The following is a 54,941-nucleotide window of genomic DNA, read 5'->3' on the forward strand; positions in this document are numbered from 1 at the left end:
GCACTAACATCAATAGCACCAGTTCCGGCGTTGATTGATAAACCAGCGGTACTTGAAAAAGTTCCACCAGCCAATCCTGTAATGGTAGGCGTTGGATCTGAAGCATCTGTACAATAAGAAGCTGCATCATAACTGAAACTTGCATCGTCTAAAGCGTTAATCGTTACTGAAACATTTGAACTGTTAGGACAAGATCCGGCAGTTGTGTATGTTACTGAATAAGTTCCAGGGGTTGAAGCACTTACATCAATAGCACCAGTTCCGGCGTTGATTGATAAACCAGCGGTACTAGTAAATGTTCCACCAGCCAATCCTGTAATGGTAGGCGTTGGATCTGTTGCATCAACACAATAAGAAGCAGCATCATAACTGAAACTTGCATCATCTAATGCGTTAATCGTTACTGAAACACTTGAACTGTTCGGACATGATCCGGCGGTCGTGTATGTTACTGAATAAGTACCAGGGGTTGATGCACTAACATCAATTGCACCAGTTCCCGCCGTAATTGATAAACCAGCGGTACTTGTAAATGTTCCACCAGCCAATCCTGTAATAGTAGGCGTTGGATCTGAAGCATCTGTACAATAAGAAGCTGCATCATAAGTAAACGATGCATCATCTAAAGCGTTAATCGTTACTGAAACACTTGAACTGTTAGGACATGATCCGGCAGTTGTGTATGTTACTGAATAAGTTCCAGGAGTTGATGCACTTACATCAATCACACCAGTTCCGGCGTTGATTGATAAACCAGCGGTACTTGTAAAAGTTCCACCAGCCAATCCTGTAATAGTAGGTGTTGGATCTGAAGCATCTGTACAATACGAAGCGGCATCATAAGTAAACGATGCATCATCTAATGCGTTAATCGTTACTGAAACACTTGAACTGTCCGGACATGATCCGGCAGTCGTATAGGTTACTGAATAAGTACCAGGTGTGGATGCACTAACATCAATAGCACCTGTTCCGGCGTTGATTGATAAACCAGCGGTACTAGTAAATGTTCCACCAGCCAATCCTGTAATAGTAGGAGTTGGATCTGAAGCATCTGTACAATAAGAAGCGGCATCATAACTAAACGATGCATCATCTCTTGCATTAATCGTTACTGAGACATTTGAACTATTCGGACAAGATCCGGCAGTTGTATAAGTTACAGAGTATGTTCCAGGGGTTGATGCACTAACATCAATAGCACCTGTTCCGGCGTTGATTGATAAACCAGCGGTACTAGTAAATGTTCCACCAGCCAATCCTGTAATGGTAGGAGTTGGGTCTGGAGCATCTGTACAATACGAAGCGGCATCATAAGTAAACGATGCATCATCTAATGCGTTAATCGTTACTGAAACACTTGAACTGTCTGGACATGATCCGGCAGTTGTGTAGGTTACAGAGTATGTTCCAGGGGTTGATGCACTAACATCAATAGCACCTGTTCCCGCCGTAATTGATAAACCAGCGGTACTTGAAAAAGTTCCACCAGCCAATCCTGTAATGGTAGGCGTTGGATCTGAAGCATCTGTACAATAAGAAGCTGCATCATAACTGAAACTTGCATCATCTAATGCGTTAATCGTTACTGAAACATTTGAACTGTTTGCACAAGATCCGGAGGTCGTGTATGTTACTGAATAAGTTCCAGCAGTTGATGCACTTACATCAATTGCACCAGTTCCAGCATTTATTGTTAAACCGGCAGTACTTGAAAAAGTTCCACCAGCTAATCCTGTAATGGTAGGCGTTGGATCTGAAGCATCTGTACAATAAGAAGCAGCATCATAACTGAAACTTGCATCATCTAATGCGTTAATCGTTACTGAAACATTTGAACTATTCGGACATGATCCGGCAGTTGTGTAGGTTACAGAGTATGTTCCAGGGGTTGATGCACTAACATCAATAGCACCTGTTCCCGCCGTAATAGATAAACCAGCAGTACTTGTAAATGTTCCACCAGCCAATCCTGTGATTGTAGGAGTTGGATCTGAAGCATCTGTACAATAAGAAGCGGCATCATAACTAAAAGATGCATCGTCTAATGCATTAATCGTTACTGAAACATTTGAACTGTTCGGACATGATCCGGCAGTTGTATAGGTTACTGAATAAGTTCCAGGGGTTGATGCACTAACATCAATAGCACCTGTTCCCGCAGTAATTGATAAACCAGCGGTACTTGTAAATGTTCCACCAGCCAATCCAGTAATAGTCGGAGTTGGATCTGAAGCATCTACACAATACGAAGCGGCATCATAAGTAAACGATGCATCGTCTAAACCATTTATATCTACAGATACAATTGTATTATTTGCACAAGATCCCGCAGTAGTATAGGTAACACTATAGCTTCCGATAGTTGAAGCGCTCACATCAATCGTTCCGTTTGCGGCATTCAATACCAATCCAGCTGGAGAGCTAGTAAATGTTCCACCGGCTAATCCTGTGATTGTAGGGGTTGGGTCTGAGCCATCAATACAATATTCCGAAGCTGAATAACTAAAACTTGCATCATCTAATGCGTTGATTGTAACTGATTCACTAGAATTTCCAGGACAAGTTCCTGTTGTAGTATATGTTACACTATATGTTCCCGGAGTCGATGCACTTACATCTATAACTCCTGTGGCTGCAGTAATTGATAAACCAGCAGGAGCACTTGTGAACGTTCCACCAGCTACTCCGGTGATTATTGGAGTTGGATCGGATGCATCCACACAATAAGAAGCTGCATCATAATTAAAGCTTGCATCATCTGGTGAGCTTACTGTTAAAGTAGCTTCAGCCTCGTCGCCACAAATATTGGCTTCATTGGTGAAAATTACTTTATAAATATTATTGTTCATTCCAGAATTCACTCCAGTCAACACTAAGGAAACAAGTGTTCCACTTGCTACTGTTCCGTTTTGACCTGAGATCGCGTTGAATGTTGTACCAGTATCTGTACTTACATACCATTGATAGATTACATCGGTACTTGCCGTAGCAACAGGATTGTTTGTTGCAATTGCTGTAGCGGATGCTTCAGCTTGAAATGTTGCATTTCCAGTTTCACAAACCGTCTGATTTGCTGGTGGTGTAGTGACACTAACAGTCATTCCTTCCTGAAAAGTATTCAGACCTCCACCGGTTGTAGTTGGCGTTGCGTAAGAAGCACCGCTTACTCTACCATTGGCAGCATTTACTGTTGGAGTTCCACTTCCGAAGTAACCATTATTATCAAGATCGGTATCACTATTATTATAAGCCTCATCAGCATCGTTACAACCATCGCCATCACTATCTGCATCTAAATAATCTGGTGTACCATCATCATCCGTATCTATACAGTTAATAGGAACATTTGGTGCTGCCATTACGAATACTTTCCCATCTGCCGCATCATTACCATTGTATCTATCATATACGCGAATCCAATGAATTTCCTCTCCAACTGGAGCTAAGTTGTCTACTGGATATACGGCTATTTCTAAATTTTCAACACCATTTGCTACGATATCAGATCCTGTATCTATATAATCAGAAATATCAACATTTACTGGACTACCGAGTGATGCTTTAAGATGATCTAAAGCTTCAATACTCACTTCATTATTTCCAGATTTTTCAAATACTAAGGCGTACACCAAATTTTTTGATACAATTGGTGGGTCAAACTTTAATTCGTAATAAGCAACATCATTAACCAAGTCTAATTGCAAGTCTTGATAAAGGTTCATATCATTGCTTTGGAAAGTAGGTAAGATTTCAGTATTCCAATTGGTGGCAGTTGTGTAGTCTAAATCTTCAGTTCCATATGTTCTTCTATTTATTTCTCCACTACTTATAGGTCCAGATGTTGGCACAAAGTTTTCGTTGTATGCCACTGGTACTTGGTAATCTGAAATAACTTCTCCATTAAAGGTGAATGAATTAAACAGCACTTGTCCTGAACTCCCAGTTGGTGAGTCAATATCCCAAGCTGTTGGAGTTATGCTTCCCGTAATTCCACTACCTGTTGCACCTTGCTGAAGGCATTCTACAGAATCTAAGATTCCATCATTGTCATCATCATCATCACAAACATCAGACACACCGTCGCCATCTGTATCCGTATTACCTGAAGCAATCGGGTCACATGGGTTTATACAATCGGGATCTTGCACACCAGCATTCTGGCTATCGCCAATGGCTTGACCAGCCGCAGAAGCAACCGTAGGAATACCATTAGCATCTACGCTTCCAGTAAGCATCCCATCTCCATCAACATTAGCCGAAGTAAATGAACCCGCACCTTCTATCGCGTCGAAACAACCATCACCATCACTATCTGTATCTAAATAATCTGGTGTTCCATCATTATCTGTATCTGTAATCAAATAACAAGCTATGGCACCATCAGCTAAATCTGGAGCAGTGCCATTTGTTGTGAATCCTGTTGTAGTTGCAACACCTGTGCAGACATCTATTGAAGATATTGTTGTACTATTAGCATTGCCATACAATACGCCATCGCTATATGCTATTTGACCTGGGTAGGAGGTAGTTATAAACGTACCTATGTTTCCAGTAGCTGTTGCCGTAGTTAAATCTATGGATACAAGACCTGGAGCAGCTGCCCCAAATAATGTTGGATTCCCATTGCATCCGAAACCTATAGCAATATCTCCCCAATCAGCATTTACAGTAGAACCAAAAGGTCGTTCACTAAAAAGTGAAGAAGAAACCAATGTTTTACCATCTGCACTAAGAGTGATAGCATATATAGAAGCTCCAGTAGCAGAGCCAGCATTTCCAAAATCTCCCATATATAGGACACCGTTATAATAGGCTCCTGCGCCTGACTCAAAATTAGCGCCAGTGACAGTTCCTAAACTTGTAAACAAGCCTGTTGCAGGGTCATATACTATTAGTTCTTCAAAATTGGTCGTACTGTGTCCATAAATTAAACCTCCTTTATCGTAATTATGTGCGATTCCATTATAACTTTGACCTGCAGGAATAGCAACAATTGTTGACTCAACACCTGTAACAGGATCGTATGATACTAAATTACTTCCATTTTGGTAACGTAATAAAAACACAGAAGGATCCGTACAATTTGCTTCATTAATATCTAAAATACCATCATTGTCGTCGTCTTGGTCACAAGTATTGTCTATCGTATCGTTATCGGTGTCAATGCCAGAAGCAAAAGGACAAACGCAAGAATTAACGGCTGCATTTTGAAAATCTCCTGTTGAGTTTGAAGGTAAAGCGGTGTTTGGTACTCCACTACCATTTACATCATTTGATGGGAATTGATAATTTGTTGTTTGGTTTGTTGTTGTTCCAGCTTCTATCGCATCTGAACAACCATCGTTATCACTATCTAAATCTAAAGAATCTGGTATACCATCACCGTCTGTATCTGTACAAGGAGGAAATAATGTATCCCGATAAGATGGGTTTCCAGTTGAAAACTCTGTTCCGTCTACAACTATACCCCCGTTTCCAAATGCTCCATCAGCATCATGACCTACAAAACAATAATTTTTTTGGTATGTGTCATAATAAATAGTTAGATGTCCTCCAACTCCTACTCTAATCGGATTTCTATCTTCAGGTCCAATTCCAGATGGGCTATTAACATCTGCATATATACCATTTCCTGTAGCCGCAGTATCGTATGCAGGAATACCTGGTAAAGTTTGTGGATCACTTAAAATATCTGAAATCATATTCCCAGCTGGCCCGGTGGTAACTCGATTTTCACCCCACAAATACAATAAACTTTGATTACCAACCTTAGTTATTGCACCAACTATTGGATAAAGTGCACTATAGGACTGTCCAGCAATAAATACAACATTTTCTAAATCTCCGGTACCTGCTGCATTCTTAACTTTTACCCAAATAGTACTATCTGTTTCATTCCCTTGTCCTAATTGTCCCTCATCATTTTCACCTAAAGCAAACATATTACCATTTGAATGTAATGCAAAAAGAGTCGTTCCTTTATCGTCATCAGCCGTTATTTCAATTTGAACTAAACTACTCGTACTTGAAAATTCTACAGGTTTGGTCATTAAAGTTGCAACAGAATAACTTTGTTCGCCCGAAGTATTTCCTAAAAAAGTTCTCGGGCCCCAAGTGTACCAATCACCACTACTTGTTACTGCAAATGCTCCTGTATTTGAAATATCTAAATCTACGACACCAGTTAATGTTCCTGAACTTGTTTCCACTAAATACCAACCATTAGATGCGGCAGAACCACCTCTAATGCTTGAAGCACCACGACTTAAAGAACCTCTAGTATAAACAGTTCCTGAAGTAGTTATAAAGGCCAAAACTCCCGAACCAGAAGTAATATAGCTTATCTGAGCAGCTGAAACTCCCGTTGGTAACGGTAATGATTCAATATCTGTCCCATTGGTTACTGAATTGTCAATAATCACATCTTCATTACCCCAAACGTACAAACCTGTTGTAGTTAACAATACAAATTGAGGGTCTGCATCATCAGCTCCAACCATTTTTACTGTTGTTCCTGAAACCGCACTCCAATCTCCAACACCAGGTGTTACTAATTGGAATGTGTCATAGTTTGACGTTCCATCTGTTGGATTTGAATCTTGCCCTGTAACATAAATATTATTATTTATCGAATTAATTATATTGGCATGATATAAAGGCACAAAAAAGTCTTCAGGAATAACATAGTCAACACAACCTTCGTCAGCATCTAAAATACCATCGTTATCATCGTCATCGTCGCAGCCATCTGGGACAGTATCATTATCATTATCTGCAGTATCGTCAAATCCTGAACATACATCGGACAAATCTGGAATACCGTCACCATCTGAATCTGTGATATCTTCAATCGAGTCTAAGGGAACCGAAATGTTAATTGCTTCTGTAGTTGTTTGACTTCCTCCTCCATTTGTTCCTGGATAAAAAGCCAATTGTTCTGTGGCAGCTGTTGCTGTAAATTCAATAACCTCAGTTTCCCATTGCTCTCGTTGCGCGGGGTTAGGAGTAATAGAGATTTTTCCTTGAGTTCCAATTTGGTATTCAAAACTGTCTATATAAAGTCGTGAATATAAAGAAAGAGCCGACATGTGATATATTGTTAACCTGTATCGGTTTCCAGGCACTAAGTTTGTCATGCCTGCAAATACATTTTCTTCGGTTCCAGCAGTACCGATATCTCTTAAGGTAATCCAATAATTATGTCCATTGGGAGGTAATGGTAATGGTGCGTTGGTCCACGCAGCTCCTCCATCCCATGCACCTGCTGCCGCGGCATTTAATCTATCTGACATATCTGGTGTCCCAGCTCCTGGTTCATTCCAGTTAACCGGAGTACAATCAAAACAATTGGCCTCTGGATCGGTAGGAGTATCATTAGAAGCTGGAATATTCTGACTCTCTGCTCCTGATGAAAACAAAAGACTGAGAACAATAAAAATCAAAAAATTGGTAAATGTAGGCTTGTAAAGGCTTGGGGTAAAGACTTTCATATGTATGCTATTTATTAATATCTCTATGTAAAAATCCCATGCAGAACACATGTTTTATAAGTAGACTGCGGGGATTTAGACTACAAAACTAATATATAAATAAGCCTACGTCCTAAGATTTATCCGACTAATTGCATTTTTCGTCGCCAAAATGTAAATTCTTTCGATTAAAGGTGAATTTTTACCGATAAAAGGTGTATTTATTTATTTGGCGTTTGATTTTTCCTACATATACTTCTTTATTTTTATAAAGTATTCTTTATTTTCTTCGATAAAAGTAGGCAATAATCGACAAACGACACATATTTTCATTTTTTAAGAAGAGAAAAAATTGTGTCAACTTTGTAATTTTACTTTGTAATATTATAAATGATCTTTGTCCAATATTATAATTAGAGGGCTGTCATCTTCGGAAGTAATTAGAGTATACTTTTGATTCATTCCTTTAGTAATGACTGCTTATAAAAACAAAATATATATTACATTAGTGACTTAAAACTATTTCCGAACTAAATGATATCAACTTCATTAATTATGTCAAAATTCAAAGATCTTACTGTTATAGAAATCCTAGTTTATGTCGTATTTTTTTCAGCTACGGGATTTATAATGAATACTATAGGGCAAGAATTCGAAATAGCAAAATTCAACAATTGGTGGCAGGTATTTACTTGCTATATACTATATATGGTTCCTGTTGCGATTCTCATTCGAGATTATTCAGTTTTTAATCAATACGCCTATGGATTAGTGGCGATGGGTGTGCTTGAATTTGCCGGGTATGCACTTGAGACTTCATATGTATACCCGAATAACATATTAATCCAGTACTTTGGACCCTATACATTCGCATTAGCCATGTCCCTGTTTTTTGCCTTATATTTTCCCTTCTCAAATTGGCTAATTAAGCTTATAAATGACAGGTTATTAGCAAAATGAATAAAATAAAACCGGTAAATGTACATAAAACATAGTGGCTTGTCAATGTAGGAAATTACCTAAGATGGATGTAGGTTTGTAGAGTAATAAATCTAAAAATATACACCCATGAAGAAATTAATGTTTATTTTCGCACTACTAGTTTTCGCAGCAAGTTGTACCCCAGAATCATTATCAGATAATGACCAACAAATCGACAAAGACAAATACGAAGTCCCACCAAACGGATAGAAAAAAAAATCTAAGAATAGGGGTGTTGATTTCAATTTTATTGATAACAACACCCTTTTTATTTTACTTATATACCTATGCTCCTGTCGATTCTAAAGAATGGGATACGATTTTCGGTACTATTTCTGCCAGAAAATTTAACAATGTGCAAATGTATATGCATGCGCTATTCACCAAAGTTACATTCCTTCTATTAACCGGAATATGGTTTTTAACTTCCCGAAACTGGTGGAAATATGCGATACTAATACCCCTTACTATGTTTCTGTTTCAATTAATAGGGGTTTTGAGCTACGAATTAGACTATATTGACAATTTTGATTTTTGGTATTCTTTGCCAATAATCCTTCCTATTCTTGCGTTTTTAATATACATCTCTTACAGAATTAGCAAGAACAATCCCGACTCCTCAGATCTAATGAGTGAAGTTGACAAAGAAATCAAGAAGATTTTGAGTGACGATTTATAATTGATCCACTCATAAGCACTTTAATTCAATCCAAACTTTTCAGTATAAAAAAGCCCTCTCAATTAAGAAAGGGCTTTTAGTACTGATGGCTTGGTCCCGAAGAAATATCGGGAGTAAACACAAGTCCCTTGTTTTCCAATCTCATTAAAAATATTGTATAAAAAAAGCCCTCTCAATTAAGAAAGGGCTTTTAGTACTGATGGCTTGGCCCCAATGAAAAATCGGGGGTAAACACAAGTCCCTTGTTTTCCAATCTCATTAAAAATATTGCATAAAAAAAGCCCCATCAATTAAGAAAGGGCTTTTAGTACTGATGGCGGGACTTGAAACCCATCAATTAGATGCTTTCGTTATCTTCCAATATGCTACGATACACTACTTGAACACCCCTAATTGTTGACTATTAATATATATTTCGAGAAAGATTAAGATTTAATAAGATTTAATAATGCCTAAAATTTGCTGACTAGATGTTGACTAAACTAATATAATTGCATAAATTTGAGTGTTCAAATGTTCAAACTATGGCAACAATCAAATTTCAACTTCAAAGCAAGTCCAACAACGCACCTATTTATTTAAGACTTTCCTTAGGGCGCAATAAGAGTATTAAGAGAAAAACAGGGTTAAGCATCAACCCGAAGGAATGGAGTACGGTAACTGGACTGCCAAAACAAAACAATCCATCTACAAAGAACCTAACTCCAAAACTCAAAAAACTAAGTGCAAAAATTTACGACAAACTGAATGATGCACTCTCAAACGGCAAAAGCATTAATGGGGAATGGTTAAATGAACAAATAGATATTCATTTTGAACGTATCAACGAAAACAAACAAAGCGAACTTGTAACCGATGCAATACAAAGCATCTTAAATATGGCTGAGGTACGCAAAAACTCACTGGGCGGTATCGGATTATCTAAAAGCAGAATAAACTCTTACAAGGGATTACTAAGAATATTTCAAGAATATCAAAAAGGAAATAGTCACAAAGTAAAAGAGGTTAATGTTAAGTTTGCCAACGACTTTTTAAAATATTTACTTCACGAAAAAAAATATTCTAAAACCTACGCAGTTAAGAAAATTGCCGATCTTAAAACCGTTTGCAGTAATGCAGGGGACGAAGGAATAAAAACACACCCGAAATTAAAGAAAATTCCAAGTGCCAATTCCAAGAATGAAGCCGTTATTTACCTAACCCCTTCGGAACTTGATAGAATTGCAGTTTCAGATAAGGTTAAAGGTGATGCACTACTAAATGCGCGCAAATGGCTGTTATTGGGCTGTAACATAGGACAAAGAGGGGGCGACCTTTTAAACATTAATGAAAATAACTTTGTAACGCGCAACGGTTATGAAGTTATTGAGTTAACCCAACAAAAAACAGGTAAAAATATTACTATTCCTGTCCTAGACACTACTAAAGAAATTCTAAAAACTGGACTCCCTTATAAAATATCGATTCAGAAACTTAATGAATATATTAAATTGGTTTGCGAACTTTCCGAAATTAACGAATTGACAAAGGGCGGTATAATCGAAGTAACCGAAAATGGAAATGGCAACAAGCAAAAACGGAAAAATTACGGTAAATATCCGAAGCACAAATTAATTACTTCACACGTATGTAGGCGTTCATTTGCCACAAATACCTACGGAGTACTTCCAACCCCTTTAATAATGCAAATAACTGCTCATAGTACAGAAAAAATGTTTCTTAACTACATTGGCAAAGACCGCTTAGATTATGCTCAACAGATAGCAGATTTTTACACGTTACAGGCGCAAAAGGCTAAAAAAGAACCTCAACTTTCAGTTGTCAAAAATTCAGTAAATCAATAGTTTGACTTTTATGGAATTATCAAAAATAAAATGATGTGTCTATACTAAAATTACAGAAGAATAGGATTATTAAATAAATGTTTTAGATGTATGTCACAAAGCAACGTAGATTATGTTCGAATGAATGAAGAAAAAATTTTGAAGTTACTTCGTAGATATGATGCGAATAACTTTAAGAAATTGAGGTCACTACAGTTAAAACAAGTTTATTGTTTTCTAAAGGAAAATCTAACCTCCGGTAACAGATGGACTTTTTCAAAATTGTACCAATTTCAACATAAAACTGGAATACCATTAACTATACTAGAGCATAATATTAAATTATTTTGCCTTGTCTATTATAAAAAACGAAAAAAGGGAATAAAATCCTTTATAAAATATGTAAACAGATTATCCAAGACAGAGGAACAACGCAGATATAAAAAAAGCCGACTAAGTTTTCAAATTAGTGTAAAGGATGGCGAGTATGAAAACTTTTTAAAAGCAGTTATATTATTAAATGAAACTTTAGAAGGTAGTAATAAAGATAAGATCAGAGTGCTAAACTATATAATACATACAGGCTTCACAGATAAAACCTTTCTTAAACATTACTATAACGAAAAGAAAAATACTTATTAACATCTGTTACAAGAAAATTATAACAAAATATTGATAATCAGCAATATGGAAATAAAAAAATGTTACTCATGTGAATAAATTGACATATTATATTGATAATCAGCAATATAACTCGTTTCTCCATGTGGAAGATTACTTAACTAATTAAATGGGTTTTCATTACAATCTCTTTAAATTTACTTCTAAGTAAAAAGGCATCAAGCCAACCGAAGTAAAACCCAATGCCCTTGTAATCTGGAAATTCAAAGGTACAAATATTTTACAACGGAGGTTAAGCCTAAGTATTAATCTTAACATTTTTTGTAAATGAAACAAGTACAATTTATTTCGATTACACCTGAACAACTACAAACGGCAATAATCGAAGGCGTCAAAACGCAATTAGACGATTTAAAAAAGAACTTCCAACCCAAAGAACCTAAAGAGTATTTAGAACGTGCTGAGGTTGCTAAAATGTTGAATGTGGACTTGTCAACGGTTCACAACTGGACTGTAAAAGGTATTTTAATTAGTTATGGTATAGGGCGAAGGGTTTACTATCTGCGCACCGATGTTGAAAATGCTATTGTTGAACTTAAAAAGTAAGATGATGGCAACGCAACAAAAGAAACCAGTAACCCACGTTTATAAAGAAATTAACGAGGGTAAATTTAAGGGCGTTAAACATTACGAACTCAAAGAAGTAATTAACGGAACTTTACAGTTAACCGAACTTATAAACATTAGCAAAGACCGAAACTGCGCTCAGTCAATGCCCGAATATTGGTTAAAGATCAGGAACGATAATAAATGGAGTAAATGTATAACCGGACTTTTCAAGACTGGTATTAATTACATTTATAAAGGCGACCTTCAAAGAAAAAAACACCTTATTCTTTTTAAATTTTCGACCGATGCCAAAACTTTAAAGGTTTTCGTCTTTAAGGATTTCTACACAAGAGATTTAAGCAACGTTTTGTTATTAATAAACCATAGTGCCAAAATATAAAGAGGGGCGTTCAAAACCCCTCTTTATTTGTTCAAATGTGGGTAATTGTGGCAACGCATACCCCGATTTCAAAGATACAAAATACATCTTGAATGCCTTTTTATAATTATACTCAAATAAGTATTAAAAATTAATACCAAGTATTTAACTTGACTGCATTAGATACGTTAGAATTTACTACCAGTACCGACTTTTTACAAAGTATGGATTCAAGATGTTTTAACTTATCTCAAATACACAAATCCAATGGACTTATAATTCAAAATCATTCTCTTATAAATAGATTGCCTGGAGTTAATAAGATTAATATAAATGAAACCTTTGGAACTGTAAGAATACAGGCAACGAGTAAGATACTTGGACAAAATTATAATCAGGGTATTTCTAGTAATACACTTGACCAATTCATTAATGAAATCAACAAAACAGGACTTGTATTAAATAAGGATTTTATAAGTGACTGTGAACTCAAACTGATTCACGTCAAAAACGATTTAAAACTGTTAAAAGAACCTATTGAATACATTAATACTCTTAACCAATTGATTGCTCCATACTTCTACAAAACAAAATATAACACTGGAATAGCATTCAACGAAAAAATATTTTCAACCCCGATACGATTTACTTGTTATGCTAAAGAATTTGAGATAGAATCTAATAAGAGTTTCTATAATACATATCCACAACTTGCAAAGGATTTCGATGGTGTATTAAGGGCTGAAAGCAAACTACCAAAAGGAGCAACTATTCGAAAATATTTTAAAAGTGCCAATCTTATTGATGTTCTAAATTTAAAGAATTTAAACCATTCTTTACTCGATAAGGTTATACATAAACAAACTAATTTTAAACCGTTTTTTAATACCTATAAAATGACAAATACTGAAGAAAAAAACTTTGCTCAAATCTATTATCTAAATGAATTTTATAATGGAGATTTCAACTCTATAATGCAACATATAAAAAGCAAGTTAGGAGAAAAAACAAAAGCGACTTATCAGCGAAAAAAGGTAAAGAAATATCTTTCAATGATTAATAATGCAGATAAGAATTTCAGTTTAGAGGATATTAACGAAATAAGAGAAGCATTAAAAGAACAATTAATTTAAATAATTATGAGAAAAGCAATTCTATTATTTCCAATGATGATATTTTTAACTTGTAATCCAGATCCAAAACCTCCTAAAGTGGGGAAAGAATCAATTATGTTAGTCAATAAAATAAGCCTAAGCATTTGATTATCAATTATTTTAAATACATTTATACTCTATTCACTTCAATTTTCCCCATAGATTCCCCAAAATAACCTCACGATTTCAATATCGATGGGTATTAATAATTTAATCCTTAAAAGGATTAACTAAATCTAATTATTATGAAAAAATTTCTTTTAACAATTTTAGTGACGTGTATGTGTGTATTGAGTTATGCCCAAGACAAACCAAAAGTTAACTCTAATAAAGAAAAAACTACTTTTGAGACAGGTATTAATACGTCAACCAAAGGAAAAATAGATCATAACGCCGTTGGTGATGATGTGAAAATTAGAAAAGAAGAGGATAAATGTGTTAACTCTGGTGGAATATTTTTGGAATTTTCAGATGGTTCATACAAATGCTGGAATAAAGAAATGAGAGTTTCGGAATTATTTATTAAAAAAGAAAATGTTTTGAAAGACACGTTAGATGTCTATGGAAGAAAAAGGAGGTGTAAAAAAGATGGAGGGTATTGGGTCGTATATGATGGGGACAAAGGCTGTTACTTCATGAACGAATGGATGGTTCTTGAGCCACATTATTACTAGTTATTATCAAAACATCTAAAACTTAATTTAAATGTTCCCTAAAGATTTAGGTTTTAAAATTTCATAGAACTATGCCAAAATATTCAACATTTCCATTTCTATTTGATGACGTGTTAAGCATTTCAACTACGAAACTGCTTAAATGGAAATACATAAAAAGTGGAAACTTTAAATCCGGTACAATTACGTGGAGTCGAAATGGCGTAGTGACAAGCACAATAAGCATCATAGTTGATTTTAAAAATGAATCACCAAGTTTGAGACTTATTTATACCTGCAATGGAAATCCTTATGACTACTATGTATATTTTGAATCAACACCTTCGAATTTAGGCTTCGGTGAAGTATGGTATTTTACTTGTCCGTTTACACGAAAACGATGTCGGAAATTGCATTTAATTAATGAACAATTTATGCACCGTTCAAATCTACGTTCTGGAATGTATGGGTGTCAAACTGAAAGTAAAAAATGGCGTGCTATGAATAAGTACCTTAGTCCATATTTTGAGACAGATCGTCTTTATCAAGAGTTATATAGCAAAAATTTTAAAAAATACTATGCAGGGAAACCGACAAAGAAGTACGTTCATATAATGAAACAAATTCAAAAAGCCGAAAGAATACCAGTACATGAAATAGAACGATTAATGTTAAGTAGATAAAACTACCCTTTAAAAGGTTTTGGATGTTCTTTTCTCAATTCCATTTGATATTCCTGTAAGGCAATTAGATGATTATTCTGACGAAGGATTTTATTTAACCTACTCGGTATAACGGATAATATATAAACCAGTAAAATTATCGAAATCAAAAACATAAAAAGAAAAAAGATTGTAGAAATTACTTCCATAGACAAAGGATTTAGATTGAGTTATTTTAGTTAATTAAAAGATTAAAATTAGTTTAGCCAATAATAAGACCATTACGGGTTTCCTCATGACAATTATTAAATGAATGATTAGGGAGATAATAAAAGTAATATTTAAATTTAAAAAAAAATAAATTTACTACGAAGATTATTTGGCAATCTCAACATACGCAACACTATGTTTCCGTTAAGGTTAACAGAGAAACAAAACAATACGCGCATACATGCGCGCGCGTAGTTGTCTCTTTTTAATTTTTATAAAGGTTTTTTCGACATCACAACACGCGCAAACAATCTATTATAAATATAATAATCTGTGCAGTACACATGCAGTCGAACAACGATAGAGGAACGATAGAGGAACGATTGAATACGATTGAATACGATTAATAGTATTATATATTTTTTACTTGAATGTAAGAGATATACCTCTATCAGAACGCGTGTAGTATTACTGTTCTAATAATTGATTAATCAAGTTTTTTCAAATCAATTAATGATTTCTTTTGATTTAGATAATTAGTTCAATCTTTAAAAGCAAAACGGAACGATTAAGAATTATTCAAGACACTAACAATGCCCAACATAGCAGCATTTTCGAACTATTTAAAAAACAAATCTATCCTAAACATTAAACATTTTTGGAATAATTCCTAATTTTGGGAATTATTCCAAATTATGAAATACACAAACTACTTCAAGTCGACTATTAAATTAAATGGTGTTCCTAAATTAAATCCAGATCAATTTGCACGTCTCATGAATATTTGCTGTTTAGAAACAGACGTACACACTTTGGAAGAACTTAACATGAATAGCCAATCTATATTTCTTACAATAGGTAGAAAGAAGGATAAAATTGAAAAATTGACTAAAGGGAGGACTCCCGAATTATTGTTGCTTGAAATGCTAAAGTTATCGATGTGAATATAAAGACTATTTTGAGGTCATAACGCGCGCACTTAGAACCTAACAAAACTTCACTTTCAAAGTTTATGGTATCTGTTGGAGTGTTATTAAACTCATGGTGTTTTTCTTCCCATAAAAGAATTATTTTTAGCACGTTAAAAAAGGGAACAACCCTAAAAAATCATTTTAATTTCTTTCCGTTCCTATCATATATCCCACGATCAACAAGTTTTGACACAGACAACTTCCATTTCATAATATTAACTTTACGCTCCGAAATCCTTAAAGAAGAATTTAATATTCCATCTGAAGGCAAAGGTACAGTATCATATTTTTTAGCAAGAAACATCAATGAGTCCCATTTTTTCTCTAGTGGAAGTAACTCACTAAACACTTTTTCTATTAGATTAACACTGTATGTAAGGTCTGTTACTTCCCAAATTGAATCATTTCCACTTGGATTATATTGATAGTTGCCAAGTTGCTCCATTGTTACTCTCATGTCACTTATCACAGAATAATATAACTTGTTTTGTTCTTTTCGTTTATCAACTTTTTTATCACACGATAATAAGATCAAAGCAGTAATACAAACCAAAAAAAATAAGAAATTTTTCATAATTTAGGATATAAATTTGAAATAGAATCAATAAATCTAGTAAAAATTAATACTTTAAAGACTATTTTGAGGTCATAACGCATGTATATAGAATTAACAAGACCTACATTGTTTAGCCTGTCAATAAAGAACCTTTTTTTAAATATGAAAATCCAAGAATTTGAGAATTTATCAAATATTGAAAAGTTCAATGCTACAATTGACGTAGGCGAATTTGTTATGTGCATAACTGAAGGTACTAAAAAATGTTTACTCTATTCTATCTCTTCATTTTTTGTAGAAGAACAATGGTGCATTTCCAGTAAGAAAATAGAAGGATATAAAAGTTTTACTGAGGGAAAATTACTCGATAAGTTTACTGGCATTATTCTATCTTAATATCTACTTTAAAGCGATCTATTTTAAGCATAGAAAACATTACTAATAAAAAATCATTCATTTGTCAAGATTGTATTTATACTTAATAATCTTCAGAATAAAAAAACTATTGTATATTTAATCACTCCCTAGTTAATTCAATTTGATTTTTAATCGCAATAAAATAATTTATTTCATTTTTAACACATATGATTTAATAAATTGTTTAATTTGCACTTAACTTATAAGTGAATTTGGAATTTAAATTACTAGCACTAAAGACACTTTCATTTAATAAGGTGAGGTACTATTCTATTCAAAAAGAAGGATTTGAAAAATCCGAATTTAAGGATTTTACAGATAGAATGATACTTTTGGGCGCAAGTGACTCTAGAGTACTAAGTGATCTTATTGAAATTAGATCTCAATTAAAATTAATTGGTGACAAATTTGGCGCAAAAACAAATAAATTTAAAATGGAAGGAAAGGCATTTGGCTTAGCCTTGCAATATCCCTCTAGAAAGAACAAACTTGGAATTTATGGGCTACGCGTTTATTGTATTATTTTATCAGATAATATAGTTATTCTTATGAATGGTGGTGACAAAACAAAAAAGAAAGCACAGGATTGTAGTAATGTGTCTATTTACTTTCATGAAGCAAACCATTTTACTACTATTTTTAACAATTATATTCAAGACGGCACACTAAATAAATATTATCGTGATCTCATTAATGATAATGATGATCCTTTATTCTATTAATTATGGCAAAATTAGAGCATTCAACAGAAGACTTTTCATTTTTTAGTAACAACGAGAAGTCAATTGATCTTTATATTGATAGAGCATTTGAAATTTCAGAAAGAATTAATGCTATATTAATCTATAAAGGAATTTCTCAAAAAGAACTGGCTTCTATGCTAGGTAAGTCTGAATCTCAAGTGAGTAAATGGACTTCAGGAGTGCATAATTTTACGATAAAAACTATAACAAAATTAGAAAGTGTATTAGAAGAAACAATCATAATACCTGTTGGTGGTGAAGAATTTAACAAAAAAGAACAGATAATTTATTTGAGTGATGAAAATTCAATCAATACAGTTTATTCACAAACCAAAATAATTGAAGGTAAATTTCTTTTCGCAAGTGAACCAGCCTGCGAATACAAAAGGATAAAACCCAGTAAAAAAACAACCAAAGGAAATAAAGAAATATCTTACAAAATAAGTAAACTTATAAAAGTAGATGAGTAGTTTAGGACTTGAAATATTATCTTTAAAAGAAATCTTGTTTAAAGTTGACAAGGATGCATTAATTAAATTAAAAGACGATTTTGACATTTTAAAAATTGACCAAACTTTCAATATAGAAACTATAAAGAATGCAAAAGATAAAGTAGGAATCTCTTATACACTCCAAGCATTTGTAAAGTTAAATCAGAAGAATAAATTACTTTTTGAATTTAATGCTTACTTCTTATTTCAAATTGAAAGTGTTGAAAAAATAAAAAGGAAGAAAGGGAAGATTATTGAAATAGATCAAGATTTATTAAGACTATTAGCATCTGTATGTGTTGGTACTAGTAGAGGGATCTTATCTCAAAAATCAAATAGTCTACCTCCCAATTTTATTCTACCAATTATTGATTTCGAAGAATTAAATAACAACATGACATAATTTTATTAATCTAATTCTAATTTATTCCGTCCAAAATTTTAAAATCTGTTGGTTTTTAATTTAAATCATATTTCTCTCCAATTATTAAAATTGATTGAGTTCAATTTATTGATTAAAAGTGGCACATGAAAATTTCATTGATCACATATTTTCAAAATACTGACTAATCGCTGACTAAATCACTAACAAGAAAACCGCAACAAGTTATAAAATAACAAGTTACGGTTTTTCTATGTACTGATGGCGGGACTTGAACCCGCACGCCCAAAAGAGCACAGGATTTTAAGTCCGGCGTGTCTACCAATTCCACCACATCAGCAAATCGGTTACAGTCTGTAACCTGGTAGTATTTAATTATAAGCGAAAAACGGCCCCGATGCTTCGGGGGAACCCGCGACCTTGTGAGGTCTCGCTTTCGAGCGAAAAACGGGATTCGAACCCGCGACCTCCACCTTGGCAAGGTGGCGCTCTACCAACTGAGCTATTTTCGCGATTTTTAAGAACATAACTTACTTTTAGTACCATTGCACTGTTGCGAGTAAGCAGCTGCAAATTTAAAATTTTTATACCAATACCAAAGGTTTTTCTTAAGATATTTTAATGATTCAGACGCCTGGAAAACCTCCTCTTACAGAGCGGTATAAGCTATAAAATGACAATTTCGAAGCCTTTTTAAGTTTTATTTTTTGATTTTTACTGAAGCACTTCGTTGTAACATCCGCTTAATTTCATTAAGTTTCATCAAGGCTTCCACCGGTGTTAAGGTATCGATATCAATATCCAAAATTTCATCACGTAGCTCTACCAACAACGGATCATCTAGTTTAAAGAAACTGAGTTGCATTTCATCTTTGGAAATAGCCTTCATTTCTTCTGTCAATTCTTCGGAAGAATGTAATTTCTCCAGTCTTTTCAGTATTTTATTTGCGCGATGTAATACAGCCTGTGGCATTCCCGCCATCTTTGCAACATGAATTCCGAAGCTGTGATGTGAACCTCCAGGCACCAGTTTCCGAAGAAAAAGAACATCATCCTTTAATTCTTTAACTGCAACATTATAATTTTTAATCCGAGCAAAAGTCTCGGTCATTTCATTAATCTCATGATAATGAGTAGCAAATAAAGTTTTAGCTCTCGAAGGGTGCTCATGCAAATACTCACTGATAGCCCAGGCAATAGAAATTCCATCATACGTACTGGTTCCTCGTCCTATCTCATCTAAAAGCACTAAACTTCGTTCAGAAATATTGTTAAGGATACTCGCAGTCTCATTCATTTCAACCATAAAAGTAGACTCACCCATTGAAATGTTATCACTGGCTCCTACTCTAGTAAATATCTTGTCAACATAGCCCATGCGAACGGCCTTTGCCGGAACAAAACTTCCCATCTGCGCCAACAATACAATAAGGGCAGTCTGTCGTAAAATAGCAGATTTACCACTCATATTCGGACCCGTAATCATCACCAACTGCTGATTTTCCCTATCTAAAAACACATCGTTTGCGATATATGGATTATCAGGTGGGAGTTGCTTTTCTATCACCGGATGCCGCCCTTCTTTTATGTCCAAATCGAAGGAATCATCGAATAACGGACGGGAATAATTAGCTATTTTCGCCTGACTAGCAAAAGAACACAAACAATCGAGTTCGGCAATCAAAGCTGCATTTTGCTGCACAACCCCAATAAACTGCAAGCTCCATGTCACCAATTTGGCAAAAATCTCTTGCTCTAAAGCTGTAATCTTCTCTTCTGCGCCAAATATTTTGGATTCGTATACCTTAAGTTCCTCAGTTATATATCGCTCTGCCGAAACCAAAGTTTGTTTCCGGATCCATTCTTCAGGCACTTTATCTTTATGGGTGTTTCTTACTTCAATATAATAGCCAAATACATTATTGGAAGCAATTTTTAAAGAACTAATGCCGGTTCGTTCAATTTCACGAGCCACCATTTGATCCAAATAGTCTTTTCCACCTTTTGAAATATTTCTTAACTCATCCAGGCTATCATTAAAACCAGGAGCAATTGCATTTCCTTTTAAAATATTTACCGGAGCTTCTTCATTTAGTGTTGTCTTGATTTTCTCTCTCAACAATTCACAATCCTGAAGCTGCTCCCCAATAATTTTGACCGATTCATTTTCAGATAATAACGTCTGAGCTTTTACTGGAATAATGGCTTCCAGAGAATTCTTCAATTGAACAAGTTCACGCGGATTGATTTTAGCCGTTGCGACCTTTGATATTAACCGTTCCAAATCTCCAATTCGCTTAATATGAGACTGTATCTTACCTAAAACCAACTCATTACCAAGCAGATAACTTACAATTTCATGTCTTCGGGTTATCTTTTCCACATTCTTTAACGGGAGTGCCATCCAGCGCTTTAACAATCTGCCTCCCATGGGAGAAATTGTCTTATCAATTACTTCTAGTAAGGTTACTGCATTTTGCTGAGTAGAATGGTATAACTCGAGATTTCGAATGGTAAAACGGTCCATCCAGACATAATCATCTTCTGCAATTCTGGCAATTTTTGAGATATGTTGTAATTTGGTATGCCGCGTTTCGCTTAGATAGTGTAATGCAGCTCCGGATGCAACAACGCCATCTTCGAGATGATCGATTCCAAAACCTTTTAAATTCTTGGTGTCAAAATGTTTCAGAAGTACTTCGGAAGCGTAATCTGTTTGAAAAACCCAATCTTCCAGATGAAACACATGAAAATTATCCCCAAAAGTTTCAGAAAATAACTTTCTTTTTTGTTTGCTGAAAAGCACTTCGGAAGGGTTAAAATTTTGAAGCAACTTATCGATGTATTCGGCAGATCCTTCCGAAGTTAAAAACTCTCCCGTTGAAACATCCAAAAATGAAACTCCAATAGTCTTAGTTCGGGAATTACCAAAATGTACAGCCGCCAAAAAATTATTAGATTTCGACTGAAGAATATCATCATTTAAAGCCACCCCTGGAGTTACTAACTCAGTTACGCCTCTTTTTACGATGGTTTTAGTCTGCTTTGGATCTTCCAACTGATCGCAAATCGCGACTCTACAACCGGCCATTACAAGTTTAGGCAGATACGTATTTAATGAATGGTGTGGAAAACCGGCCAACGCTACATTATCACCTCCGTTATTTCTAGCGGTGAGTGTAATATTCAAAATACCGGCAGCCCTTACTGCATCTTCCCCAAATGTTTCATAAAAATCACCCACACGAAAGAGTAATAATGCATCAGGATATTTCGCCTTGATGGTATTATATTGCTTCATTAAAGGCGTGACTTTTTTTGCCATATCATTACCTGCTCAGGCAGGTATCTTTTTATTTCACACAGAATATTCTGAACTAGTAAAAATAAGGAAATTGCACTTTTTTATAAATAGAACTGATTGATATTTATTGAAAGTTTTTCACAAATAAGACCGCAAAAGGTAAAAAACTTAAAACAATAGATTTTAAGAGCGTATTTTAACCTAGCGGACGTCCATAGTGGTCAAAAACAATTAATGCTCTAAAATGATATTGACTTTTGATGAATTTCAATATATAAACTTTATTACTCTGCTGTGTTATTATAAATATTATTTATTTTACCGTAATCTCTATAAAATTTCAAGAATCTATAAGAATAATTTATAGCCCTTGTTTTTATTTTTCAAAGCTTTTCAAAAAAGGCTAAGTGTTGATGAAATTAAAATTTTAGTTTTGCGATCATGAAACATCGAAAGTTAAAAAATAGCGAACTAGACCGAATAAGTTCCGAAGAGTTTATTTCATCAGAAAAAACACCGCTTATTATTATACTCGATAATATTCGTAGTTTGAATAATATTGGATCCGTATTTAGAACCGCAGATGCATTTCTAATTCAAAAAATCTATCTCTGTGGCTTTACTGCAACTCCTCCTCATAAAGATATCCAAAAAACGGCTTTAGGAGCAACCGATAGTGTTGATTGGGAATATGCAGAAGATACACTCCCGCTCATTGAGAAACTGCAAAAAGAAGGTGTATTCGTCACGTCAATAGAACAATCGGAAAACTCCATTATGCTTGATAAATTTGAAACGGATAAAAATAGAACCTATGCAGTCGTTTTCGGGAACGAAGTAAAAGGTGTTGCTCAAAATGTGGTTACCGCAAGTGACGCAGTAATTGAAATCCCGCAGTTTGGAACCAAACATTCATTAAACATAGCTGTTAGTGCTGGAATTGTACTTTGGGATCTTTTCTGCAAGCTGAAACGATAGTTGTAAAAACTACATGTTCATAAAGCTTTATCGTGATATAGCAATATATAAATTACGATATTATCTGTTTTAGCACAGTCAAATAGTCCTTGCGATTTTTTATGAAGTCTAAAGATGAAATGTCTATAATCTTGATCGTTTCACTATGCTGTGATTTTATAAAATCTAGATAACCATCGTTTATTTTTTGCAGATACTCAGCTTCTATACTTTGCTCATAAGAACGTCCTCTTTTTTTAATATTTTCAAGCAAGCGCTCTGTATTTTGATATAAGTAAACATAAACATCCGGTTTTGGAAGCTCTTTATGCATCAAATGAAATAACTTTTTGTACAGATTGAACTCTTCATCCTGCAATGTCACTTTGGCAAATATCAACGATTTGTATGCGTCGTAATCGGCAATCACACAATCTTTAAACAAATCAAATTGGGTGATATCCTCTAGCAATTGTTGGTATCGATCGGCCAAGAATGACATCTCCAATGGAAAAGCATAACGCTGCTGGTTTTTATAAAACTTAGGTAGAAACGGATTATCCTTAAAACGTTCCAAAATAAGCTTCGCATTAAAATCGGACGACAATTGCGATGCCAGACTTGTTTTCCCGGCGCCAATATTTCCTTCAATGGCGATATAGTTATACTTTGAAAGATCGTAATCTTTAATAGGATTTCGAAGCCATTTTGATTGCTTCGAAATAATGCTTTTGTCTGAAGTTTCAGACAAAAGTTGTATCATACTTTTTTTAAGAATAGCATGCTCAAACTCAGGATTAAGATCAACCATTGGCTGAAGCACAAACCTTCTATCTTGTAAATGTGGATGAGGAATTTTGAGCGATTTTGTGTCTTTGACCAAGTCATCGATAAACAAAATATCTATATCGATGGGTCGGGAAGTAAAGGAATCGTTGTCATTTCGCTCCCTTCCCATTTTTTTCTCAATAGCCAATATCTTATCTAAAAGCTTTCCTGAGGACAGTCGGCTTTGAACCTGAATCACACAATTCAGAAAATCGTCACCTTCAAACCCCATTGCCGGAGTTTGATACACTGCCGAAATCTTCAAAACAGTTCCAATCTCTTCAAAAATAGCATTTACGGCCTTTTGAAGATACTCAAACTTATTTCCCTGATTGCTTCCGAGGGAAAAATATATGTTCTGTAAAGCTTTGATCTTGTATAAATTTTTTAGGAAGTTTTGTAAACTCTTATCGCTCTATAATATTGGTAAAGGCACTAATTAATATAAAATAATGCCCTACTAAATTAGCACGAAATTAACGAAAAGAAAAATACTTCCTAGTATCTTTATCCCTTTTAAAAACCATTGTGGCGACACTTACTGTAAAAAATAAAATGTTAGCCGATCGCATCTATTTGATATTAGGTGCATTGTTTATTTCCTCATTGGTAGTTTCGAATTTAATTTTTCAGAAATTTTTTTACTGGGATTTCTTCGGAATCTATACCTTCGAAATATCGGTTGGGATATTACCCTATCCTATTACTTTTTTAATAACAGACATCATTAGTGAGATCTATGGAAAAAAGAAAGCAAACGAATTAGTCACGGCAGGTATTTTCGCATCTTTCTTTTCACTTTTAATTGTGTGGGCTTCAGATTCGGTGCCCGCAACTACCTGGAGCCCTATAGACGATCCATTATTTACCCGCGTTTTTGGCGCTACCGCCATTGCCGTTTTTGCTTCCATGATCGCGTATTTATTGGCACAGTACTTTGACATTCAAATCTTTCATTTTTGGAAAAGACTTACGAAAGGAAAACACCTCTGGCTTCGGAATAATTTTTCCACTTTTTCATCGCAGTTTGTCGACACATTTACCGTATTGATACTTCTTTGCAGCTTTGGAAAAATTGAATGGTCATTATTTGGACCGCTTCTTTTAAGTGGGTTTATATTTAAAATTTTAATTGCCATACTTGACACTCCATTTCTATATGCCGCTGTTTTTGCACTTCGGAAGAAATTCGGACTAAAAATGGGTGAAGAATTGATATTACAGAATTAGAAACTATGAAAAAAATACTTAAAATAGCAGGGATATTTCTTGCAGTCGTCATTCTACTTTTAGCATTATCCCCTTTATTTCTGAAAGGAACAATGGAAAAATTAGCGAAAAACACTATCGACAAAAACATCAACGCAGATGTAAGCTGGGAAGAATTTGATCTTAGTCTTTTCAGAAATTTCCCCGACGCAGCGCTTACTATTAGGAATTTTAGCGTGATAAACCGCGCTCCATTTGAAGGTGACACACTTGCTAAAGGTTCTCTTTTAAGCATCAATATGGGTGTTACCCAATTGTTTAAAAGTGGGGACAACCCTATTGAAGTAGATGGCCTGTTACTGGAAAATTCTTTGGTAAATATTTTAATAGATTCTACCGGCCAGAATAATTATGATATTGCCATAAAGAAAGATGCACCAATCGCTTCCGAAACTTCCACAGATGATAGTGGCTTCACTTTCGGACTTAAAAAATATGAGTTGAAAAATTCGCGTATCAACTATTTGGATGAGTCCACTCAAACATTTATGATGCTGAAAGATGTAAATCACAGCGGAAAAGGAGACTTTTCTTTATCTCAATCTGAACTTGACACAGAAACTACAGCCAAAGTAACTATGAGGCTTGGAGATGTGGAATATCTAAGTGAAAATGATGTGTCTTTGAATGCGGTGATTCAAATGGATCTTGATAACCTAAAATATACCTTCTTAGAGAATGAAGCCAAAATAAATGAATTACCTCTTACCTTCAATGGCTTCGTAAAAGTGAATGAAACGAATAACGAGATTGACATCAACTTTAAAACTCCTTCTTCCGATTTTAAAAACTTTCTAGCAGTTATTCCGAAGGAATATGTAAAAAATCTCGACGGGGTAACTACAACAGGTAATTTTACTGTCGACGGACTTATACAAGGCGTGGTAGATGAAACCCATATCCCAAAACTGGACATTAAAATTGCAAGTAATAATGCCTCTTTTAAATATCCTGATTTACCAAAAGCAGTACAAAATATATCTATCAACGCACAACTAAAAAATGACAGCGGACTTTTAGACGATACCTATCTTACCATTAGCAGTTTATCTTTTAAGATCGATGATGAACTTTTTACCGCTCACGGTGACATTAGAAATTTAACCGGCAATATGTTGGTCGATCTTGCCATGAAAGGCACCTTGAATCTTGCCAATATAGAAAAAGTACTTCCCGTGGAGCTTGACCAGGACTTGAGCGGTGTCTTTAAAGCGGACCTTTCTGCAAAATTTGACATGGCATCTATAGAAAAAGAAAAATATGAAAACGTAAGCACCAACGGAACAGCAAGTCTCACCAACTTTAATTACAAAAATGCCGGATTTAAAAATGATATTAAGATTTCAAAGGCGGCAATCACGATGCTTCGTGGTAATAACATTAACTTGAATGAGCTAAATGCAACATCCGGACAAACAGACATTAATGCTAGCGGGGACATACACAATCTAATCCCTTTTTTAATGTCGAAACAGGATTTAAGAGGCCGATTTAAGGTGCAATCAAACACCTTTAACCTGAATGATTTTATGGCTTCGGAAAATGCTTCAGAAGCAACCAAATCTAAAGGAGGAAACGCGAATTCTTCCGAAGCGAAATCAGTAAAAATCCCGGATTTCCTAAATGCTACAATAGATTTTTCAGCAGGGAAAGTCATTTATGATGATCTGGTTCTCAATAACACCAAAGGAACAGTAACGATAAAAGACGAGGCGGCAACTTTATCGAACGTTACAACTTCTACTTTGGGTGGAGATGTTGCCCTCTCCGGAAATGTTTCAACAAAAAACAATACGCCTTCCTTTACAATGGATCTCGATTTGAAGAAGATCGATATTGCGCAGTCTTTTAATCAGTTGGACTTGTTGAAATTTATCGCACCAATAGCGAGCGCATTACAAGGGAGTTTAAATACCACCTTAAAATTAAGTGGAAACCTAAACGGTGATCTTACACCTCAACTAAATTCGCTGGCTGGAAATGCATTGGCAAAAATTCTAACAGCAGAAGTGGATCCTAATAAAGCACCTTTGTTAAATAAACTTGGAGAACAGGTTCCGTTCTTAAATATCAACCAACTTAGCTTAAGAGATCTTAGCACTGCCCTAACTTTTAACAATGGATATATTGTTGTGAAACCATTTACTTTCGATGTAAAAGGTATCAATGTTACTGCCGGCGGAAGTCATGGTCTGGACAAAAACATCGACTACAGTCTTATGCTGGACGTGCCGGCAAAATTCCTAGGTAGTGATGTGACTAAACTACTTGCCAAATTGGACCCAAAAGAGGCGGAGACAACTACAGTTTCTATACCGGTAGGCTTATCAGGTACGTTTACGAGTCCGAAGTTTCAATTAAACACTGAAGCAGCCGTAAAATCACTGACACAAAAATTAATAGAAAAACAAAAGCAGGAGTTAATTACCAAAGGCACCGATATCTTAGGCGATATTATTTCCGGCAACACAACTAAACCTACCGATTCAACCAAAACCACCACTGGAACGACTAGCGGAGAAACAACATCAAAAGAAACTACAACCAAAGTGGTAACGGATATTTTGGGTGGTATCTTCGGAAACAAAAAGAAAAAAACGGACAGTACAAAAACCGGAAATTAAACTGATATAGGCGCATGTTTCTATTGTATTTACTTTTGGGAATGCTTATTAGCATATTGGGTACTATCCCGATGAGTGCTACTAATATTTCTGTAATTGCAACAACTAAAGAAGAATCACTTCCTAAGGCATTACCTATTGCTTTTGGCGCCGGATTAGGTGAAATGATGTTAGCTGTCATTGCGGTATTCTATAGCAATAGTATCGCCAATTTTTTTGAAACCAATCAATGGATCCAGATAACATCTGTTGTTATTTTTATTATTATTGGGTTTCTCTTTATATTCCCTAAGCTAGTAGATGTTGATTTCAAGGTAGATTCATCAGGTCAAAAACGTCCTTCAAAATTTATTACAGGTTTTCTACTTGGGTTTCTCAATCCGGGCGGAGTTTTATATTATATTCTAGCAGTATCATTAGCACAACAGTATATAATTTCTATCTCTAAAGTGAGTCCCTTACTTTTTTTAATGTTGTTTTTTGCAGGAGTATACATTGGTAAATGGGTTACACTCTATGTCTACGGAAAGTTAAGTGCGAAATTTGAAGATAAAGAACGTGGAAAGAACACCAAAATGTACAGAATAATTGGGATTATCTTAGTGGTAATTTCGACGGCTCAGGGAATACGGATGTTAATTAGTTAAGTCATTTTTAAAGTAACCACATAACCCTCGTTGCTGCGAACGTTAAAAACGGTATCATCGTCAAATATGAGATATTGCCCTTTGATGCCTTTTAATACAGCCTCAAAAAAAGGTGTTTTATCCAGATTAAGACTTTTTGGTTTTTTAGGATACTGAAGCACCGGAAATTTCAAATGGGTTTCGGAATTGTTTTCTATAAAATAATTCATTGCCTCTTCTGGAATAAACTGTTTAAGTTTTTCTCGCCAGTCTATAAGGTTTTCATCCTTAATTTCGTTTTTAAGCATCGTTCGCCAGTTAGTTTTATCGCCAACATGGTCTTTTAATGCAACTTCAGTAATTCCAGCCAAATATCTATTGGGAACCTCGACGATTTCTATAGCTTCATGCGCTCCCTGGTCGATCCAACGTGTAGGCACCTGATTTTTACGGGTAACACCTACTTTTACATTACTACTATTGGCTAAATAAACAATATGAGGTTGTAATTGCACCTTTTTCTCGTAATCCAGATCACGATCTTCTTTTCCAAGATGTGCCGTACTTAGCTCCGGCCTCATAATCCAATCGGCAGCTTGAGGAATTTCGAAAAAACAGTCATAACAAAAGCCTTGTCGGTAGATTTTCTTGTCTAAACTGCAATTTAAACACTGGTATTTTAAAAAGCTAATCGACACTTTTTTATCCAGTAATTGATTGACATTTAGGAAGTCATTCTCGAAAATTAGATAGTATTGTATAGGAGACCCGTTCTCAGTCTTCATTTTTGTTAAAACTCCTACGTAATTCATAAGAAGAAAATGGTTATTTTTATAGCATAAAGATAGGTCAAAAATATGCCAATAACCATTGTAAATTCAATCGCATCTTGGTTTTTAAAGAAACGATTTCATCAAATCGAGTTGTTTCTGAAGTACCCTATTGAAGTACAGGAAGAATTATTGAGCACCTTGATCTCGAAGGCAAAATTTACCGAAATCGGGAAGCAATACGATTTCGAGAGCATTAAAAACTACCAACAATTCGCTGAACGCATTCCGATTACTACTTACGAAGAAAATGAGGCGCAAATTGAACGAGCTCGTAGAGGAGAAAGTAATATTTTCTGGCCTACTCCTATTCGATGGTTCGCCAAGTCTAGTGGGACTACAAATGCCAAAAGTAAGTTTATACCGGTGAGCAGTGATTCGTTGGAAGATTGCCATTACGCTGCGAGTAAGGATCTATTGTGCATGTATTTAAATAACAATCCGAATTCTCAGTTATTTACAGGTAAAAGTCTGCGTTTGGGAGGAAGTAAGGAGTTGTATCAAGAGAATGGGACGATATTTGGAGATTTATCGGCAATACTTATAGACAATATGCCATTTTGGGCCGAATTTAGCAGCACACCCAGTAATGACGTGTCACTTATGGCGAATTGGGAAAACAAGATGCAGGCGATCGTTGATGAAACGATAAAGGAAAATGTTACCAGTTTAGCAGGTGTTCCTTCCTGGATGTTGGTTTTACTCAATAATGTCATTGAAACCACGGGTAAACAACACCTTTTGGAAGTGTGGCCTAATTTGGAGGTGTATTTTCATGGAGGCGTGAGCTTCGACCCTTATGTAGATCAGTATAAAAAGATTTTTCCTAATTCTGGAGTTAAGTACTATGAGACCTATAATGCTTCGGAAGGGTTCTTCGCTATTCAGGATAGAAACGATGAGAAAGATTTACTATTAATGCTTGACTACGGAATTTTCTACGAATTTATTCCAATGGACTCTTATGGTTCTTCCGAAGAAAAAGTTATCCCATTGAGCGAGGTAGAAGAAGGCGTAAATTATGCCATCATTATCACTACCAATGCCGGTCTATGGCGTTACAAAGTAGGTGATACAATACGGTTTACATCGACCAGTCCATATCGCATAAAAGTAACCGGTAGAACGAAGCATCATATTAATGTATTTGGTGAAGAATTAATTATAGAAAACGCGGAAGCTGCACTAAAAAAGGCTTCTCAACTAACGGAAAGTGAGATTGTAGATTATACAGCGGCACCTATTTTTATGTCAGGAAAAGATAAAGGTGCTCACGAATGGATTATTGAATTTAAGAAACCTCCAAATGATTTATCTAACTTTTCAAAACTCTTTGATGAAGCATTACAGCATGTAAATAGTGATTATGAAGCAAAACGTTTCAATAATATGACGCTCAATGCTCCAAAAATTCATTGTGCAAGAGAGCGATTATTCTATGATTGGTTAAAGGAAAAAGACAAATTAGGAGGGCAACATAAGGTTCCGAGGCTGTCTAATTCCCGAGATTTTATTGAAGAGCTTCTTATCCTAAATATTTAAATTCCCACAACATCGATTAAAAACACGATTTTTCCGACGAACAAAACGCCGTAAATCGAGTGTTTACAACACTTCAACGATAATTTAAAAAATTGATGCATTTCAACGAGTATCTGATTCGCTTTAACTAATTCTTTTGGTAGTCCTTTTCTTACGCGCTATGTTTGTCCTGTTATCAACAAAACCCTCGCAATGAAAAAATTAATAATAATATTAGTCGTAGCAGTATTCGGACTCTCGCTCACCTCTTGTGGCACCGTCTCGAGTATACAAAATAGCGATATTGAAATCGCAGGATACACCCTTAAGAACAAGAAAGAATTAATGCAGCAGAAAGTTCTTAATAAAAAGGTGAAAACAGTGGTTGCAATGCCATGATACAAACGAAGTTTAAGTAAGTGAGTTTTTATATTCCAGGATCCCTGACAGCCAAGTTGGGGATTCTTTTTTTATATAGCTTCGGAAATGATTGTTTGCCTGTTCAAAGTAGAAATTAAAACAAAAAACCGCAATAACACCTTTCAGTATCGTTGCGGTTCGTATTTTTCCGAAGAAAACAGTTTAAGAAACAGCTTTCAATTTCTTGATTGTGGATTTATTAAGCTTTTCTATAACATAATCTTCTGTTACATGAAGCTTCTTATCATCGGTTCCAGGAAGTTCGAACATAGCATCTGTGAGCACTGCTTCACATAGCGAACGCAATCCTCTGGCTCCAAGTTTGTACTCAATCGCCCTTTCGACTATAAAATCCAAAGCTTCTTCAGTAATTATCAATTCTATGCCGTCCATCTCAAACAACTTTTTATACTGCTTGATGATAGCATTCTTAGGATCTGTTAAAATTGCTCTTAAAGTCCCTTTATCCAAAGGGTTCATATAAGCCAAGACCGGAAGTCGACCTATGATTTCGGGTATTAGCCCAAAATCTTTAAGATCTTTAGGAATGATGTATTTCAACATATGGTCACGTTCCATTCCATCCTCTTTTTTCGAAGCACTAAATCCAACTGCCTGCATATTTAGACGTTTAGAAATATGGCGTTCAATACCATCGAAGGCCCCTCCGGCGATAAAGAGTATATTTTCAGTGTCAACCTCTATAAACTTCTGATCCGGATGCTTACGTCCCCCTTTTGGCGGAACATTTACCACAGTACCTTCCAATAGTTTAAGTAAAGCCTGTTGTACCCCTTCACCACTTACATCACGGGTAATGGATGGATTGTCACTTTTCCGTGCTATTTTATCGATCTCGTCTATAAATACGATCCCATTTTGGGCTTTTTCGAGGTTATAATCGGCAGCTTGTAATAATCGGGTTAAGATACTTTCTACATCTTCTCCAACGTATCCGGCCTCCGTTAATACCGTCGCATCTACAATCGCTAAAGGCACATTAAGCATGCGCGCTATAGTCTTTGCTATTAAGGTTTTACCGGTTCCTGTCTGCCCTACTATAATGATATTACTTTTCTGTATTTCTATATCATCATCGGTCTTTGGCTGTAATAATCGCTTGTAGTGATTATAAACAGCAACAGACATCACCTTCTTCGTATATTCTTGTCCAATTACATAATCATCTAAAAACGCCTTAATCGTCTTGGGTTTTTTAAGCATCAACTCACTCGACAACTCATTGTTGGTCGAATGCAATGCTTCTTCCACAACGATGCCGTGAGCCTGCTCTATACAACGATCACAGATATGTGCATCCAGTCCGGCGATTAGCAGATTAGTTTCGGCTTTTTTACGGCCACAAAATGAACATTCTAAAACTTCTTTAGACATAATTTCTTTTCTGAAAATTCAATTTTCGAGTACAGTTTACTTATCTCTCGTTAAAATTTCGTCAATCATACCGTATTTTAATGCTTTATCTGCTTTCATCCAGTAATCCCTGTCACTATCTTCATATACCTTATCGTAGGTCTGGCCACTGTGTTTAGCAATAATTTTATAAAGCTCCTCTTTTAACGTAATGATCTCTTTGGCTGTAATTTCAATATCACTCGCCTGTCCTTGTGCACCACCCATTGGCTGATGAATCATGACACGAGAGTGTGTTAATCCACTACGCTTCCCTTTGGCACCTGCTGCAAGAAGAACCGCCGCCATAGAAGCTGCCATTCCTGTACAGATAGTCGCGACATCAGGTTTAATAAACTGCATCGTATCGTAAATTCCAAGTCCGGCATATACACTACCTCCCGGAGAGTTGATATAAATCTGGATATCTTTCGAAGCATCCGTACTTTCTAAAAACAGTAACTGTGCCTGAACAATATTAGCAACTTGGTCGTTGATTCCAGTACCCAAAAAGATGATACGATCCATCATTAAACGAGAGAACACATCGAATATAGCAATATTCATCTGTCGCTCTTCAATTATATTTGGGGTAAGATTTGTAGGATACATGCTACTTACGATCTGATCGTAATACATGCTATTGATCCCTTGATCCTTTATTGCAAAGTCTTTAAATTCTTTTCCGTAGTTCATAAAATTTTAAACGTTTTTCTAAAAAAATAAAAGCGTTGAACTGTTAAATTCAACGCCTAAATATAACTATTTTATTGCTGAATTACTCGTAAGCTTCTTTAATGAATTTCTCATAAGTAATCTCCTTAGTCTTCAGTTTTGCATTTTCCTTAAAAAACTGAAGCAATTTGTTTGTATTCAACTGTTCGCTAATACGTTTCACTTCTTCTTCATTCGACAGGATTCTTGAAGCGATATTATCCAACTCTTCATCTGAAGGATTCATTTGTCCAAATTGAGCCATCTGACCTTTAATCATTTCACGGCTATGCGCTTTTAATTCGTCAAAAGTTACTTGAATTTTATTTTCGTTACGAATCTTTCCTTCGATCAATTGGTAGCGTAATCCTTTTTCACTTCTCTCGTATTCGGCTTTTGCTTCTTCTTCCGTTAGCGGCTTTTCTCCCGACATTTGAATCCAACGTTGTAAAAACGCCCCTGGAAGTTCAAATTTCGTGTTATCGATAAGCGATTCAACAACATCATTCAACAATTTCTGGTCGCTTTGTTGTTCGAATTGCTTTTCCGCATCTTCCTTGATTTTAGCTTTTAGCTCAGCTTCCGAAGAAACCACTCCTTCCCCAAAAAGCTTATCAAAAAACTCCTGATTCATGTCGGCAAGTTCGCGCTTATTAACTTCTTCTATTTTTAAAGAAACTTCAATGTCCAATCCATGTGCATCCTCATGTTCAACTCCAAGATACTTTTGGTTATCATGATCATCACCAAACATCCCTTTAGTCTTCAAAGTAACTGTATCACCAACCTTAGCTCCTAGTAAAGCAGAAAGTTGTTTTTTTCCTTTTACTACTTCCGTACTAAGCGTTGCTTTATTTTCAATGTTTTTTTCTGAAGAGGTAAACGTTCCCGTGATCTCATCTTCCTTAGCTACTTCTTTCTTGGAAATCAACTTTCCATATTGCTTACGAATGGTTTTCACCTGATTGTCAAGCATTTTATCATCGGCTACTATTTTGTAGTTGGTGATCGTCTTTGCTTTTACATCAACATCAAATTTCGGGCTTAGACCTAAGTCAAATTCGAAAGAAAAATCGTCGGTATTCCAATCGATTTCCATTTCGTTCTTTGGTAATGGGTTTCCTAACACATCTAATTTCTCTTCCGTAAGGAAATTGTGCAAACTGTCCTGTAAAATCTTGTTTACTTCTTCAACCAATACTGCTTTTCCGTATTGCTTCTGAACCATTCCCATAGGTACATGTCCTTTTCTGAAGCCAGGAATATTCGCGGTTTTACGGTAATTGTTCAAAACAGATTGTACCTTATCTGAATAATCCTCTTTCTTGATATCTACTGTTACAACAGCATTTAATGTATCAATGTCTTTTTTTGTAATATTCATTTTCTAAAAAATTTTCCTTTAAAAATTGATGCTTGCACGCCGGCAAAGCGGGTGCAAAAGTAAGATTTTTTAAGGAAGTCAGCAAACTTTTCAGCTGCTGAAATTCTGCGAATTATTTGTCCTTCAAAAGACTATAAAGTATGGACTGTAAGAAAGATAACAGTAAACTAAAAAGTAATGCCCACCAGAAATTTGTTACAGTAAAGCCATCCACAAAATAATCGGCCATTAAGATGATACAGGCGTTTATAACCAATAAAAACAATCCAAGCGTAATTATGGTGACCGGAAGGGTTAAGAATACCAAAACGGGCTTTACAATCGCTCTTAACAATGCCAGTACAACAGCTACAATTACAGCCGATGTAAATCCTTCTACGCCCACACCCGGAAGTACATAAGCCAGAATAATCACCGCAACAGCAGTTAAAAATAATCTTAAGATAAGTTTCATAGTTTAAATTTTAGAATAAAGATAAAAAAAAACCGCTCTCATTTACATGAGAACGGTCTTTAAAGAATTTTATAAACTCTTACTAACTATTTAATTATTATTAGCAGCAGTAATAGTTGCGTAATCGCTGATCAATACTGTTGGTATATGAGCGTTGTACTTACGATTCATCTCGTTTATTATTAGGTTCGAAACGTATGCGTACCCTCTTGGTGTTGGGTGAACACCATCTAAAGAAAATGCCCCTCCTGTACCAAATGTGGATGTTAATACACCGCCATCGTACACAACACCTCCATTTGCTACTTGTGCTAAATTAGCTTTTGCATCAACAAAACCTAAATCTTTGGCATCGGCAATTGCCTGAATTGTTGCATTGTAAGCAGCTGCAGCCGTGGCTATCATTTGTTGTTCAACAGGAACTAATACAAATTGGTCTTCCATAGGATATGTCACACCGTTTACAGATAATTGACCTGCAGTCGCTGGAGGCACACCTGCAGCAACCAATGCGTCAAAACGACCTTGGTTTAATTTTCCTATTACACCCGAACTCACTAACACTGGTAAATCACCAGCATTTGCCTGTCTTGCTTGTCCAAATTGTTGACCATATAATCCAGCAGTCACCGGATCTAAACCTCCACCTACTAAAACTGCTGCAAGCTGAGCAGAAAGATCTGCTAAGCCTTCATCATGAATCACAAGACTACTCGCCGCTGTCTGTGAAAAAACAATTGATCTCTCAGGAACTCCTAAAAATGCAAATGCCTGATTTAAAGGTGTAAATGTTGCATTTAAAGTTGGGATCTGAGGTCCAAAATTAGGATCCAAAGGACTCAATGGAGCAAAAGGCACCGTTGTAAAATATGGAATTGAAGTTACGTCAGCAATATTTAATAAAACTCCATCTGCACCATTAGCAGTTAATGCATCTACTTGTCCGCTATAAGCAGCAGCAAATACATTAGGATCTGTAATATCGTTTGGTCCATAAGTTGAAGGGTCAAAATTTCCTGTCTGATCCACACCTGTACCACCTGAAGTAGCAAAACTTAAGATGTCGTTGTTACCAATCCATAGCGTAAAGAACGTTGGGTTCATAGCAGCTGCATCAGCAATTACCGTTGTACTTGTACTCGTCGCGAAACGAGTAAAGTAAGGATTCAAAGTTGCGTAACCTGGTGTTGATAAATGGAAGCTTTTTGCTCCAGGAACACCCATATTGTTAAATGGGCCAGGCAATACGTTTGAGATATCTGTAGTTGGCATTTCGTCTAAACGAACAGGAGCTCTATTGCCCTGATCATCTACCGAAAGCACGAATCTAGTACCGAATCCGGGAATTGGAGTACCATTACTAAGCAAACCACCAAAGTTATCGTTTACTAATGGTTGAGTGAAATCTCCACCACCTGCGAAAGCAAATTGCTGCGCCATAATGTTTGGATACGAATTCTCTTGTCCACTAAGGTATAATGAACCATCAGCATATCCTGCCGTAAGTGAGTTTCCTACTGCTACATATCTTGAAAGATCTGCAGATCCACTGTCGTAAAATCCTTCGTCTGAAACCGCAGTCTCAAACTCTGCATCACAACTTACCAAACCGATGGCTAGTAAGCCTAATACTATTTTAAATGTATTTTTCATCTTTTCTGAATTTTTTTGAATTATAATTTATAAGTCAACCCTAAGCCCGGAACAAAGGCATTCGTTTTGTACTTTCCACCAAATGGAACAGTCGATCCATTCGTAGAATCAACATAGTAATCGTATGAAGCATCAACTTCCTTGAAGTGAGAATATAAGAAAGACGCATCAACTTGAAGATGTGATCCTACATTCACAGTAAGTCCGGCAGTAAAGTTATTACTATCGTTTCTTGGTGTTTCTGGCGCAAAATATCCAGGTTGTACCGGAGATTCATCAAAATAGTAACCAGCTCTTAATGTAAACATCTTTGTAGCGTCATACTGAAGTCCGAAACGATATATTGAATTGTTCTTATAATTACGTGCATTAAAAGAATCCGGTACGTCTTCCGAAGCGAAATCAATATCTAACGAATCGTATACATCCCAGAAAGTACGGTTGAAATCAAATGCAAATAAAAATCTTTCACAGAACTTATAAGAAAGACCAACGGTCATTTCAGCCGGTAATGGCAAATCCGCGTTAAAGGTTGTAGAAGCTGGAAAAGGAGTTAAAGGAGAATTAGGAATATTCTCGAAAGTTGCATCCCCATCTCTTGCTTCCATAATAATTTCTGAACGGTACGTTGCACCTATTGTTATTTGATCAGTAGCATGGAACATTGCACTAGCAACCCATCCCGTAGCATTTACTCCTGAAGCATCAAGAGTTACTTCAGAACGTTCTCCTTCAATAGTTGAAAGTGTCTTTGATAAGTTTCTATTGAAATTAACAGATCCAATAACAAAAATTGGTCCACCACCTACACTAAACTTATCATTAAATTTAAGGGAAATCGTTGGCTGAATATAAATTGCAGCCAAGTCAATGTTGTTCACTAAATGTGATCCCGCCCAGTCATCCGGGTATTCAACAGAACTTCCGTAAGGCGTATAAACACCTACACCCAATGCCAACCAATCGGTCGCTTTATAAGATGCATAAAAATAAAGTGGTGTTCCAACCGGGCTATCCGTCATCGAGCTAGCACCAGTAGTTTCATTTTGGTAAGCAACGTTCGAAAACACTCCACTGGCTCCAGCAGAGATACTTAATTTGTTTTCCAGATATACCAAACCTGCAGGGTTAAAAAATACAAGTTCACTACTGTTAACAACAGCAACTCCCGTATGTCCCATTGCCAAGGACTTATTTCCCTGAAGACTAACACGATACCCTCCGGCATAAGTTACTGCTGTGGCAAGTGCAAACACAGCGAGAAGCAATAATTTCTTCATAATAGTTAAGTTAAATTAATAGGTTTATTTATTATTTTTTTACTCGGTAAAATACACATTATTCTTGACTAAAAGCCGATTTATTATGCATACATAATAAAAATATCTGTGCAATGTTATAAAAAATTCATAACATTATGGTAAAATTCATCAGGATTTTCTGCGTGTAGCCAATGTCCAGCATTTGAAATAGTTACAATTTCCGCCTTTGGAAAGTGCTTTTTTATAAGAATTTCATCCATGGATTCAATGTAACCCGACTTCGACCCCTTTAAAAACAAAGTGTTTCCAAGGTATACCTTAGCTTCAGGCAAGGCCTTTCCCACCTCATCTATTTCTTTAGATAAAACTGCTAAATTCGCTCTAAGCGCCAAAACCCCTTTCTCCTTCCAATACAGGTTTTTAAGTAGAAATTGCCTTGTTCCAATCTCTTTAATATATTCTGAAAGCAGTTTGTCTGCCTCACTTCTACTTTTCAGCTTCTCGAAATCCAATTCATTAAGGGCCTTAAATATATCCTGATGATGTTGAGGATATGATTTTGGACCTATATCGGCCACCACTAACTTGTCTACCAGTGAAGGATATGTAGTAGCAAATAACATGGCTGTTTTGCCACCCAAGGAATGACCCAATAGTACAATATTCTTTAAATCATGAGCATCACAGTATCGTTTAAGGTCTTCCGCCATTAGTTCATAGTTAAAACTTTCACTATGAAAACTTCGCCCGTGATTACGTTGATCCACTAAATGGACTTGATATCCTTCTTCCGCAAATTGATTTGCTAAGGTTTTCCAGTTGTCTCCCATCCCTAATAATCCATGGAGAATCACAAAGGGTTTTCCTTTACCTATTATTTGCGAATGCAGAATCATACTATGCGAGTTTTTTAAGATATTCTTTTATTACAGTTTCCAAACCTAAATAAAGTGCTTCTGAAATTAATGCGTGCCCAATCGAAACTTCCAATAATCCCGGAACATGTTCCTTAAAGTATTGAATATTTTCCAACGAAAGATCATGGCCCGCGTTTATTCCCAAGCCTAATTCATTCGCCAACAACGCACATTCAGTATAAGGTTTTATAGCTGTTTTGTCACCTAAACCATATGCATGAGCGAATGCTTCGGTGTATAATTCAATTCGATCGGTTCCTGTTGCTGCGGCACCTTCAATCATTGGCAATGTTGGATCTACGAAAATCGAGGTTCTAATTCCGTTGCGCTTACATTCAGAAATCACTTCAGCTAAAAAATCTTTGTTTTTTATAGTATCCCAACCTGCATTGGAAGTAATTGCATCCACGGCGTCTGGAACCAATGTAACCTGTGTAGGTTTAATTTTTAGTACCAGATCCATAAATTTATCATTAGGATTTCCCTCAATATTATACTCCGTGGTTACAACTGGCGCAAGATCGTAGGCATCCTTATACTTTATATGACGTTCGTCCGGTCTGGGATGAATAGTAATACCCTGCGCTCCAAATTTTTGCGCATCGATTGCAAATTGTACCAAATTTGGCGTATTTCCTCCTCTTGCATTACGAATGGTAGCCACTTTATTAATATTTACGCTTAATTTTGCCATGAGATTTGATTGAAGGATACAAAAATACAAAGCTTCCTCAGGCTTTTGAATCTTTATTTTAAGTAATTTGCATAAAAATTAGAAAAGTGAATACCGAACAATTAATTATCAATGATGTGGAGGCTTTTTCTATTTCTTCGGAAATAAAAGAAGTTCAGACAGTTTTTAACCAATTGACCTATACACATATTCCTGTGATGAAAAAGGGCGTCTATGTGGGTTGTATTTCTGAAACAGACGCGTATTGTTTCGAAAACACAAAACACCTCGAAGACTTCGAATACGCTTTAGAACCTTTTTTTGTGCGTGAAAAAACTAACTGGTTAGATATTTTGGAGGCATTTGCATTAAATCATTGCAATATCATGCCGGTGTTAAGTTTGGAAAATAAATATCTGGGTTATTACGAATTAGGTGATATCATGAATCTCTTTAACAATACACCTTTTTTGGGCGAAGCAGGTGGAATTATAGTCGTTGAAAAGGGAATTCGGGATTATTCATTTAGTGAAGTTTGTCAGATAGTCGAATCCAATGACGCCAAACTTTTAGGAATATTTGTTTCTAAGATGGAAAATGAAAAAATACAGCTGACAATAAAAATTGGCCATACCGGTATGAATGCCATTGTTCAGACTTTCAGAAGGTATGATTACAGTGTTGTTTCAAACCATGAAGAAGACAGGTTCTTAGATGATTTAAAGAAGCGCTCTAACTATTTGGACAAATACCTAAACATATAATTTGATGAAGATAGGTATCTACGGACAGTTTTATCACGAAAAATCTGAAACTCATATTCAATTAATTCTGGATGCGCTTCAGAAAAAAAATGTTGAAATAGTAATAGAAGAGAATTTCCTTTCTATCATTAATAAGCACCAGAATATAAGTCCCGATTTTTCAAACATAGCCACTTTTAAAACACTTGATTCTTCCTACGACCTTTTTTTTAGTATTGGTGGTGATGGGACCATATTAAAGTCGGTAACCTATGTTGGCGATCTTGGTATTCCTATCGTTGGAATTAATACCGGTAGGTTAGGTTTTTTGGCTACCATTCAGAAAGAAAAAATAACAGAAAGCATAAATCAGATCTTAAATGATGAGTATATAATCTCTGAAAGATCTCTACTCACGATTTCTACAAAGCCATTAAACAGCGAGTTTACCAATTTAAATTTTGCACTAAATGAGGTTGCTGTAAATAGAAAAAACACTACTTCCATGATCAAAGTGGAGACAGAAGTTAATGGTAAATACCTTACTTCCTATTGGAGTGATGGTCTTATTGTAGCAACTCCAACCGGTTCAACCGGATATTCATTGAGTTGTGGTGGCCCTGTAATGGATCCAAGCACTAACAGTATTGTAATTACACCTATTGCACCTCATAACCTAAACGCGAGGCCCTTAGTAATACCCGATAGCAGTACGATTAGCTTAAAAGTTAGTGGAAGGGAGGAAAGCTACCTCGTTTCAATGGACTCCAGGATTGCGACCGTAAAGAACAACACTACCATAACAATTAAAAGAGCCTCTTTTACAGTAAAGTTTGTTCAATTAATGGATAATAGTTTTATTAAAACCCTTCGGAAAAAGTTACTTTGGGGTGAAGACAAAAGAAATTAGACAATAAAATACCTGAAAATTTGTTAATCAACAGAGACAAATTCGCTTATAATACTAATAAGCCAAGTTTATTATTATATTTGCAAACTTTTAAGGTATATGAAGTATTTCACCACCGTTTTTTTATTTATAATCACCTCTCTAACAGCGGTTTCTCAAACTTATGAAGTAGGAGCTATGGTAGGTGGATTCAACTACATTGGAGACGTTGGAAAAACAAATTTCATTTCGCCAAACACCTTAGCCTATGGGGCTGTTGTAAAATGGAATAGAAGTCCTCGGCATGCGTTCAGAGCTTCGATCCTTACTGGGTCTATTATAGGCGATGATGCGCAATCTAATGAAAGTAGAAGACGCGAAAGAGGATATGCCTTTGAAAATAAAATTACAGAATTTTCCGTAGGAATTGAATATACATTTTGGGAATATAATATTTACAATGGTCGAAATGTTTCCACTCCTTATTTGTATACAGGAGTTTCGTATTTCTTATACAAGGCCTCTTATTTTCGAAAAGCCGATAAGTTTTTTAGAGATTATGATCAGGCAGGATCTGTAGCAATTCCAATTATTTTGGGTTATAAGGTAAAAGTAAGCTCAAGTATGGCGCTTGCACTAGAGATTGGAGCAAGATATACCTTTACAGATGATATCGACGGAAGTAATCCGGTTGGTTCACTAGCTGATACAGAAAGTTTAAAATTTGGAAATGTTAACAATAATGACTGGTATGTCTTTACCGGACTGAACCTTAGCTTTACCTTTGGAAGAAAACCTTGTTATTGTAATTTTTAGATAGTCATGGATTTGCTCGATCAAATAGACAGAAATAAACTACCAAAACACCTTGCTATAATTATGGACGGCAATGGTCGTTGGGCGAAGCAAAAAGGCTTTTTACGAGCTATTGGACATGAAAACGGCACTAAGTCTGTACGCGAGGTTGTTGAAGCCTGCGCAGAAATTAATATCCCGTATTTAACTCTTTACGCTTTTTCCACTGAAAACTGGAAACGGCCAAAATTAGAAGTCGAGCTTCTTATGAAATTATTGGTTTCTTCCTTGAAAAAGGAAATAAAAACACTTCAAGACAATAATATTAGCCTCAATGCTATTGGAAATTTAGAAGCGCTTCCTAAAAAAGTTCACAAGGAACTCAAAGAAGTAATAGCAAGCACTAAGGACAACAAAAGAATGACACTCACTCTAGCTCTAAGTTATGGTTCTAGGGAAGAATTAATAAAAACCGTCAAAGAGATTAGCCTTAAAGTTAAAAATAACCTAATTTCGCGCGATGCTATCGATGAATCAGTTATTAATAATCATCTTTACACGCAAAATTTGCCGGATGTTGATTTGTTGATACGTACCAGTGGTGAACAGCGTATCAGTAACTTTTTACTTTGGCAACTAGCATATGCCGAATTATACTTTACTGAAACACTTTGGCCCGATTACACAAAGAAACATCTTTTTGAGGCAATATTAAATTATCAAAACAGAGAAAGAAGATTTGGAAAGACCAGTGAGCAACTCAATCAATAGTACATTTTCGTACAGATACCTTAAATTTTATTGTATTTTCCTTTTTACAATATTATCTGTTTCAACGCTTTCAGCTCAAAAAAAAGAACTGGACAGTGGAAAAAAATACACCATTAATAGCATCAAAGTCTCTGGAGCTCAAACCTTCAATGAGCAGACTGTCATTGCATTTACTGGACTAAAAATAGGTGATAGAATTTATATCCCCGGAGAAAAATTAAGTGCTATTACCAAAAAACTTTGGGAACAAAACCTGTTTAGTGATATTGCCTTTTATGTTACAAATATCGAGGGTGAGAATGCCGATTTAGAGCTGTATATCGTTGAACTCCCAAAATTGAGTGAAGTAAAAATTGAAGGAATACGTAAAGGAAAACAAAAAGAACTAATTAAGGACAACAACCTGAAACCAGGAATAAAAATCACCAAAAACCTTATTACTACTACTAAAAACTACATTGTAAACAAATATAAAGACGATGGGTTTTTAAACACCAATGTAGTTATAAGCACCACTCCAAAACTGGATTCTACCGGCACAGAAGTCGCCAAGAATATGACTATTAGCATTGACAAAGGCAACAGAGTTAAAGTATCTCCTATAACTTTTAATGGAAATAAAGAGCTCACTGATGCCAAATTGCGCAATGCAATGAAAAAGGTAAAACGTAAAAACTACTTGCGTTTCTGGAAAAAATCTAAATTTTCAGCTTCAGGCTTTGAAGAAGATAAAGCTTCAATTATTACCAAATATAAGTCTAACGGTTTTCGAGATGCACGTATTACAAGTGATACATTAATCGCAAGAAGTGATAAGACTGTCGCACTTACATTAAATATTGAAGAAGGAAAAAAATACTATTTTGGAGATATTGGCTTCATTGGAAACAGTGTTTACACAGACAGTCAATTGAGACAGCTACTGGGAATCAAGAAAGGAGAAACTTATAATGGCGTCTTACTTCAGGAACGAATTGCAGATGTTACAGATCCCGAAGCCGAAGATCTTACCAACCTATATCAAAATAACGGGTATTTATTTTCTTCCATTAATCCGGTTGAAGTTGCGGTTAGACAAGATACCATCGACTTTGAAATTAGAATCAAAGAAGGAAAGATGGCGTATTTCGACCATGTAACTGTTGTAGGAAATGATAAAACAAATGACCATGTTATCTACCGCGAATTACGTACGCGTCCAGGTCAAAAATACAGTAAGCGAAATGTTGTAAGAACGATCAGGGAATTAGGACAATTAGGCTTTTTCGATGCTGAGCAACTATCACCAAACTTTAAAAATGTAGATCCAAACAACGGTACTCTCGACATGGAATATTCGGTGGTAGAAAAAGGTGCCAGTCAGATCGAACTCCAAGGAGGATACGGTGGGGGTGGATTTGTTGGAACATTGGGTTTATCTTTTAATAACTTTTCTCTTCGGAACCTATTTAATGGTGAGGCTTACAAACCACTTCCTATGGGAGATGGTCAAAAACTAGCAGTTAGAGCACAAGCTAGTTCGTACTACCAAACCTATAGTTTATCCTTAACAGAACCATGGTTGGGAGGAAAGAAACCGATTCAATTAAGTACATCTTTTTCACATACTATTCAGTACCAGTATAATTTTAATTCTCGAGAAGTAGATAAGGACCAACGTTTCCTTATTACCGGGGGATCTGTGGGAATCGCCAAGCGTTTAAAATGGCCGGATGACTATTTTACCTTATCGCAAGCTGTAAGTTTCCAGCATTACAACCTTAAAAATTACAATACCAATTTATTTACATTTGGTAATGGATATTCAAACAACCTTGCCTATACCTTCGGAATTAGTAGAAACAACACTGCCACTAACCCGATTTATCCTATGCGTGGTTCAGACTTTAAATTTACCGCTAAGTTAACACTTCCTTATTCCGCTTTTAATGGTGTTGACTATAAAGATTTTGCTTCAGAAAGAGATGAAAAAGAACTCATAGCAAACGATGCGTCTCAGACCAGTACTGCCAGAGTAAACGCCGCTAATCGTGTTTCAGAAATTGATCAGGAACGTTTTAAATGGCTCGAATATTACAAGATTAAGTTTAGTGGTGCATGGTATACCAAGTTAATTGACAAACTCGTGTTAAAGACGAGTACAGAATTTGGTTTCCTAGGAGCATATAATAATGATCGTGGTATCCCACCGTTTGAAAGATTCTTCGTTGGGGGCGATGGTTTAGGATCATATAGTCTGGATGGACGTGAAGTGATACAACTAAGAGGATACCCTAATCAATCCCTGTCTACAGTGGATGGAGATAACATTTACAATAAATTTTCGTTAGAAGTAAGATATCCCGTAACTTTGAAGCAATTGGCTTCTATTTATGTACTTGCGTTCGCAGAAGGAGGAAGTTCATATGATGGGTTCAGAAATTATAATCCGTTTAGTGTGCAAAGATCTGCCGGAGCAGGATTACGTATATTTATGCCGGCGTTCGGGTTATTAGGGATAGATTTCGGTTATGGTTTCGACCCTGTACTTGGTGGATCGCAAAAGAATGGATGGGAGACACACTTTATTATAGGACAACAATTTTAATTTTGGCACGATATTTTCTTAAACACAACCAACCACTATGAAAACTAATAAGTTACTTTTTATAACACTTACCGTTTTTTGCCTTTCGTTAGTTGCAAATGCGCAAAGAGGTGCACGTATAGGATACATTGACATGGAATATATTCTTGAAAGTGTACCCGAGTATAAAGAAGCTTCCACTCAATTAGAAGGAAAAGTACAGCGATGGAAACAGGACATTGAAAAGAAGCAAAAAGAAATAGATCTCATGACGCTTAATTTAAGTAATGAGAGAGTTCTGTTAACGAAAGAATTAGTAGAAGAACGTGAAGAAGAAATAAAGTTAAAAGAGGATGAAATGCTGCAATATCAGCAGGACAGATTTGGTCCTAACGGTGACTTAATGATTCAAAGAAGACAATTGGTGCAACCCATACAAGATCAAGTTTTCAATATAGTTCAGGAAGTTGCGGAAAATAAGAAATACGACTTTATTTTTGATAAATCTGCAGATGTAGTGATGTTATTCGCTGCTAAAAGAAACGATATAAGTGATCTCGTATTAAGAAGTATAGATAGAGCTGCTAGAAGAACGCAAGCGACAACTAAAAAAGAAGAAAGACAAATCGAACAAAGAGACGGGCTGGATCTTGAAGAAGAAAAAGAAGTTTCAAAACGAGAAGAAGCTATCGAGGAAAAGAAAGATGAGCGTGAAAAAATAATGGAAGATCGTAAAAAACAACGCGACTCACTTAGAGCTGTGAAGAAAGCCGAATTCGATGCCAGAAGAAATCGATTACTTGAAGAAAGACAACAACGAAAAGACTCTATTTTAGACGCCCGTAATAATAGAAATGGACCTCCAAGTGGTGGCGAAGAAGGTGACGGCGGACAATAAAACTGAAATAATTTAACCTAAATAAATAATAACACTTAATTAATAAATACAATTACAATGAAAAATTTCAAATCATTATTAGTAGCTATAGTACTTTTGGTAGGAGCTACAAGTTTTGTAAATGCACAATCAAAAATTGCTCACATAGATACTCAGACTCTTATGGAAGCAATGCCTGAGATGAAAGCGGGACAGAATCAGCTTGAAAAGCTTAAAAAGACTTACGACACTGAGATTAAAGGTATGGCCAAAGAATTTGAGGCAAAAGTACAGCAATACGGAAGTGAAGAAGGAACTAAAACTCAAGAAGAAAACGAAAAAAGAGTTTTAGAAGTACAGGGGATGGAAAGAAACATCTCTGCATACAGACAACAAGCACTTCAAGATCTTCAGAAAAAAGAACTAGACGTATATCAACCAATTCTTGACAAAGCACGTGCAGCTATTCAAAAAGTTGCAAGAGCTCAAGGAATCCAGTATGTTATGGATTCTACAACTGGTAGCGGACTATTACTTGCAGACGGAAAAGACCTTTTACCGGACGTAAAGAAAGAATTAGGAATCTAAGATATCCCTAAAAAAATTAATGAAAACGGCTTTCCAATGGAGAGCCGTTTTTTTTTGTATAAATCGTTAGTTTAGGTTAAAAGATAAGTAACTAAGATTTAATATGTATTTGTCTTATCTAATAGATTCACCCCTTTTTTTAAGGAGAAGTATTCACTATTTTTGTTTTTATGAACCCCGATAGTCCTATAGGTATTTTCGACTCTGGCGTAGGAGGCAGTTCCATTTGGCGAGAAATCCACAGATTACTTCCTTTTGAAAACACCATCTACCTCGCAGATAGTAAAAACGCGCCTTACGGCCATAAATCTAAGGACGAGATTACCGCCTTGAGCATCAAAAACACCGAAACGCTTATTGAAATGGGAAGCAAGCTTATAGTCGTAGCTTGTAACACCGCTACAACCAATGCTATTTCCGTTTTACGCGACACCTATAACATTCCTATCATTGGCATAGAACCTGCCGTAAAACCGGCTGCATTGCAGTCTTCAACGAAAAAGATTGGAATACTTGCCACCAAGGGCACCTTGAGTAGTATTTTATTTCATAAAACTTCATCCGCCTTCTCGAAAGAAATCACTATGGTCGAGATCGTAGGTGAAGGTCTTGTTCAGCTTATTGAAGCCGGTAAAATAGAAAGTGATGAGATGACTTCTTTGCTTTTAGAATATACCGCCCCTATGATTAAAGAAAACATCGATTATTTGGTGTTGGGCTGTAGTCACTACCCCTATCTTATTCCGCAGTTGCAACAACTACTTCCTTCAAACATTAAAATACTCGATTCAGGCGAACCGGTAGCAAGACATACGCAAAACACATTGTCTTCTTTAAGATTGCTTCGGAAAGACACGAATGCGCCAACACTTCGATTCTATACCAACGCCGAAACTGAAACGCTTGCTGCCCTTTTACAAGACTTTTCCGAAGAAATTTCCGTAGAGAAAAAAATTTTTTAGATCAATCTAATCCTTAAACCAACCCGAATACTTTACATAATTCTCGGCAATACGATTGATCTCACCGCTAATAAGCTCCTTACTAATATCCTTCACTTTCTTAGCAGGAATTCCGGCGTAGATACTCCCGGCTTCCACTCTTGTATTCTTTGTTACCACAGCTCCGGCGGCAATAATCGAATTACTTTCAACCACACAATCGTCCATCACAATACTACCCATGCCAATCAATACATTATCCTTAATGGTGCATCCATGAACAATCGCATTATGTCCTATTGAAACGTTATTTCCAATCGTGGTTGGAGAAGTCTGATAAGTCGCATGTATCACTGCGCCATCCTGAACATTTACCTTGTTGCCCATTTTGATGAAATGTACATCACCCCTCACCACTGCATTAAACCAAATACTGCATTCTGAGCCCATAACAACATCACCAACAATTGTTGCGTTTTCGGCTACGAAACAATCCTCCGGAATTTGTGGCGCCTTGCCATTTACTGCTTTTATTATCATTTATTCTGTAGTTAATTAACTAAAATAAGCGAGTAACTCCTTTTTACGCGACGGACTTACCATAATCTCTTTCCCATTTGAAAGAACCACACTGCCTCCTTTTCCTTTTTTGTACTCGGTAACCGCATTGACATTGACCAAATACGACTTATGAACTCGCGCAAAACCCTTATCTGTAAGGATCTCTTCAAAATACTTAAGCGTTTTACTAACCAACTTCTTCTTGTCATTTATAAAAATATTGGTGTAATTATCGTCTGCCTGACAATAGAGTATTTGTGCAACTTCCAACACCTCAAAACCATTTTGTAACGGAATGGTGATTTTGCCATCTACCTGCGTTAATTTCGGTTGTAACACTGTGTTTTGTAGGCTATTCTCCTTTTCTTTTATTTCGGAAACATAATCCACTGCCTCAATAAGCTTATCAATAGAAATTGGTTTCAAAAGATAAAATGACGCATGTGCATTCAGTGCATCAATAGCGTAATGATTATAAGCAGTCACAAAAACCGTTTCAAACTGTCGGTCTCCCACCTTATCCAAAAGATCGAATGCATTACCATAAGGCATCTCCACATCCAGAAAAACAAGATCCAGGTCATTATTTCGTATAAGAACTAAAGCTTCTTCAACATTTGAAGCCTCTCCTTTCAGTTCAACATTCGGACAATACTTCGCAAGATAATTTCGCAAAATATCCCGGCTGGTTTCCTCGTCTTCAACTATGATAGCTCTTAAGTTCATAATTTAATTCTTTTATTAGTTGAGAATTTAATGGTATTAGCTCGAGGTTTACACATACTGCTAATCCTTCTTAAGTATTAGTACTACTCGTGTTCCTTCTTCATTATCGTAAACATTCTCCACTAAAACATCCACTTTATCTTTATACATTTCATTAAGAATAGTAATCCGCTTTTGAATATTTCCCATTCCTTTGGATTTCTGTTTTTTCTGATTTTCGGTCTTAAACTCCTGAGACTTTTTACGTCCTATTCCGTTATCAGTGATGGTTATTTTTGCGGTTTCTGAATCTACCTGTTCAAATTCAATTTCCAGTTTCCCACGCTCTTCTTTATATCGTAAACCATGCCACACGGCATTTTCCACATACGGCTGAAGCAACATCGGCGGAATCACAAATTCGTTTAAATTAAGTTTTTCTGAAACTCTTATGTTATAATCAAACTTATCCTTAAATCGGAAATGTTCCAGTTTTACATATAATTCTAGCAAATCTATTTCCTTTTCCAAGGGTATAAAATCCTCTTCACTATTTTCGAGCACGGAACGCATTAATTGAGAAAACTCCGACAAGTATTTATTTGCCGCCCGCTCATCGTTACTTGCGATAAAGCTATTTACCGAATTTAAAGCATTGAATATAAAATGCGGATTCATCTGAGTACGAAGCGATTTTAACGACAACTGATTGTTAGCGTATTTCTGTTGTTTCACACTTTTGTATTGGGTGTAAGCGGTATATAATAATAACAACGCAATTAAAATTAAAGACCCAATAACCCACTTCTGTACAAGATTATTCTTTTGAATTAGCTCTTGATTTTCAACGGCAAGTTTGTACCGGCTCTCGTTGAGTTTTCGGTCGTTTTCCAAACTTGCGATTCTAGTTTGTCTTAAGGTTATCTCCTTACTGAATCTCGCTGCCTGTGAGAGTTCCTGATCTTTTTTGGCGTATAATTCGTCGACCACATTGGCATAACGCTCATAAGATTTTGATGCTTTATCATATTCTCCAATATCCCTGTACAACTCAGATAGCTTACGTGTAGCATCTTTTTTAACCAATAGATCTTCCTTCTTATCCGCTTCTACTATGCTTTTTTCTAAATACGGAATTGCTTCCTTAAATTTCTCCTGTCCCACAAAAGCATTTGCGATCTTATAGTTTTGTCGTTGTGGTGTCAACGGACTGTTTTGATCAGCTTCAATAGTTCCGTCATCTAAGGATTTTATCTCGTCCAAAGTTTCTTCACGAAGTTGTATTTCCTTTTCAAAATCTCTGTTTTGGTTGTAAAAATCGGCTACTTTATTCTTTTCTTCAACAGCTCTTTTTTTACCTTCTTTTTTCGAAAGATTTAATGAATTTCCAAAATACGATTCTGCTTCTTCAACCGCTCCACTCTGTGCAAATACCTCTCCAATTTTAGAATTTAAATCGGTGATCTTTGGAGTAATACTGTGTTTAGTGGCAATAGCCAAGCCTTGCTGATAATTGGCAACACTTCTCGATCCATCATTGATCGCTTTATAGGTGTCGCCAAGTCCTTCATAAACCTGTACTTTTTGATAATTAGACAGTGAAGATTTTAGTAATGCAGAATATTCGGTGATACTTTCCTGGTAATTTTTATTCTTTCTGAAAGCACCCGCAAGCTTTATCCGAATATCGATATTATTTCCGGAGAGTAAGCTACGATTGTAATTATCAATAGCGAGATCTTGTTGTTCGTAGTAAAGATTGATGTCTCCTAATGTTTCAAAAGCAATCTGATTTTGCGCTGCCGTAGCAGATCTACCCGGCACAGATTCCAATGCTTTGGTGACGTATTCAATACTTTTCTTAGCATCTTTTTTAAGATAGATTTTCGCAGAATCTATATAACTTTTAAAAACATCTACCGACTTTTTCCGAACCGATGAAGCTTTCGGGATTTCCATGGCATTCTCCACTTTTACCGTGAGATGCTGTTGGTCTTTAACTGTATAATATACTGTATTAAAATTCACACTACGGATAATTAACTCATCTCCAATTTTCGCATTAATTGAAAAATCCCCTTGAATATTAGTCGTGGTATACGCTCCTCCACTTATTTCGACATTCACTCTGGAAACCGGTTTATTGGTCTCAGATTCGACCACGTTTCCTTTTAAGTAAAATGAACTCCTTTCGGTCCTGCTATTCTGGGCTTCTAAACAGAATGGTGAGGCGAACAACAACGTAATTAGTAAAATTGAAACTAGTTTAAACATAGCTTTAAAACGGTAAACATACACACTTTAGGTCGCATTGAAAAACGTCGATTTTCAAAAATTAAGCACTCTAAAGCTCTAAAACAGTACTTGCCTAGCTCATTATAAGGGTTGCCTCAACGAAACAAGCTTGCTCCTCATTCTCATTTTTTTCTGAAAAACTTCACTCCTAGTTTTACACCATAATCAAACAAAACACATGAAGTATACATACATTTTATTAGGTTTCATTTTCTTTATTTCTGAAGCTACAGTGGCGCAGCATAAAGGCAATTACAATCAACAAGAATTGGAAAACGTCGTTTCTCGAAAAAATATATCTGGCTTTGGAAACGCACAAATTTACAATCCTGTAGTTCAACAACAGCTAAATCTGGCTTTACAACCAAGCACGACCCTCACGGTTGATTTAAAAGCACTTAAAAATGTTGAAGCAACTTCTTTTACAGCCGTTTTCAGTTTGTCACAAATTGGAGAAACTGCCGAAGAAACCAATGACTTGGTCAACGGAAGAATCGACGCTGTTAAAACGCTTTTAATTTCCGAAGGAATTTCAGAAAAAGACATTGTTATTGATGTTATTTCATTTGTTCCTGTATATGATATTGAAATTGAGAAAAAAATCTTCAGTACTAAATACAACGAAGTTCCCAAAGGATTTGAACTTCAGCAAAATATTCATATTCGATTTACAAAAACAAGTCAATTCAAGGCAATACTTACTGCTTGTGCCAAAAACGAAATTTACAACCTTGTAAAAGTGGATTACTTTATAGAAAATATAGCAGAGATCTACAATGAATTACAGAACGGATTAATTAAACTTATTAATGAAAAGAAAGAATACTACAAGTTGCTTGGTTTCGATTTGAATAACTATGACGTGGCGCTTGCAGATAATAAGTACTGCTTCTTTCCGAAGGACTTCTACCAGAGTTATCAAGCCTTTAATAGTATCTCTTTTGAAGCAATTAAAAAGAAAAAAGGGCTAACCACGGCAAAAAAACAGACCTCTTATTATTATGAAGCTTTGTCGTTTAGCGACTATGATCTTGTTTTAAATCCAGCCATTTTAGAACCTGTTATTCAAGTAGGTATGGATATAAAATTGATATATACACCAAAGCCGATTGAAAAAATTGAACCGATAGTTAAAACCGAAATCAAATCCATCTATTATGTGGTTTCACCCGATGGAAATATCGATATAAAACAATTAAACACAAATTAATACAAAATATCATGAAAAAATTAATAGTTACAACTCTATGCGCCATGGCTTTAATAGTAAGTTCATGCAAAGCAGATACCTCCAAAGAGCTTGCGGTAATTCATAATCCTTCAGAAACTGAAGCTGCAAAACATTACATAAAAGTTGCATTATTGCTCGATACCAGCAATAGTATGGACGGCTTAATTGATCAGGCCAAGGCACAGCTTTGGGAGATCGTAAATGAGCTTTCATACGCGAAATGTCGCAATAGTAGTCCCGACCTTCAGATAGCGCTTTATGAGTACGGAAATGATAATTTAAGCGGCCGATCTAATTATATTCGAAAAATACTTCCTTTTACAGAAGACTTAGATGAAGTTTCGAAAGAGCTATTTTCACTAACTACAAATGGAGGTAGTGAATACTGTGGCGCAGTGATTCAAAATTCTCTGAAAAATCTCGATTGGGGAAATGATGCAGACGATTTGAAAATGATTTTTATTGCCGGAAACGAACCCTTTACACAAGGACCGGTGAATTACAAAGATGCTTCTATGGAGGCCAAAGAGAAAGATGTGGTGGTTAATACTATATTTTGTGGGGATTATGAGCACGGTATATCTTCAAACTGGCAGGATGGGGCACGCTTGGCTTATGGTGACTATATGAGTATTAATCACAATCAGGAAACAGTTCATATTGCTTCCCCTTACGATGATATTATAATTCAACTTAACATTCAGTTAAATGATACGTATGTGCCTTATGGTCACTTCGGAAGAAAAAAGATTGCAATGCAAGAAGAACAGGACAATAATGCAGCGGGATATAGTAAAGCCAATGCTGTTAGTAGAACGGTCACAAAAGGATCTCGGCTTTATAAAAATAGTAGCTGGGATTTAGTTGATGCCGAAGCTGAAGATGATTTTAGCTATGATGAACTCAAAAAAGATGAACTGCCAAAAGAGCTTCAGAACAAATCTACAGCCGAAATTAAAAGTTATGTAAATAAGCAACGGAAAGAACGGGAACGTATTCAGAATGAAATCAAGGATGTCAATGAAAAAAGAAGAAAGTACATCACGAGTTCTACTTCCGAAACATCCAACAATTTGGAAAGCGTCATGATAGAAGCAATAAAAAAACAAGCGAAAAAGAAAGATTATATCTGGAACTAAAAAAAAGCCCTCTTTAAATAAAGAGGGCTTTTTTAGTTTATTATTTTAAGGATTAATATGCTGGTCGAAGTCGTCCGTTATTACGCATATCTTGTTCCCAGAAACTCGGCTTTCCATTTAAAATACTGTAACCCAATGTAAGTTGATGGAATCCTCCTGATCGAAACTTTACATTTCCCGTTTGGTATGAATATGTATAAGCTAGCATAAAGTTCTTGTAATCTGCCCCAAAAATCGGAGTTATATACTGAAGCTTTTGACTGTTTATTGTCTCACCATCCAAATATTGTGCACCATCAAAACTTCTTCTGTATGAAATTCCTGCCCATAAACGACCAAATTCCATGTCTCTAAATCCTTTCAAGTTAATATCTACAGATTGTTCGCCTGTTCGTTCAGAAAACTGAAATAAAACAGATGGTTGGTAACTGTAAAAGCTATTATTGATCGCGACTCCGTAAGAAGCGCCTAAAATATATCTTCTTTGATTGTTCGATTCAAATTTTTCGGAATATATCTTTCTATTCTGAAAGATCAGATTTTTCACTGTAAGGTCTGCAGCAAAATTTAAAAAGCGGTACGAAGCACCTACATCAACATTGAAATAAGAGGTACTCTGAACAATTCCCGCAATTATCGGATCAAAATCATTTAAGTCAAACTGAGTTTCATCTAATTTCGATTGAATAAATCCCGCTCGTAATCCAAATGATACTTGATTAAGATCTGATTTACTTCTGGAAAGGAGAAGGTGATGTGCATATCCTAAATATCCACCTGTTTGAGAATGGTATCCATTTCTATCAGTGAACAACACGACCCCTATCCCAGATTGATCACCTAAACTAGTATTAAAAGACAAAGTTGTAAGATTGGGGGCTTCGTCTTGATCGAACCACTGTCTCCTTGCTGTTAGCCGTAATTGGTTTGATCCGTCAGCTCCCGCCATCGATGGGTGCAATAGATACAAATTATTAGAAAAGTAATCGGAATATACGGGGATTCCGTCTTGCGATATGGCAACTTGGGTTACCAACAAAAGTAGGATGAAATAAATTCTTTTAAACTTCATAGTAATAGTCTATCGTTTTAGGGTAAAGTGACCTTTAAATTCTTTTTGTACTTCTTGTTCTGTATATTCAACCACAAACCAATAATCACTCGAGGGTAATGGATTGCCATTGTAAG

48 protein-coding genes, 2 tRNA genes and 1 pseudogene are annotated in these 54,941 nt (G+C 35.8%); 31 read left to right on the forward strand and 20 right to left on the reverse strand.

Annotation, left to right across the window (positions count from 1 at the left end; translation table 11 throughout):
* Window positions 1-7,493, reverse strand: a pseudogene (locus tag BXY75_RS16370) (hypothetical protein); the annotation flags it as partial.
* Window positions 7,494-8,027: 534 nt separating this feature from the next.
* On the opposite strand from BXY75_RS16370, the gene BXY75_RS16375 reads away from it, so the two are divergent.
* The 11 genes from BXY75_RS16375 (at window position 8,028) to BXY75_RS16425 (ending at window position 16,187) form a co-directional block, all read left to right on the forward strand.
* On the forward strand, window positions 8,028-8,432 hold the full coding sequence (locus BXY75_RS16375; protein WP_245963002.1) for a hypothetical protein: 405 nt from the start codon (window positions 8,028-8,030) through the stop codon (window positions 8,430-8,432).
* Between the two features lie 108 nt (window positions 8,433-8,540).
* On the forward strand, window positions 8,541-8,663 hold the full coding sequence (locus tag BXY75_RS17335; RefSeq protein ID WP_262697298.1) for a hypothetical protein: 123 nt from the start codon (window positions 8,541-8,543) through the stop codon (window positions 8,661-8,663).
* A 25-nt stretch (window positions 8,664-8,688) separates the two neighbouring features.
* The gene (locus BXY75_RS16380) at window positions 8,689-9,132 is read left to right on the forward strand and encodes a hypothetical protein (RefSeq protein WP_147437302.1); all 444 of its coding nucleotides are present in this window, start codon (window positions 8,689-8,691) and stop codon (window positions 9,130-9,132) included.
* Between the two features lie 524 nt (window positions 9,133-9,656).
* Window positions 9,657-10,976, forward strand: a complete 1,320-nt coding sequence (locus BXY75_RS16385) for a phage integrase SAM-like domain-containing protein (RefSeq protein ID WP_121908862.1) — start codon at window positions 9,657-9,659, stop codon at window positions 10,974-10,976.
* A gap of 90 nt (window positions 10,977-11,066) precedes the next feature.
* The gene (locus tag BXY75_RS16390) at window positions 11,067-11,597 is read left to right on the forward strand and encodes a hypothetical protein (protein ID WP_121908863.1); all 531 of its coding nucleotides are present in this window, start codon (window positions 11,067-11,069) and stop codon (window positions 11,595-11,597) included.
* Between the two features lie 306 nt (window positions 11,598-11,903).
* The gene (locus BXY75_RS16395) at window positions 11,904-12,182 is read left to right on the forward strand and encodes a helix-turn-helix domain-containing protein (protein ID WP_121908864.1); all 279 of its coding nucleotides are present in this window, start codon (window positions 11,904-11,906) and stop codon (window positions 12,180-12,182) included.
* Complete coding sequence (locus BXY75_RS16400) at window positions 12,166-12,585, forward strand: hypothetical protein (RefSeq protein WP_147437304.1); 420 nt, start codon at window positions 12,166-12,168, stop codon at window positions 12,583-12,585. Before BXY75_RS16395 ends, BXY75_RS16400 begins: the two co-directional genes overlap by 17 nt.
* A 149-nt stretch (window positions 12,586-12,734) precedes the next feature.
* Window positions 12,735-13,697: a hypothetical protein gene (locus tag BXY75_RS16405; RefSeq protein ID WP_147437305.1), complete on the forward strand. Its 963-nt coding sequence runs from the start codon at window positions 12,735-12,737 to the stop codon at window positions 13,695-13,697.
* Window positions 13,698-13,963: 266 nt separating this feature from the next.
* Entirely contained in the window at window positions 13,964-14,392 is a 429-nt protein-coding gene (locus tag BXY75_RS16410; RefSeq protein ID WP_147437306.1) for a hypothetical protein, read from the forward strand.
* Window positions 14,393-14,463: 71 nt separating this feature from the next.
* Window positions 14,464-15,054, forward strand: coding sequence for a hypothetical protein (locus tag BXY75_RS16415; protein WP_121908868.1), 591 nt, complete (start codon window positions 14,464-14,466; stop codon window positions 15,052-15,054).
* An 884-nt stretch (window positions 15,055-15,938) separates the two neighbouring features.
* Window positions 15,939-16,187, forward strand: coding sequence for a hypothetical protein (locus BXY75_RS16425; RefSeq protein ID WP_121908870.1), 249 nt, complete (start codon window positions 15,939-15,941; stop codon window positions 16,185-16,187).
* Window positions 16,188-16,350: 163 nt separating this feature from the next.
* Here the strand turns inward: BXY75_RS16425 and BXY75_RS16430 are convergent, their stop codons facing one another.
* Window positions 16,351-16,788, reverse strand: a complete 438-nt coding sequence (locus BXY75_RS16430) for a hypothetical protein (protein WP_121908871.1) — start codon at window positions 16,786-16,788, stop codon at window positions 16,351-16,353.
* 144 nt (window positions 16,789-16,932) lie between these two features.
* Here BXY75_RS16430 and BXY75_RS16435 point away from each other — a divergent pair, with 144 nt between their 5' ends.
* The 4 genes from BXY75_RS16435 to BXY75_RS16450 all read left to right on the forward strand — a co-directional run bounded on the left by BXY75_RS16435 (window position 16,933) and on the right by BXY75_RS16450 (window position 18,824).
* Window positions 16,933-17,166 (forward strand): hypothetical protein, encoded by a 234-nt coding sequence (locus BXY75_RS16435; RefSeq protein WP_147437307.1) that lies wholly within the window; start codon window positions 16,933-16,935, stop codon window positions 17,164-17,166.
* Between the two features lie 233 nt (window positions 17,167-17,399).
* On the forward strand, window positions 17,400-17,909 hold the full coding sequence (locus BXY75_RS16440; RefSeq protein WP_170152917.1) for a hypothetical protein: 510 nt from the start codon (window positions 17,400-17,402) through the stop codon (window positions 17,907-17,909).
* A gap of 2 nt (window positions 17,910-17,911) precedes the next feature.
* The gene (locus BXY75_RS16445) at window positions 17,912-18,400 is read left to right on the forward strand and encodes a helix-turn-helix domain-containing protein (RefSeq protein WP_121908874.1); all 489 of its coding nucleotides are present in this window, start codon (window positions 17,912-17,914) and stop codon (window positions 18,398-18,400) included.
* Window positions 18,393-18,824 carry a hypothetical protein gene (locus BXY75_RS16450; protein WP_121908875.1) on the forward strand — a complete coding sequence of 144 codons (432 nt, stop codon included), beginning with the start codon at window positions 18,393-18,395 and terminating at the stop codon, window positions 18,822-18,824. The genes BXY75_RS16445 and BXY75_RS16450 overlap by 8 nt, the downstream gene beginning before the upstream one ends.
* Window positions 18,825-19,059: 235 nt before the next feature.
* On the opposite strand, the gene BXY75_RS16455 is transcribed toward BXY75_RS16450, so the two are convergent.
* The 3 genes from BXY75_RS16455 to mutS form a co-directional block, all read right to left on the reverse strand.
* A tRNA-Leu gene (locus tag BXY75_RS16455) sits at window positions 19,060-19,143 on the reverse strand.
* Window positions 19,144-19,242: 99 nt separating this feature from the next.
* A tRNA-Gly gene (locus BXY75_RS16460) sits at window positions 19,243-19,315 on the reverse strand.
* 188 nt (window positions 19,316-19,503) lie between these two features.
* Window positions 19,504-22,128 (reverse strand): DNA mismatch repair protein MutS, encoded by a 2,625-nt coding sequence (gene mutS / locus BXY75_RS16465; RefSeq protein ID WP_121908876.1) that lies wholly within the window; start codon window positions 22,126-22,128, stop codon window positions 19,504-19,506.
* 420 nt (window positions 22,129-22,548) lie between these two features.
* Here mutS and BXY75_RS16470 point away from each other — a divergent pair, with 420 nt between their 5' ends.
* On the forward strand, window positions 22,549-23,085 hold the full coding sequence (locus BXY75_RS16470) for an RNA methyltransferase (RefSeq protein ID WP_121908877.1): 537 nt from the start codon (window positions 22,549-22,551) through the stop codon (window positions 23,083-23,085).
* A 52-nt stretch (window positions 23,086-23,137) separates the two neighbouring features.
* On the opposite strand, the gene folK is transcribed toward BXY75_RS16470, so the two are convergent.
* Window positions 23,138-24,265 (reverse strand): 2-amino-4-hydroxy-6-hydroxymethyldihydropteridine diphosphokinase, encoded by a 1,128-nt coding sequence (gene folK, locus BXY75_RS16475; RefSeq protein WP_121908878.1) that lies wholly within the window; start codon window positions 24,263-24,265, stop codon window positions 23,138-23,140.
* A gap of 182 nt (window positions 24,266-24,447) precedes the next feature.
* Here folK and BXY75_RS16480 point away from each other — a divergent pair, with 182 nt between their 5' ends.
* From BXY75_RS16480 to BXY75_RS16490, 3 genes are read left to right on the forward strand one after another with little or no spacing between them, the layout of a single operon-like run.
* Window positions 24,448-25,122 carry a queuosine precursor transporter gene (locus tag BXY75_RS16480; RefSeq protein WP_121908879.1) on the forward strand — a complete coding sequence of 225 codons (675 nt, stop codon included), beginning with the start codon at window positions 24,448-24,450 and terminating at the stop codon, window positions 25,120-25,122.
* Window positions 25,123-25,127: 5 nt separating this feature from the next.
* Entirely contained in the window at window positions 25,128-27,785 is a 2,658-nt protein-coding gene (locus tag BXY75_RS16485; RefSeq protein ID WP_121908880.1) for an AsmA-like C-terminal region-containing protein, read from the forward strand.
* A gap of 14 nt (window positions 27,786-27,799) precedes the next feature.
* Entirely contained in the window at window positions 27,800-28,432 is a 633-nt protein-coding gene (locus BXY75_RS16490; RefSeq protein ID WP_147437308.1) for a hypothetical protein, read from the forward strand.
* On the opposite strand, the gene BXY75_RS16495 is transcribed toward BXY75_RS16490, so the two are convergent.
* On the reverse strand, window positions 28,429-29,223 hold the full coding sequence (locus tag BXY75_RS16495) for a DUF2797 domain-containing protein (protein ID WP_121908882.1): 795 nt from the start codon (window positions 29,221-29,223) through the stop codon (window positions 28,429-28,431). The genes BXY75_RS16490 and BXY75_RS16495 overlap by 4 nt on opposite strands.
* 45 nt (window positions 29,224-29,268) lie before the next feature.
* On the opposite strand from BXY75_RS16495, the gene BXY75_RS16500 reads away from it, so the two are divergent.
* Together BXY75_RS16500 and BXY75_RS16505 are read left to right on the forward strand one after the other, a co-directional pair.
* A complete protein-coding gene (locus BXY75_RS16500; protein WP_121908883.1) occupies window positions 29,269-30,783 on the forward strand; it encodes a GH3 auxin-responsive promoter family protein in 1,515 nt (504 codons plus the stop codon).
* Between the two features lie 192 nt (window positions 30,784-30,975).
* Complete coding sequence (locus BXY75_RS16505; protein WP_121908884.1) at window positions 30,976-31,161, forward strand: hypothetical protein; 186 nt, start codon at window positions 30,976-30,978, stop codon at window positions 31,159-31,161.
* Between the two features lie 183 nt (window positions 31,162-31,344).
* On the opposite strand, the gene clpX is transcribed toward BXY75_RS16505, so the two are convergent.
* The 8 genes from clpX to BXY75_RS16545 form a co-directional block, all read right to left on the reverse strand.
* Window positions 31,345-32,577, reverse strand: a complete 1,233-nt coding sequence (gene clpX / locus BXY75_RS16510) for an ATP-dependent Clp protease ATP-binding subunit ClpX (RefSeq protein WP_121908885.1) — start codon at window positions 32,575-32,577, stop codon at window positions 31,345-31,347.
* A gap of 36 nt (window positions 32,578-32,613) precedes the next feature.
* Window positions 32,614-33,291: an ATP-dependent Clp endopeptidase proteolytic subunit ClpP gene (gene clpP / locus BXY75_RS16515; protein WP_121908886.1), complete on the reverse strand. Its 678-nt coding sequence runs from the start codon at window positions 33,289-33,291 to the stop codon at window positions 32,614-32,616.
* Window positions 33,292-33,373: 82 nt separating this feature from the next.
* Window positions 33,374-34,693, reverse strand: a complete 1,320-nt coding sequence (gene tig / locus BXY75_RS16520) for a trigger factor (RefSeq protein ID WP_121908887.1) — start codon at window positions 34,691-34,693, stop codon at window positions 33,374-33,376.
* Between the two features lie 112 nt (window positions 34,694-34,805).
* On the reverse strand, window positions 34,806-35,147 hold the full coding sequence (locus tag BXY75_RS16525) for a phage holin family protein (protein ID WP_121908888.1): 342 nt from the start codon (window positions 35,145-35,147) through the stop codon (window positions 34,806-34,808).
* Window positions 35,148-35,237: 90 nt separating this feature from the next.
* Window positions 35,238-36,800: an SGNH/GDSL hydrolase family protein gene (locus tag BXY75_RS16530; protein WP_121908889.1), complete on the reverse strand. Its 1,563-nt coding sequence runs from the start codon at window positions 36,798-36,800 to the stop codon at window positions 35,238-35,240.
* A gap of 20 nt (window positions 36,801-36,820) precedes the next feature.
* A complete protein-coding gene (locus BXY75_RS16535) occupies window positions 36,821-38,080 on the reverse strand; it encodes an OmpP1/FadL family transporter (protein WP_121908890.1) in 1,260 nt (419 codons plus the stop codon).
* A gap of 116 nt (window positions 38,081-38,196) precedes the next feature.
* Window positions 38,197-38,958 carry an alpha/beta fold hydrolase gene (locus BXY75_RS16540; RefSeq protein WP_121908891.1) on the reverse strand — a complete coding sequence of 254 codons (762 nt, stop codon included), beginning with the start codon at window positions 38,956-38,958 and terminating at the stop codon, window positions 38,197-38,199.
* A gap of 1 nt (window position 38,959) precedes the next feature.
* On the reverse strand, window positions 38,960-39,673 hold the full coding sequence (locus tag BXY75_RS16545; protein WP_121908892.1) for a pyridoxine 5'-phosphate synthase: 714 nt from the start codon (window positions 39,671-39,673) through the stop codon (window positions 38,960-38,962).
* Window positions 39,674-39,759: 86 nt separating this feature from the next.
* Here BXY75_RS16545 and BXY75_RS16550 point away from each other — a divergent pair, with 86 nt between their 5' ends.
* From BXY75_RS16550 to murI, 8 genes are all read left to right on the forward strand, one after another.
* Window positions 39,760-40,416, forward strand: coding sequence for a CBS domain-containing protein (locus BXY75_RS16550; protein WP_121908893.1), 657 nt, complete (start codon window positions 39,760-39,762; stop codon window positions 40,414-40,416).
* A 4-nt stretch (window positions 40,417-40,420) separates the two neighbouring features.
* A complete protein-coding gene (locus BXY75_RS16555; RefSeq protein WP_121908894.1) occupies window positions 40,421-41,305 on the forward strand; it encodes an NAD kinase in 885 nt (294 codons plus the stop codon).
* A 99-nt stretch (window positions 41,306-41,404) separates the two neighbouring features.
* On the forward strand, window positions 41,405-42,100 hold the full coding sequence (gene porG / locus BXY75_RS16560; RefSeq protein ID WP_121908895.1) for a type IX secretion system protein PorG: 696 nt from the start codon (window positions 41,405-41,407) through the stop codon (window positions 42,098-42,100).
* Window positions 42,101-42,106: 6 nt separating this feature from the next.
* On the forward strand, window positions 42,107-42,850 hold the full coding sequence (locus BXY75_RS16565; RefSeq protein WP_121908896.1) for an isoprenyl transferase: 744 nt from the start codon (window positions 42,107-42,109) through the stop codon (window positions 42,848-42,850).
* The gene (bamA, locus tag BXY75_RS16570) at window positions 42,819-45,437 is read left to right on the forward strand and encodes an outer membrane protein assembly factor BamA (RefSeq protein WP_245963004.1); all 2,619 of its coding nucleotides are present in this window, start codon (window positions 42,819-42,821) and stop codon (window positions 45,435-45,437) included. The genes BXY75_RS16565 and bamA overlap by 32 nt, the downstream gene beginning before the upstream one ends.
* A 37-nt stretch (window positions 45,438-45,474) precedes the next feature.
* Window positions 45,475-46,314, forward strand: a complete 840-nt coding sequence (locus BXY75_RS16575) for an OmpH family outer membrane protein (RefSeq protein ID WP_121908897.1) — start codon at window positions 45,475-45,477, stop codon at window positions 46,312-46,314.
* A 57-nt stretch (window positions 46,315-46,371) separates the two neighbouring features.
* Window positions 46,372-46,881 (forward strand): OmpH family outer membrane protein, encoded by a 510-nt coding sequence (locus tag BXY75_RS16580; RefSeq protein ID WP_121908898.1) that lies wholly within the window; start codon window positions 46,372-46,374, stop codon window positions 46,879-46,881.
* A 170-nt stretch (window positions 46,882-47,051) separates the two neighbouring features.
* The gene (murI, locus tag BXY75_RS16585) at window positions 47,052-47,843 is read left to right on the forward strand and encodes a glutamate racemase (protein ID WP_121908899.1); all 792 of its coding nucleotides are present in this window, start codon (window positions 47,052-47,054) and stop codon (window positions 47,841-47,843) included.
* A 6-nt stretch (window positions 47,844-47,849) separates the two neighbouring features.
* Here the strand turns inward: murI and BXY75_RS16590 are convergent, their stop codons facing one another.
* Genes BXY75_RS16590 through BXY75_RS16600 form a run of 3 tightly spaced genes read right to left on the reverse strand, consistent with a single transcriptional unit; the run spans window position 47,850 to window position 51,362 of the window.
* Window positions 47,850-48,362: a gamma carbonic anhydrase family protein gene (locus BXY75_RS16590; protein ID WP_121908900.1), complete on the reverse strand. Its 513-nt coding sequence runs from the start codon at window positions 48,360-48,362 to the stop codon at window positions 47,850-47,852.
* A gap of 15 nt (window positions 48,363-48,377) precedes the next feature.
* The gene (locus BXY75_RS16595; RefSeq protein WP_121908901.1) at window positions 48,378-49,109 is read right to left on the reverse strand and encodes a LytR/AlgR family response regulator transcription factor; all 732 of its coding nucleotides are present in this window, start codon (window positions 49,107-49,109) and stop codon (window positions 48,378-48,380) included.
* A gap of 60 nt (window positions 49,110-49,169) precedes the next feature.
* Entirely contained in the window at window positions 49,170-51,362 is a 2,193-nt protein-coding gene (locus BXY75_RS16600; protein WP_121908902.1) for a histidine kinase, read from the reverse strand.
* A gap of 199 nt (window positions 51,363-51,561) precedes the next feature.
* On the opposite strand from BXY75_RS16600, the gene BXY75_RS16605 reads away from it, so the two are divergent.
* Window positions 51,562-52,593, forward strand: coding sequence for an SIMPL domain-containing protein (locus tag BXY75_RS16605; RefSeq protein ID WP_121908903.1), 1,032 nt, complete (start codon window positions 51,562-51,564; stop codon window positions 52,591-52,593).
* Between the two features lie 11 nt (window positions 52,594-52,604).
* Window positions 52,605-53,753 carry a VWA domain-containing protein gene (locus BXY75_RS16610; protein WP_121908904.1) on the forward strand — a complete coding sequence of 383 codons (1,149 nt, stop codon included), beginning with the start codon at window positions 52,605-52,607 and terminating at the stop codon, window positions 53,751-53,753.
* 52 nt (window positions 53,754-53,805) lie between these two features.
* Here BXY75_RS16610 and BXY75_RS16615 read toward each other — a convergent pair whose 3' ends face one another.
* Complete coding sequence (locus BXY75_RS16615) at window positions 53,806-54,825, reverse strand: PorP/SprF family type IX secretion system membrane protein (RefSeq protein WP_121908905.1); 1,020 nt, start codon at window positions 54,823-54,825, stop codon at window positions 53,806-53,808.
* Between the two features lie 9 nt (window positions 54,826-54,834).
* The coding region (locus tag BXY75_RS17405; protein ID WP_147437206.1) for a T9SS type B sorting domain-containing protein at window positions 54,835-54,941 on the reverse strand (107 nt) is incomplete at its 5' end.

The sequence above is a fragment of the Ulvibacter antarcticus genome, from assembly GCF_003688405.1.
In the GTDB taxonomy this organism is placed as follows: domain Bacteria; phylum Bacteroidota; class Bacteroidia; order Flavobacteriales; family Flavobacteriaceae; genus Ulvibacter; species Ulvibacter antarcticus.

Coding starts and splice junctions, on each gene's coding strand:
- BXY75_RS16375 (WP_245963002.1), top strand. CDS start 8,028: ATGTCAAAATTCAAAGATCTTACTGTTATAGAAATCCTAGTTTATGTC.
- BXY75_RS17335 (WP_262697298.1), top strand. CDS start 8,541: ATGAAGAAATTAATGTTTATTTTCGCACTACTAGTTTTCGCAGCAAGT.
- BXY75_RS16385 (WP_121908862.1), top strand. CDS start 9,657: ATGGCAACAATCAAATTTCAACTTCAAAGCAAGTCCAACAACGCACCT.
- BXY75_RS16390 (WP_121908863.1), top strand. CDS start 11,067: ATGTCACAAAGCAACGTAGATTATGTTCGAATGAATGAAGAAAAAATT.
- BXY75_RS16395 (WP_121908864.1), top strand. CDS start 11,904: ATGAAACAAGTACAATTTATTTCGATTACACCTGAACAACTACAAACG.
- BXY75_RS16410 (WP_147437306.1), top strand. CDS start 13,964: ATGAAAAAATTTCTTTTAACAATTTTAGTGACGTGTATGTGTGTATTG.
- BXY75_RS16415 (WP_121908868.1), top strand. CDS start 14,464: ATGCCAAAATATTCAACATTTCCATTTCTATTTGATGACGTGTTAAGC.
- BXY75_RS16425 (WP_121908870.1), top strand. CDS start 15,939: ATGAAATACACAAACTACTTCAAGTCGACTATTAAATTAAATGGTGTT.
- BXY75_RS16430 (WP_121908871.1), bottom strand. CDS start 16,788: ATGAAAAATTTCTTATTTTTTTTGGTTTGTATTACTGCTTTGATCTTA.
- BXY75_RS16435 (WP_147437307.1), top strand. CDS start 16,933: ATGAAAATCCAAGAATTTGAGAATTTATCAAATATTGAAAAGTTCAAT.
- BXY75_RS16445 (WP_121908874.1), top strand. CDS start 17,912: ATGGCAAAATTAGAGCATTCAACAGAAGACTTTTCATTTTTTAGTAAC.
- BXY75_RS16450 (WP_121908875.1), top strand. CDS start 18,393: ATGAGTAGTTTAGGACTTGAAATATTATCTTTAAAAGAAATCTTGTTT.
- mutS (WP_121908876.1), bottom strand. CDS start 22,128: ATGGCAAAAAAAGTCACGCCTTTAATGAAGCAATATAATACCATCAAG.
- BXY75_RS16470 (WP_121908877.1), top strand. CDS start 22,549: ATGAAACATCGAAAGTTAAAAAATAGCGAACTAGACCGAATAAGTTCC.
- BXY75_RS16480 (WP_121908879.1), top strand. CDS start 24,448: ATGTTAGCCGATCGCATCTATTTGATATTAGGTGCATTGTTTATTTCC.
- BXY75_RS16485 (WP_121908880.1), top strand. CDS start 25,128: ATGAAAAAAATACTTAAAATAGCAGGGATATTTCTTGCAGTCGTCATT.
- BXY75_RS16490 (WP_147437308.1), top strand. CDS start 27,800: ATGTTTCTATTGTATTTACTTTTGGGAATGCTTATTAGCATATTGGGT.
- BXY75_RS16495 (WP_121908882.1), bottom strand. CDS start 29,223: ATGAATTACGTAGGAGTTTTAACAAAAATGAAGACTGAGAACGGGTCT.
- BXY75_RS16500 (WP_121908883.1), top strand. CDS start 29,269: ATGCCAATAACCATTGTAAATTCAATCGCATCTTGGTTTTTAAAGAAA.
- BXY75_RS16505 (WP_121908884.1), top strand. CDS start 30,976: ATGAAAAAATTAATAATAATATTAGTCGTAGCAGTATTCGGACTCTCG.
- clpX (WP_121908885.1), bottom strand. CDS start 32,577: ATGTCTAAAGAAGTTTTAGAATGTTCATTTTGTGGCCGTAAAAAAGCC.
- clpP (WP_121908886.1), bottom strand. CDS start 33,291: ATGAACTACGGAAAAGAATTTAAAGACTTTGCAATAAAGGATCAAGGG.
- tig (WP_121908887.1), bottom strand. CDS start 34,693: ATGAATATTACAAAAAAAGACATTGATACATTAAATGCTGTTGTAACA.
- BXY75_RS16525 (WP_121908888.1), bottom strand. CDS start 35,147: ATGAAACTTATCTTAAGATTATTTTTAACTGCTGTTGCGGTGATTATT.
- BXY75_RS16530 (WP_121908889.1), bottom strand. CDS start 36,800: ATGAAAAATACATTTAAAATAGTATTAGGCTTACTAGCCATCGGTTTG.
- BXY75_RS16535 (WP_121908890.1), bottom strand. CDS start 38,080: ATGAAGAAATTATTGCTTCTCGCTGTGTTTGCACTTGCCACAGCAGTA.
- BXY75_RS16540 (WP_121908891.1), bottom strand. CDS start 38,958: ATGATTCTGCATTCGCAAATAATAGGTAAAGGAAAACCCTTTGTGATT.
- BXY75_RS16545 (WP_121908892.1), bottom strand. CDS start 39,673: ATGGCAAAATTAAGCGTAAATATTAATAAAGTGGCTACCATTCGTAAT.
- BXY75_RS16555 (WP_121908894.1), top strand. CDS start 40,421: ATGAAGATAGGTATCTACGGACAGTTTTATCACGAAAAATCTGAAACT.
- porG (WP_121908895.1), top strand. CDS start 41,405: ATGAAGTATTTCACCACCGTTTTTTTATTTATAATCACCTCTCTAACA.
- BXY75_RS16565 (WP_121908896.1), top strand. CDS start 42,107: ATGGATTTGCTCGATCAAATAGACAGAAATAAACTACCAAAACACCTT.
- BXY75_RS16575 (WP_121908897.1), top strand. CDS start 45,475: ATGAAAACTAATAAGTTACTTTTTATAACACTTACCGTTTTTTGCCTT.
- BXY75_RS16580 (WP_121908898.1), top strand. CDS start 46,372: ATGAAAAATTTCAAATCATTATTAGTAGCTATAGTACTTTTGGTAGGA.
- murI (WP_121908899.1), top strand. CDS start 47,052: ATGAACCCCGATAGTCCTATAGGTATTTTCGACTCTGGCGTAGGAGGC.
- BXY75_RS16590 (WP_121908900.1), bottom strand. CDS start 48,362: ATGATAATAAAAGCAGTAAATGGCAAGGCGCCACAAATTCCGGAGGAT.
- BXY75_RS16595 (WP_121908901.1), bottom strand. CDS start 49,109: ATGAACTTAAGAGCTATCATAGTTGAAGACGAGGAAACCAGCCGGGAT.
- BXY75_RS16600 (WP_121908902.1), bottom strand. CDS start 51,362: ATGTTTAAACTAGTTTCAATTTTACTAATTACGTTGTTGTTCGCCTCA.
- BXY75_RS16605 (WP_121908903.1), top strand. CDS start 51,562: ATGAAGTATACATACATTTTATTAGGTTTCATTTTCTTTATTTCTGAA.
- BXY75_RS16610 (WP_121908904.1), top strand. CDS start 52,605: ATGAAAAAATTAATAGTTACAACTCTATGCGCCATGGCTTTAATAGTA.
- BXY75_RS16615 (WP_121908905.1), bottom strand. CDS start 54,825: ATGAAGTTTAAAAGAATTTATTTCATCCTACTTTTGTTGGTAACCCAA.